47 protein-coding genes (1 of these 47 only partly in view) are annotated in these 57,671 nt (G+C 33.9%); 17 read left to right on the top strand and 30 right to left on the bottom strand.

What is annotated here, in order from left to right; translation table 11 throughout:
- Both betA and betB read right to left on the bottom strand, forming a co-directional pair.
- A protein-coding gene (gene betA, locus KA894_RS08455; RefSeq protein WP_096808261.1) for a choline dehydrogenase crosses the window boundary here: on the bottom strand, nt 1–1,556 show its 5' portion. The gene continues 127 nt to the left of window position 1, outside the view; 1,556 of the gene's 1,683 nt are visible here — the first part of the coding sequence; the start codon lies at nt 1,554–1,556; its stop codon lies off the left edge, out of view.
- 55 nt (nt 1,557–1,611) lie between these two features.
- Nucleotides 1,612–3,105 carry a betaine-aldehyde dehydrogenase gene (betB, locus tag KA894_RS08450; RefSeq protein WP_103372700.1) on the bottom strand — a complete coding sequence of 498 codons (1,494 nt, stop codon included), beginning with the start codon at nt 3,103–3,105 and terminating at the stop codon, nt 1,612–1,614.
- Between the two features lie 205 nt (nt 3,106–3,310).
- Here betB and cudC point away from each other — a divergent pair, with 205 nt between their 5' ends.
- Nucleotides 3,311–3,862: a choline uptake/conversion transcriptional regulator CudC gene (gene cudC, locus KA894_RS08445; protein WP_096808259.1), complete on the top strand. Its 552-nt coding sequence runs from the start codon at nt 3,311–3,313 to the stop codon at nt 3,860–3,862.
- Between the two features lie 273 nt (nt 3,863–4,135).
- On the opposite strand, the gene KA894_RS08440 is transcribed toward cudC, so the two are convergent.
- The gene (locus tag KA894_RS08440) at nt 4,136–5,758 is read right to left on the bottom strand and encodes a BCCT family transporter (protein ID WP_096808258.1); all 1,623 of its coding nucleotides are present in this window, start codon (nt 5,756–5,758) and stop codon (nt 4,136–4,138) included.
- A gap of 974 nt (nt 5,759–6,732) precedes the next feature.
- Here KA894_RS08440 and KA894_RS08435 point away from each other — a divergent pair.
- Together KA894_RS08435 and KA894_RS08430 are read left to right on the top strand one after the other, a co-directional pair.
- Nucleotides 6,733–7,449, top strand: a complete 717-nt coding sequence (locus KA894_RS08435; protein WP_096808257.1) for a class I SAM-dependent methyltransferase — start codon at nt 6,733–6,735, stop codon at nt 7,447–7,449.
- A 136-nt stretch (nt 7,450–7,585) separates the two neighbouring features.
- Nucleotides 7,586–8,476 (top strand): fructose bisphosphate aldolase, encoded by an 891-nt coding sequence (locus KA894_RS08430; protein ID WP_103372966.1) that lies wholly within the window; start codon nt 7,586–7,588, stop codon nt 8,474–8,476.
- Between the two features lie 265 nt (nt 8,477–8,741).
- Here the strand turns inward: KA894_RS08430 and KA894_RS08425 are convergent, their stop codons facing one another.
- Nucleotides 8,742–9,302, bottom strand: coding sequence for a DUF488 domain-containing protein (locus KA894_RS08425; RefSeq protein WP_096808255.1), 561 nt, complete (start codon nt 9,300–9,302; stop codon nt 8,742–8,744).
- A 175-nt stretch (nt 9,303–9,477) separates the two neighbouring features.
- Here KA894_RS08425 and KA894_RS08420 point away from each other — a divergent pair, with 175 nt between their 5' ends.
- Complete coding sequence (locus KA894_RS08420) at nt 9,478–10,485, top strand: PTS sugar transporter subunit IIC (protein ID WP_119487860.1); 1,008 nt, start codon at nt 9,478–9,480, stop codon at nt 10,483–10,485.
- Between the two features lie 180 nt (nt 10,486–10,665).
- Here KA894_RS08420 and KA894_RS08415 read toward each other — a convergent pair whose 3' ends face one another.
- The 6 genes from KA894_RS08415 to KA894_RS08390 form a co-directional block, all read right to left on the bottom strand.
- A complete protein-coding gene (locus tag KA894_RS08415; protein ID WP_096808253.1) occupies nt 10,666–12,051 on the bottom strand; it encodes an APC family permease in 1,386 nt (461 codons plus the stop codon).
- Nucleotides 12,052–12,200: 149 nt separating this feature from the next.
- The gene (locus KA894_RS08410) at nt 12,201–13,580 is read right to left on the bottom strand and encodes an NAD-dependent succinate-semialdehyde dehydrogenase (RefSeq protein WP_096808252.1); all 1,380 of its coding nucleotides are present in this window, start codon (nt 13,578–13,580) and stop codon (nt 12,201–12,203) included.
- A 73-nt stretch (nt 13,581–13,653) separates the two neighbouring features.
- Complete coding sequence (gene gabT / locus KA894_RS08405; RefSeq protein WP_096808251.1) at nt 13,654–14,976, bottom strand: 4-aminobutyrate--2-oxoglutarate transaminase; 1,323 nt, start codon at nt 14,974–14,976, stop codon at nt 13,654–13,656.
- A 108-nt stretch (nt 14,977–15,084) separates the two neighbouring features.
- Complete coding sequence (gene gabR, locus KA894_RS08400) at nt 15,085–16,470, bottom strand: MocR-like transcriptional regulator GabR (RefSeq protein WP_119487861.1); 1,386 nt, start codon at nt 16,468–16,470, stop codon at nt 15,085–15,087.
- Between the two features lie 288 nt (nt 16,471–16,758).
- On the bottom strand, nt 16,759–18,243 hold the full coding sequence (gene cls / locus KA894_RS08395) for a cardiolipin synthase (RefSeq protein WP_096808249.1): 1,485 nt from the start codon (nt 18,241–18,243) through the stop codon (nt 16,759–16,761).
- A gap of 165 nt (nt 18,244–18,408) precedes the next feature.
- Nucleotides 18,409–19,593, bottom strand: coding sequence for a CynX/NimT family MFS transporter (locus KA894_RS08390; protein ID WP_107643966.1), 1,185 nt, complete (start codon nt 19,591–19,593; stop codon nt 18,409–18,411).
- Between the two features lie 85 nt (nt 19,594–19,678).
- Between KA894_RS08390 and KA894_RS08385 the strand changes: the two genes are divergently transcribed.
- From KA894_RS08385 to KA894_RS08370, 4 genes are all read left to right on the top strand, one after another.
- Entirely contained in the window at nt 19,679–20,230 is a 552-nt protein-coding gene (locus tag KA894_RS08385; protein ID WP_096808247.1) for a helix-turn-helix domain-containing protein, read from the top strand.
- Nucleotides 20,231–20,612: 382 nt separating this feature from the next.
- Nucleotides 20,613–20,813, top strand: coding sequence for a helix-turn-helix transcriptional regulator (locus KA894_RS08380; RefSeq protein ID WP_103372959.1), 201 nt, complete (start codon nt 20,613–20,615; stop codon nt 20,811–20,813).
- Entirely contained in the window at nt 20,806–21,333 is a 528-nt protein-coding gene (locus tag KA894_RS08375; protein WP_107643967.1) for a hypothetical protein, read from the top strand. Before KA894_RS08380 ends, KA894_RS08375 begins: the two co-directional genes overlap by 8 nt.
- The gene (locus KA894_RS08370; protein WP_119487863.1) at nt 21,326–21,835 is read left to right on the top strand and encodes a hypothetical protein; all 510 of its coding nucleotides are present in this window, start codon (nt 21,326–21,328) and stop codon (nt 21,833–21,835) included. The genes KA894_RS08375 and KA894_RS08370 overlap by 8 nt, the downstream gene beginning before the upstream one ends.
- A gap of 90 nt (nt 21,836–21,925) precedes the next feature.
- Here KA894_RS08370 and KA894_RS08365 read toward each other — a convergent pair whose 3' ends face one another.
- From KA894_RS08365 to KA894_RS08355, 3 genes are all read right to left on the bottom strand, one after another.
- On the bottom strand, nt 21,926–22,741 hold the full coding sequence (locus tag KA894_RS08365) for a pyruvate, water dikinase regulatory protein (protein ID WP_119487864.1): 816 nt from the start codon (nt 22,739–22,741) through the stop codon (nt 21,926–21,928).
- A complete protein-coding gene (gene ppdK, locus KA894_RS08360; protein WP_119487865.1) occupies nt 22,731–25,367 on the bottom strand; it encodes a pyruvate, phosphate dikinase in 2,637 nt (878 codons plus the stop codon). The genes KA894_RS08365 and ppdK overlap by 11 nt, the downstream gene beginning before the upstream one ends.
- 1,008 nt (nt 25,368–26,375) lie before the next feature.
- Nucleotides 26,376–27,455 (bottom strand): CdaR family transcriptional regulator, encoded by a 1,080-nt coding sequence (locus tag KA894_RS08355; RefSeq protein ID WP_119487866.1) that lies wholly within the window; start codon nt 27,453–27,455, stop codon nt 26,376–26,378.
- Nucleotides 27,456–27,593: 138 nt separating this feature from the next.
- On the opposite strand from KA894_RS08355, the gene KA894_RS08350 reads away from it, so the two are divergent.
- The 6 genes from KA894_RS08350 to larC are packed head-to-tail and all read left to right on the top strand — an operon-like array spanning nt 27,594 to nt 34,006.
- The gene (locus tag KA894_RS08350) at nt 27,594–28,724 is read left to right on the top strand and encodes a glycerate kinase (RefSeq protein WP_103372956.1); all 1,131 of its coding nucleotides are present in this window, start codon (nt 27,594–27,596) and stop codon (nt 28,722–28,724) included.
- A 21-nt stretch (nt 28,725–28,745) separates the two neighbouring features.
- The gene (locus tag KA894_RS08345) at nt 28,746–29,903 is read left to right on the top strand and encodes a 2-keto-3-deoxygluconate permease (protein ID WP_103372955.1); all 1,158 of its coding nucleotides are present in this window, start codon (nt 28,746–28,748) and stop codon (nt 29,901–29,903) included.
- A gap of 2 nt (nt 29,904–29,905) precedes the next feature.
- Nucleotides 29,906–31,168: a nickel-dependent lactate racemase gene (gene larA, locus KA894_RS08340; protein ID WP_096808238.1), complete on the top strand. Its 1,263-nt coding sequence runs from the start codon at nt 29,906–29,908 to the stop codon at nt 31,166–31,168.
- A gap of 43 nt (nt 31,169–31,211) precedes the next feature.
- Nucleotides 31,212–32,027 (top strand): ATP-dependent sacrificial sulfur transferase LarE, encoded by an 816-nt coding sequence (larE, locus tag KA894_RS08335; RefSeq protein WP_210133898.1) that lies wholly within the window; start codon nt 31,212–31,214, stop codon nt 32,025–32,027.
- A gap of 26 nt (nt 32,028–32,053) precedes the next feature.
- Nucleotides 32,054–32,824 carry a nickel pincer cofactor biosynthesis protein LarB gene (larB, locus tag KA894_RS08330; RefSeq protein WP_119487868.1) on the top strand — a complete coding sequence of 257 codons (771 nt, stop codon included), beginning with the start codon at nt 32,054–32,056 and terminating at the stop codon, nt 32,822–32,824.
- 6 nt (nt 32,825–32,830) lie between these two features.
- Nucleotides 32,831–34,006 carry a nickel pincer cofactor biosynthesis protein LarC gene (gene larC, locus KA894_RS08325; RefSeq protein ID WP_119487869.1) on the top strand — a complete coding sequence of 392 codons (1,176 nt, stop codon included), beginning with the start codon at nt 32,831–32,833 and terminating at the stop codon, nt 34,004–34,006.
- Between the two features lie 116 nt (nt 34,007–34,122).
- Here larC and KA894_RS08320 read toward each other — a convergent pair whose 3' ends face one another.
- The 8 genes from KA894_RS08320 to KA894_RS08285 form a co-directional block, all read right to left on the bottom strand.
- On the bottom strand, nt 34,123–35,346 hold the full coding sequence (locus KA894_RS08320; RefSeq protein WP_119487870.1) for a putative glycoside hydrolase: 1,224 nt from the start codon (nt 35,344–35,346) through the stop codon (nt 34,123–34,125).
- 218 nt (nt 35,347–35,564) lie between these two features.
- Nucleotides 35,565–36,554, bottom strand: a complete 990-nt coding sequence (locus tag KA894_RS08315; RefSeq protein WP_210133888.1) for a Gfo/Idh/MocA family protein — start codon at nt 36,552–36,554, stop codon at nt 35,565–35,567.
- A 198-nt stretch (nt 36,555–36,752) separates the two neighbouring features.
- Nucleotides 36,753–36,953, bottom strand: a complete 201-nt coding sequence (locus tag KA894_RS08310) for a hypothetical protein (protein WP_096823743.1) — start codon at nt 36,951–36,953, stop codon at nt 36,753–36,755.
- Nucleotides 36,954–37,112: 159 nt separating this feature from the next.
- Entirely contained in the window at nt 37,113–38,135 is a 1,023-nt protein-coding gene (gene lplA / locus KA894_RS08305) for a lipoate--protein ligase (protein ID WP_119487872.1), read from the bottom strand.
- Between the two features lie 9 nt (nt 38,136–38,144).
- Nucleotides 38,145–39,029 carry an SIR2 family NAD-dependent protein deacylase gene (locus KA894_RS08300; protein WP_210133886.1) on the bottom strand — a complete coding sequence of 295 codons (885 nt, stop codon included), beginning with the start codon at nt 39,027–39,029 and terminating at the stop codon, nt 38,145–38,147.
- Complete coding sequence (locus tag KA894_RS08295) at nt 39,022–39,807, bottom strand: protein-ADP-ribose hydrolase (RefSeq protein ID WP_119487873.1); 786 nt, start codon at nt 39,805–39,807, stop codon at nt 39,022–39,024. The genes KA894_RS08300 and KA894_RS08295 overlap by 8 nt, the downstream gene beginning before the upstream one ends.
- Nucleotides 39,808–39,810: 3 nt before the next feature.
- Nucleotides 39,811–40,143 (bottom strand): glycine cleavage system H family protein, encoded by a 333-nt coding sequence (locus KA894_RS08290; protein WP_096808228.1) that lies wholly within the window; start codon nt 40,141–40,143, stop codon nt 39,811–39,813.
- 25 nt (nt 40,144–40,168) lie between these two features.
- Entirely contained in the window at nt 40,169–41,173 is a 1,005-nt protein-coding gene (locus KA894_RS08285; protein WP_103372949.1) for an LLM class flavin-dependent oxidoreductase, read from the bottom strand.
- A gap of 261 nt (nt 41,174–41,434) precedes the next feature.
- On the opposite strand from KA894_RS08285, the gene KA894_RS08280 reads away from it, so the two are divergent.
- On the top strand, nt 41,435–42,664 hold the full coding sequence (locus tag KA894_RS08280) for an NADH-dependent flavin oxidoreductase (protein WP_119487874.1): 1,230 nt from the start codon (nt 41,435–41,437) through the stop codon (nt 42,662–42,664).
- A gap of 161 nt (nt 42,665–42,825) precedes the next feature.
- Here the strand turns inward: KA894_RS08280 and xylE are convergent, their stop codons facing one another.
- From xylE to KA894_RS08260, 4 genes are all read right to left on the bottom strand, one after another.
- The gene (gene xylE / locus KA894_RS08275) at nt 42,826–44,214 is read right to left on the bottom strand and encodes a D-xylose transporter XylE (protein WP_096808225.1); all 1,389 of its coding nucleotides are present in this window, start codon (nt 44,212–44,214) and stop codon (nt 42,826–42,828) included.
- 19 nt (nt 44,215–44,233) lie between these two features.
- Nucleotides 44,234–45,730 (bottom strand): xylulokinase, encoded by a 1,497-nt coding sequence (gene xylB / locus KA894_RS08270; protein WP_096808224.1) that lies wholly within the window; start codon nt 45,728–45,730, stop codon nt 44,234–44,236.
- A gap of 5 nt (nt 45,731–45,735) precedes the next feature.
- Nucleotides 45,736–47,058: a xylose isomerase gene (xylA, locus tag KA894_RS08265; protein WP_096808223.1), complete on the bottom strand. Its 1,323-nt coding sequence runs from the start codon at nt 47,056–47,058 to the stop codon at nt 45,736–45,738.
- A gap of 271 nt (nt 47,059–47,329) precedes the next feature.
- Nucleotides 47,330–48,478, bottom strand: a complete 1,149-nt coding sequence (locus KA894_RS08260) for an ROK family transcriptional regulator (protein ID WP_103372945.1) — start codon at nt 48,476–48,478, stop codon at nt 47,330–47,332.
- Between the two features lie 276 nt (nt 48,479–48,754).
- Here KA894_RS08260 and KA894_RS08255 point away from each other — a divergent pair, with 276 nt between their 5' ends.
- Both KA894_RS08255 and KA894_RS08250 read left to right on the top strand, forming a co-directional pair.
- The gene (locus KA894_RS08255) at nt 48,755–50,197 is read left to right on the top strand and encodes an MFS transporter (RefSeq protein ID WP_096808221.1); all 1,443 of its coding nucleotides are present in this window, start codon (nt 48,755–48,757) and stop codon (nt 50,195–50,197) included.
- A 14-nt stretch (nt 50,198–50,211) separates the two neighbouring features.
- Nucleotides 50,212–52,164 carry a right-handed parallel beta-helix repeat-containing protein gene (locus tag KA894_RS08250; RefSeq protein WP_119488220.1) on the top strand — a complete coding sequence of 651 codons (1,953 nt, stop codon included), beginning with the start codon at nt 50,212–50,214 and terminating at the stop codon, nt 52,162–52,164.
- A 102-nt stretch (nt 52,165–52,266) separates the two neighbouring features.
- Here KA894_RS08250 and KA894_RS08245 read toward each other — a convergent pair whose 3' ends face one another.
- From KA894_RS08245 to KA894_RS08225, 5 genes are all read right to left on the bottom strand, one after another.
- On the bottom strand, nt 52,267–53,451 hold the full coding sequence (locus tag KA894_RS08245) for a MalY/PatB family protein (RefSeq protein ID WP_119488219.1): 1,185 nt from the start codon (nt 53,449–53,451) through the stop codon (nt 52,267–52,269).
- A 26-nt stretch (nt 53,452–53,477) separates the two neighbouring features.
- The gene (locus KA894_RS08240) at nt 53,478–54,416 is read right to left on the bottom strand and encodes a TDT family transporter (RefSeq protein ID WP_119488218.1); all 939 of its coding nucleotides are present in this window, start codon (nt 54,414–54,416) and stop codon (nt 53,478–53,480) included.
- A 530-nt stretch (nt 54,417–54,946) separates the two neighbouring features.
- Nucleotides 54,947–55,888, bottom strand: coding sequence for a mechanosensitive ion channel (locus KA894_RS08235; protein WP_210133884.1), 942 nt, complete (start codon nt 55,886–55,888; stop codon nt 54,947–54,949).
- A 211-nt stretch (nt 55,889–56,099) separates the two neighbouring features.
- Nucleotides 56,100–56,528 carry an NAD(+)--rifampin ADP-ribosyltransferase gene (arr, locus tag KA894_RS08230; protein WP_115341828.1) on the bottom strand — a complete coding sequence of 143 codons (429 nt, stop codon included), beginning with the start codon at nt 56,526–56,528 and terminating at the stop codon, nt 56,100–56,102.
- A gap of 226 nt (nt 56,529–56,754) precedes the next feature.
- Nucleotides 56,755–57,498 carry a glycerophosphodiester phosphodiesterase family protein gene (locus KA894_RS08225; RefSeq protein WP_103373444.1) on the bottom strand — a complete coding sequence of 248 codons (744 nt, stop codon included), beginning with the start codon at nt 57,496–57,498 and terminating at the stop codon, nt 56,755–56,757.
- Nucleotides 57,499–57,671: the final 173 nt, after the last annotated feature.

Here is a 57,671-nt window from a genome sequence, read left to right as displayed (position 1 = left end):
TGAATATTACCATTAGTTGTTCGTGGCATCACTGAAGCATCTACAACACGTAAGTTTTCCATGCCATGAACTTTAAATGTTTCTGGGTCTACGACTGACATTTCATCAGATTTAGGCCCCATTCTACAACTACATGATGGATGTAATGCAGTTTCTCCATCACGTTTAACCCATTCTATAATTTCCTCATCTGTTTGTACTTCTGGTCCTGGTGAAATTTCTCCACCATTGAAAGGATCTAATGCTTTTTGCGATAAGATGTTTCTAGCTACTCTTATTGCTTCTACCCATTCACGCTTATCTTCTTCAGTTGATAAGTAGTTAAACACAAAGTCTGGTTTTTCAAATGGATCTTTAGATTTAATCTTGAGATGCCCACGAGAGTTAGAGTACATAGGTCCGACATGCACTTGATAACCATGAGCAGTTGGTGCTTTCGTACCATCGTATCTTACTGCAATTGGTAAGAAGTGGAACATTAAGTTTGGATAATCTACTTCGTCGTTTGAACGAACGAAACCGCCACCTTCAAAGTGGTTTGATGCAGCTGCACCTTTACGTCCCAGAATCCATTGCAATCCAATCAACGGCATTTTTAATTTATTTAAACTTGGTTGCATAGAAACTGGTTCTTTACATGCATGTTGCACATAAACTTCTAAATGGTCTTCAAAATTTTCACCTACACCTGGTAAATGCAAACGTGGTTCTACGCCAACTGAACGCAAGTGTTCTGAGTCACCAATACCAGACAATTGTAATAATTGAGGTGAGTTAATTGCACCACCTGATAAGATCACTTCTTTAGCGTTTACTGTATGCTCTTTTCCATTTTTCTTAAATGTAACGCCTGTTACTTTGTTCCCATCAAAATTTAATTTCGTAACGAATGCACGTGTTTGTACTTCTAAATTTTTACGTTTCATTGCAGGATGTAAATATGCTCTAGATGCAGACACGCGGCGTCCGTTATGTACTTGGCTGTCAAACGGTCCAAAACCTTCTTGACGGAAACCATTTACGTCTGGCGTTTTATTATACCCAGCTTCTACGCCAGCGTTAAAGAATGCTTGGAATAATGGGTTGGAAGCAGGTCCACGTCTCAATTTAATTGGACCATGGTGACCGCGGTACGGATCATCTTTAGTCGCACCAAATGTAGTTTCTAAACGTTTGAAGTATGGTAAACAATGTGCATAATCCCAACTTTCCATGCCTTCTGGTTTAGCCCATTTTTCATAGTCCATTGGATTACCTCTTTGATAAATCATACCGTTAATAGAACTTGATCCACCCAGTACTTTACCACGTGCGTGTCCTACTTTTCTACCATCCATATGTGGTTCTTCATTCGTTTCGTAAATCCAATCATAAAGTTTATTGCCTGCTGGGTACATCAACGCGGCTGGCATTTGTATTAACAAATCCCAAGGATAGTCACTACGACCCGCTTCAAGTACTAACACACTATTAGATGCATCTTCACTTAATCTGCCTCCTAATACGGAACCGGCACTGCCGCCACCAATAATGATATAATCGTATGATTTTTTCATCTTTAATATAGCCTCCTAATGCTTAAATATTATTTTAATTTATAATCGTCTTTTATTATGCTTTACCAAACCAATTGACTGGTTCTGGATTTGTATTACGAAGAATATGTTTCTCGACTTGATATTCAGCTAGTCCTTCTTTACCTAATTCTCTACCGATACCGGATTGCTTATAACCGCCCCATGGCGCTTGTGCAAAGTATGGATGGAAATCATTGATCCACACAGTTCCCATCTTCAATTGATTCACAACACGTTCAGCTTTACTAATATCTTGAGTGAATACGCCACCAGCTAAGCCATAAATAGAATCATTCGCGAGTTCAATCGCTTCTGCTTCTGTGTCAAAGCCTTCGATTGTTACAACAGGACCAAACACCTCTTCTTGGACGATACGCATTGATGTATCACAATCAGTAATTACAGTTGGTTCAAAGAAAAAACCAGCTTTTAAATCTTCACGCTCTGGTCGTTTACCACCGATAGCAATTGTAGCGTTTTCTGATTTAGCAACTTCCATATATTTTTCTATTTTTTCTCTGTGTTCAGCAGAGATAACGGGCCCCATTTCTGTTTCAGGGTTAAAACCGTCTCCTAATTTAATATTTTTAATTCTTTCAATTAACGCCGATTCAAATTGATTTTTGATATCGTTATGAACTATAATTCTCGCACCTGCCGAACACACTTGTCCTGCATGGAAAAATCCACCATTTAAAGCTTGATCAACTGCAAGTTCAAAATCAGCATCTTCAAAAATAACATTTGGATTTTTTCCACCTAATTCTAGTGCCACATTGGTCACATGATCTGCAGCTTGTTTCATTATATGTTTACCTGTTTTAATACCACCTGTGAATGATACTAAGTCTACATCTTTATGTGAAGATAATGGCTCTCCAACTTCAGAGCCTTTACCTAAAACTAAGTTAATTACGCCTTTAGGAAAACCGACTTCTTCCATTAATTCAAATACACGAATTGTCGTTAACGGCGTAATTTCACTTGGCTTCATTACTAGGGAACAACCAGTTGCAAGTGCTGGAGCAATTTTCCAAGATGCTTGTAGTAAAGGATAGTTCCAAGGTGTAATTTGAGTTACAACGCCTACTGGTTCTTTGATAACTTTACTCTCAGTATTTGGAATCGGAGAATCAATGATTTCTCCGCCATCTTTGTCTGCTAATCCTGCAAAATAGTTAAATACATTTGCGATGTCGTCCATATCTGCATAAGATTCTTCTAGTGTTTTACCTGTGTCTAATGTCTCAAGTCTTGCTAGCTCTTCACGATGTGTTTCAATTAATCCAGCAATAGCATTTACTTTTTTACCTCTATTTTCGCTTGTTTCTTGAGACCATGTACCCTCTTCAAAAGCGCGTCTTGCAGCTAAAATAGCACGTTCACTATCTTCTGCAGTGCCTTCTGCTACTTCAAAAATAACTTCTTGGTTATATGGGTTTATGATTTTTCTCGTTTCTTTACTTGAGCTGTCTACCCATTCTCCATCTATATATTGACGACGGGACAAATGATTTACAAGTTCCATTAAAATTACCTCCGTTAAGTTTGTTAAATTTTTATTTAACGAATTTTATGAACTTTATGTTATCATAGTAATTGAAAAAGTGTCAAACGAGTTTAAAAATGATAGGGGTTTATACATGCATCTTCTTTAAATGCTATGTACACTATAATCAATCCCTATTTATTTAATTATTGAACTCAACAAGTATTTGGACGGAGGTGGACAATTGGTACATTCGAATAATCCTGATTACCAACTAGAAGAAGCGAAAGATATTGTTATTAACGCTATTGGCGAAACAATGGACCTTTATGGCATAAACAGAAGTGTAGGGAACTTATTTGGGACAATGCTCTTTGAAGATAGCATGACACTTGATGAAATGAGAGAACAGTTACAAATGAGTAAACCAAGTATGAGTGCTGGTGTTAAACGACTTCAAGAATACGATATCGTCAAACAACAGTTTACACGCGGTAGCAGAAAACAACACTTTATCGCTGAAAAAGATTTCTTTAATTTTTTCAGAAATTTCTTTTCACGCAAGTGGCGTAGAGAAATTGTTATCAATTCAGAAGGCGTGCACGATGCAGTAGCAATTCTTGATAAAATTATTGATAATGATAAAGCAGATGAAGCTACAATAGCTGAAGCAAAAGAAGTTAAACAACAATTACTTGATACTTTGCCTTATTATGAATGGCTAGAGCAATTAAGTGATGCGTTAGAATCCGGAGAAATTTTCAAATATTTTCCAATGCCAGAAAGAAAAGAATAATTAAGTTTCCGGAGCGGTATAGCATTTACATTTTTCACAAGTGGTTGCGTTGTCTTTTTCTATCAAAAATATACATGCTTATATGCTTATATAAGCACTCCCAGGACTATGCAGCGGATTACAACTACTGTTTATCTGCTAATAAAGGCCGAGGCATTTTATGTCCCGGCCTGTTTTATATTTATAAAGCATAAAAAATACTCCCTTCAATATTTTCACTTTTAAGTGTCCATTTTGAAAGGAGCATGCATCTTCAATATTTTTATTTTACGTTTATAAATTATCGTCTTCTTTTTTCTCTCTAACTTGAGTAATCCTCAACGAACGTCTTTCAACTTCTTTATATTTTTCAGCTCTGTTTTCTAACTTCAACCGATCTTCGGATAACGTCCTTAAGAAGGCAATCATCATCATAATAAAGACCACAAGCACAGGTACACTCGCCAATAAGGAGGCTGTCTTCAGCACTTCTAAGGCACGTTCCCCACCTACTAACATTAAAGCGAATGGTAATAAACATAAAGCAAATGCCCAATATAAACGATTTGCTTTTAATGGTTCTCCAATTACTTTTTTCTGTGAAGCTGATGCCAATATATATGACCCCGAATCAAATGTAGTTGCCAGGAACAAAATTGCAGAAATTAAAAATAACGTAATAATTACATTTGGAAACGGCAATTGATGTAACACTTCAATAATTGTTGCTTCTGTACTATGTGAATTTAAATATTGAATAACGTCAAATGCACCGCTGATTTGTAAATAAACAGCATAGTTCCCAAAAATACCAAAGAACAACGCACAGCCTAACGTGCCATATATCAATGTACCTAACACCAGTTCTTTAAGCGTACGGCCTTTAGAAATACGGGCAATAAATAACCCAATAAACGGCGCGTACACGATCCACCATGACCAATAGAATATTGTCCATTGTTGTGGGAACTTCGTTTCTTCACGTCCGCCGACTCCGCCAAATGGTTCAATCCATGTCGCCATTTGGAAAAAGTTTTTCACCATATTGCCTAAGCCTGTAATCGAGGTTTCCATTATAAAGACAGTAGGACCGACTATAAATACAAAACCAAGTAAAACAAATGACAATATCACATTCCAATCACTTAGAACTTTAATTCCTTTTTTCAATCCTGAATAAGAACTATAAGCAAATATCGCTGTGATCATTAACAGAATGGCACCACGCATTATCATGTTATCCCCATCTATACCTGTCAATCGCTCAATACCTGCTGCGATCATTGGGACACCCAGCGCTAAAGAAGTCGCAGCGCCGCCTAACAAACCAAAGATGAATATGATATCAACGACTTGACCAATAAAACCATCTGTCTGACTTTTTAAAATTGGTCGTAGCGTCTGACTTATTTTATAGATTGGTTTTTTCTTCACAAATATAAGATAACCAATACATAATGCTGGTAACACAAATGTTGCCCAAGCTATGGGGCCCCAATGAAACATGCCATACATTGTAGCATAGTTTAAAGCTGTATCAGTCATCCCTTCAGCACCATGAGGCGGATCCTGGTAATAGAAAGCCCATTCTATAATACCCCAATACAAAATATCAGAAGCAATACCAGCGCAAAATAACATCGCCGCCCAACTAAAATTATTAAATTCAGGCTTATCCGTTGCTTTACCTAACGTAACATTACCGTATTTACCAAATGCTATGTATAATACAAATATTAAAGTAGCTAAACCTATGATGAGATACACCGAGCCTATCGTACTTGAAACCGCATCATTCATTGTTGTGATAATGTCTTGACTGGCTTTAGGAAAAACCATCATTGGAATTACTGCAATAAGTAAAATTACGGATGACCCTATAAAGGTCGTCCAATCCATAACTCTATTATTTTTCAAAATTTGACACCCCTTATAGTAAATATTATGTAAAAAATCGCTAACTTATTTTTTTATCGTTAGCGAAACGATATATTAATTCACAAACATGAGCCTAACGAACTTTAAATAATAATGCAAATTACATTCAAAAACACGAGAGCCAAAAGATGAATATTTATATAATAATTATTATTAGCGTAGCTTTGGTATTTGCTACAATCACGGTGTTAAGTTTAAATTTAACGAATTTAACGAAAGAAACAAATTTATTTTCTGTATTTTTATACTTTATTTTTGTATTAATATTAATTTTATATTTTTTGAAAAACTCTTATTTTTCAAGTTTCCGGGAATGTTTTTCCAGTTACATAATTCTCTTATTTTATTGCAATCATATTGTGTGAATTAATCATTGCGCGTTGAGGAGTGGATAACGTGTAGCATTACTATAAATGATATTGGAAAAATGCGTTTGATTTTAACGGACGTGCTAGAAGAAAATAATTTTGGTTTCCCTTTTTAGTCAATATACTCATCACTCTCATATTAACTTTAGGCGTAAGCTATATGCTTAAGGTATCTACGAAAATCAGTGACGTAATTGAAACTTTCTTCACCGTTATCATTATTTATCCCAGATTTTGCGTTAACTACGAGAGGTATGCATGATATTGGAACAACAATGGCTTTTCCAACTGTATTTGCAATCTTGTACATAATATCGAAAGTACAATTGTATATTACGTTTAGTAATGGGGCTTTTTCAATATTATACAACTTATTTTTGGTATTTGAGGTATCGTACTCTTTATTTTAAGTATCATTGCGCTGTTTTATATGTCTATGACTAGTGACAAAACTTCTAATCAGTACGGATGGTCTCGTGTATAATGACTTAAGTGATAATAAAATTTGCTACATCCCCCTTACATTTTAGTTAAATTATTTTATAATCGATATGTACTATATTTCTAACAAATGAGGTATTAATCATGGATAAAAATAAAATAATAAATTATTGGGATAAACGTGCTACTTCTTTTAGTGACGATAAACAAGCAGAATTAAAAAGTGAACATGCTCAAAGATGGCTAGATGAAATCAATCAAATTATTAAAATCAAGTCTGGCATGAAAATTTTAGATATTGGAACAGGTGCAGGCTTTTTAGCTATTTTATGCCGTCAACAAGGCGCACAAGTAACTGGCATTGATCTCTCCCCTGATATGATTCAATCAGCAAAACAAAACGCCTCACTTTTTGATCAGCAAATTCATTTTCAAGTCATGGATGCTGAAAACTTAAAATTTGATGATGCACATTTTGATTTAGTTATAGCTAGAAATGTCACTTGGTTACTACCTGACACGAAAGCCGCCTACCAAGAATGGCTACGTGTTTTAAAACCGAAAGGCAAACTAATCAATATTGACGGAAACTATGGCAAAGATTCATTTGTAGATTATAGTGATCTGCCAAGCGATCATGCACACAATACACTAGGTGATGAGATGTTACAAGAAAGCGAAGATATAAAGCAGAGTATTTCGATCAATCACTATGAAAGACCGCAATATGATTTAGACATACTTCAACAAATCCATACGCAATCTATTCATCTAGATACAGATATCTACAAACGTATTTATAAATCAGAAGATGATTTTTATAATCCGACCCCCATATTTTTAATAGCAATTACGAAATAATTGAATATCTTAAGTGCCAAAATATTGCTAATGATATAGATTTTTTAATATTTTAAGTCACTCAAAGCCTAGAACTTGCGTTGTAACTTAATTTTTATCATACTATATATGTATAATAGCTAAAGGAGTGGTAAGAATGAATAAAGAACAATTAGAAAAGATGAAAAACGGTAAAGGATTCATCGCTGCATTAGACCAAAGTGGTGGCAGTACGCCTAAAGCGTTAAGTGACTATGGCGTTACTGAAGACCAATATAGCAGCGAAGATGAAATGTTTAAACTCGTTCATGACATGCGTACTCGCATCGTTTCTTCACCTGCATTCAGCTCGGATAAAATTGTAGGTGCAATTCTTTTCGAACAAACGATGGATCGCGAAGTAGAAGGTAAACATACTGGTGATTATTTAGCTGATAAAGGCATTGTTCCTTTATTAAAAGTAGATAAAGGCTTAGCTGAAGAAAAAGACGGTGTACAATTAATGAAACCAATGCCAAATTTAGACGATTTACTAAGTCGTGCAAACGACCATAAAATCTTTGGCACAAAAATGCGTTCGAATATTTTAGAATTTAATAAAGCTGGTATTGATCAAGTTGTTCAACAACAATTTGAAGTTGCAAAACAAATTATTTCAGCTGGATTAGTTCCAATCATTGAACCAGAAGTAAATATTAATGCCGAAAATAAAGCTGAAATCGAATCATATTTAACAAGTGCTATTTTAGCTGAATTAAATAAATTAAATGATGATCAATTAGTTATGTTGAAATTAACAATCCCAACTAAAGCAAACCAATACCAAGAATTGATTGAGCACCCTAATGTGGTTCGTGTAGTTGCATTATCAGGGGGCTATAGTAGAGAACATGCTAATGAAGTATTGAAACAAAACAAAGGCTTAATTGCCAGTTTCTCTCGTGCGTTAATCAATGACTTAAATGTTAATCAATCAGATGAAGAATTCGATAGAATCTTAGGCGAAACAATCGAATCAATCTACGATGCATCAGTAAACAAAGTTTAATATAAATATATTAACACGCTAATATGTTTATATTTCCCGGGAAATCATCTGGGGTAAAATAGACGTATTTAATATAAAAGCATAGTCATTAATTATAAAATCCCCCTCGAACATCAAAGTTCATGTTGAAGGGGGATTTTTCTATTTAAAATGTTGCTGCTTTAGACGTGTATATGTCAAAACAATTGTTATACTTTTAGCAGGTGCACTTTTATGACGCAAATGTCGCCCATATATTATAAACGTGATTCATTTTTACGTGCTATCATTTTTCGTTTAACATTGGGTAAACTACTTGGCCATCTGTTTCAATAATCGGCATTGCGCCCCATTTTCCTAACTCATGCTGTTCGTCATATACATTTTGTTGATGATGCAACATAATATGATATACTTTCCAATTATGCGCGCCAAGCCAATTACTAATAATTAACCTATGACAGCGTGCTGGATGTGACTCAGCACACATAATCGCTACCCGTCGATGACTTGCTAATTGCTGTAATGCTTTTATGCCTTCTTGAAATGTCTCTGTCAAACTATAGTCTGCATAATTATGAAAAGATTCATTTTTCCATGCTTCATTAATTTTTCTCCCTATAGTATCTGAAGATGTTCTTCTGCCCCCAAGGTTAGGCATTACACAATATTCTACTTTTGCCTCACCTAACCATTGTTTTAACATCTTCTCATTATATTGTGTATGTCGTTTACTCGTCCTAAATGCTCTTATATCTATAACTTCTTCTATGTTATATGCATTAAGCATTGTGATAAATTGATTTTGACTATAATTAGAATGACCTATAGTGTAAATGTCATACATCGTTCCCACTCCTTTTATTTAAATCTACCCTTCAATATATCCATTTATTTGAAATTTTCAAATTTACTTATATAACTTCACTATAAATATTGAAACCGTCTAGCCACAAGAACAAACAAACTATATAATAATATTAATTTACAACATATCAACACATTTTTAAGGGGTTTAATATATGAAAACTTATTTACAAAGATGGATTATTGAAGCTTTAAGCTATATGGCTTTAGGTTTATTTGGTTCTTTAATTATTGGATTAATCCTAGAAACACTAGGGGGACAAACACTGTTACTACAATTAGATTTGTCATTTTTATCTGAAATAGGTAAAGTAGCAATGTCTGTCACTGGGGCTGCTATAGGTGTGGCGATTGCTTACGGTTTAGGCGCAAAACCGCTGATTGTATTTTCTTGTGTCATTGTAGGGACATTGGGTTATACAACATTTGAAGGAGGCCCTGTAGGCGCTTATATTGCCACAGTCGTCGTGGTAGAGCTGAGCAAATTATACGCTGGAAAAACAAAAATCGATATTATTTTATCTCCTCTTTTAACTTTATTAATTGGTGGTTTTATTGCAAAAGCATTCGGTCCTGCGTTGAACCAATTTATGACTGGGTTAGGAAATATTATTATCGTTTCAACAGAGCAACAACCTTTAATTATGGGCATCTTGGTTTCAGTGATTTTTGGCTTAGCTTTAACCGCACCAATTTCTAGTGCTGCGTTAGCGCTAATGCTAGATTTAAGCGGTTTAGCTGCAGGTGCTGCGACCATAGGATGTGCTGCACAAATGGTCGGTTTTGCAGTCACCGGATTTAAAGATAACGGATGGGGCGGCACGCTTTCAGTGGGTATTGGTACGAGTATGTTACAAGTTCCTAACATCATTAAACACCCAATGATTCTACTACCACCTACTGTCACAAGTGCCCTTGTTGCACCTATTATGACGACGTTATTCCCAATGACAAATAATGCTGCAGGCGCTGGTATGGGTACAAGTGGATTAATCGGTCAAATTATGACTATCAACACAATGGGTGGTTCATTACGTACTTGGGTATTAATATTCGTCTTTCATATCATATTGCCCGCAATCATCAGTTTTCTCCTCTATAAATTCTGTTTGAAAAAGCAATGGATTAAAGCAGGAGATCAACTTATTCACATTGCAAACTAACAATAAAAATCAAAGCCTGGGGCATATAACATGTCTCAGGCTTTGATTTGCTATTAGCAGTTGATTATTAAATGATAAATATCTTGATATCACGCTTGTATTTTTTCTTAATGTGCTTTTACGAATCGAGTCATAGAGAAATATTAAAAATAGATGGTTATACCATCGCTTTATTTTACGTTATTCTTTATTAATATGCGCATTAATAGGCACATCCATATCAGATTTTTTTGTCTGTGTTATATATAAAATTGCTGCTATGACATACCAAGCTAATACAATGAGCCATTCTGAAGGCCAAGCTAATGAGGATGGCATGCCCGGTAAATATATAGCTATAAACAAAACACTTAGAATAATAGCTATGCTGCCAACAATCTTCCCATTTTTAATACGGTATGGTCTGGGTAACTCAGGTTGAACCTTGCGTAATTTCATAAATGAAATAGCCACTAGTAAATAACCTAATACTACACCTATACCGCCAGCATTGACAATCCACACAAGCGCTGCTCTACCTAATAGTGGCGCAACAAATGCTAGTATACCAAGAAACAAAATACCATGTGTCGGTGTCTTATACTTTGGATGTATAAATGCAAACCACTTTGGAATCATTTGATTTTTAGCCATGGCATATAATATTCTACTACCGCCAATAATAAACGCATTCCAACTTGTGATAATACCAGCTACGCCGCCTAGCACAAGTAAGACACCAAACCCACTATGACCAAACAAATTGACCATTGCATCCGCTGTTGCTAAATTGCTGGCATTTAAAGCTTGAGGCGATAAACCTGTCGCTACACCAAAAACAATTAGTAAATAAAAAATAACAGAGGCAATAATCGACAATATTAGGATGCCGCCTATTTTCTTCGCTGGCGCTTTAACTTCTTCTGCAATTTGTGGAATCACATCAAACCCTACAAATAGGAAAGGGATCATCATCAACACTGACATCGTACCGCCTACACCATTTTCAAAAGGTTGTAAATGATTAAAGTTGCCGTTAAAACCTGCCCCGAAGACGAGTAACAAGCCTACACCTACTATAAAAATTGTAAAAACAGTCTGTATGATCGCTGCAGGTTTAACACCGAAATAATTGAGTGAAGTTAATACCACACTACCAAGTGAACCAATAATAACCCAAGTGAGATACACATCCCAACCGGCTACGTTCCACATTAATCCTTGATGTTGAAATGGAATAACGTAGTCAATAACGGTGGGTAAAGCGACCGCTTCAAATGTAATTACAGAAACATAGCCGAATAATACAGACCAACCAGATATAAACGCAATACCTGGGGAAAATGCTTTTTTAACAAAAACAAATCCTCCACCCGTTTCTGGAATTGCTGCAGCTAATTCTGCATATGTAAGTCCGATTACAATTACTAAGAAACCACCAAGTAAAAATGCTACAATACTACCTACAAAACCAGCTGTTGATACCCATTCTCCTGATAATACGACCCATCCCCATCCAAGCATGGCACCGATTGCAAGAAATAAGACATCAACAATATTCATCGTCTTATTAAATTGAGACTTCATTTAACATACCCCATAACATTCATCAATTTAAAAGTGAACCTATGAGATTGTGGTCAATAGTTTGACCACTTAATCTCATTATCACTCATTTATTATTTTAAACTTCTATGTCTTCCTTTGTTTATTAACAGCACTACTTTGTCGTCATCTTAAATGCCAATTGATAAATATTTTGTTTCTAAATACGGTTCTATGCCTTCTGTCCCACCTTCTCTACCATAACCGCTTTCTTTCAAACCACCAAATGGCGCATGCGCTGCTGAAGGTCCACCGTCATTCCATCCAATAACGCCATATTCTAATTCGTTATATAATTTTAAGCCAGTTCGATAATCATTTGTAAAGAAATAAGACGCCAAGCCGAATTCAGTGTCATTAGCCATTTTTATCGCTTCATCTAGATCATCATAAACCATAACAGGTGCAACTGGCCCGAATGTTTCTTCATGCATTACTTTCATACCTAAATTTGCGTTAGAAATGACCACTGGCTTTAAGAAATTACCTTTTAATGATTGTATCTCATCAAGCGTACGTGATAGCTTACCGCCTTTCTCTTGGGCATCCGTAATATGTGTCAGTACCTTTTTGACTGCATTATTATCAATTAAAGGACCAACTTTAACATCATCTTGTAAACCGTCACCTACTATTAGTGCATGCACTTTATCAATCAATTGTGCTGTATATTGTTCTGCAATATCTCGATGCACAAAGATACGATTAGCACAAATACAAGTTTGTCCAGCATTTCTAAATTTAGAATCAATTGTCCCTTGTACTGCCGCTTCAATATCAGCATCTTTATGAACAATTAAAGGTGCTAAGCCTCCTAATTCCATCGTTACATTCTTCACACTTTTGGCTGATTGTTCTATCAGTGATTTACCAACCGCTGTTGAACCAGTAAAGGTTAATTTATGGATACTTTCATGTGATGTGAAAATATCCCCAGCATCTTTACCTGAAGCAATAATATACGATATAGCATCTTTAGGTATGCCAGCTTTATGTGCAAGTTCAACCAGTTTAATCGTTGTTAATGGGGTTTTCACTGCAGGTTTACATATTATCGTACAGCCTGCTGCCAATGCAGGTGCCATCTTACGCGTTATCATTGCTGCTGGAAAATTCCAAGGCGTAATTGCACCGACTACGCCAACTGGAAATTTATCTATCACTATTTTTTTGGATGGCGTATTGGCAGGTATTGTTCGACCATATACTCTCTTTGCTTCTTCTGCATACCATTTAACGTAAGCATTAGCATAAGTTACTTCACCTTTTGCTTCATCTAAAGGTTTGCCTCCTTCTAACGTAATTAATTTCGCAAGATCATCTTGATGTTCATCAATCAGGTTAGCCCATTGATACAACTTTGCTGAACGTTCGTGTGCGTCAACTAATTTCCAATCTTGGAATGCGTCATTCGCGTGTTTAATTTGTGAATTGATTTCATCATGGTTCGTGTAATCCAAACGTTCTATAACTTCATTTGTAGACGGATTAAATACTTCTAATTGTGTCATTACGATTTCTCCTTTTCGATGATTTATATTATGAGGTATGACTTATCTATACCCTATATTTAAAAATAAATTTTTAACCGTTCATATGCGTTTGGGTAGTACCCACTACATTTAATGTATTGGTTAAAATGGATAAACCTTGTTGCAATTCATCTTCTGAAATGACTAAAGGTGCTAAGAAACGAATAACATTCCCTTTAATGCCAGCAGATAATAATAGCAAACCTTGTTCATTTGCCGTTTGAATAATTTTTCCGGTTAATGCTTTATCAGGTTCACCCTTCTGTTCATCAATAATTTCACAAGCAACCATAGCCCCAAGTCTTCGAATACGAGCTATATATGGATGCTGCTTTGCTATTTGATATAAGTAATCTTCAAGTTGCTCGCCTAGTTTTTCGGCTTTGCTATTTAAATCTTCTTCTTCTATAATTTCAATGACTTTTAAAGCTGCTTCACACGCTAAAGGATTTCCAGCATAGGTGCCGCCTAGTTCTCCAGGTGCTGCACTATCTATCATTTCTGCTCTCCCAACCACACCGCTCAATGGAAAGCCTGCTGCTAAAGATTTAGATACTGTTATTAAATCTGGCTCAATACCAAAATGTTCAATCGCAAACGTTTTGCCAGTTCTTGCAAAACCTGTTTGAATTTCATCTGCAACAAAAATAATTCCGTTAGCTTCACATATATTTTTAACAGCTGTCACGAATTTTTTATCAGGTATAATAAAGCCACCTTCGCCTTGTACTGGTTCCATTACAATACAGGCAACTTCACTTGGATCTACTGTTTCAATAAAAAAGTCATGTAATTTTTGTATTATTTGATCGACATAAGCTGCTTTCGATAATTCTTCAGATTTTTCAGAAATATTAGGGTATGGTGCTTGGTAAACAGCTGAGGCGAAAGGTCCAAATCCTAATTTGTAAGGCTTTACTTTACTCGTCATAGACATCGTCAAATTAGTACGGCCATGAAACCCTCTCACAAATGATACGACCGCTTGTCTTCCAGTATACTTTCTAGCAATTTTGACCGCATTTTCTACAGCTTCTGCACCTGAATTAAGCAAGATTGTTTTTTTAGCAAAATCACCTGGTGTAATTTCAGTTAACTTTTGCGCTAAATTTAAGTAACTTTCATACATAATGACATTGAAGCCAGGATGTATAAACTTATCTAATTGTTCTTTTAAATGTTTCGTTATTTTAGGATGTGTATGACCTACATTTAATGTACCAATTGCACCTGCAAAATCAATAAACTGATTACCTTCTACATCCGTGATGGTAGCACTCTGTGCATGCTCTGCAACATGTAAGTTGCCATTGCCTACACCACGCGCTACATATTGTTCCCTTTGTTTTTTATAATGTTCAAATTGATTTATCATCAATCATCCCTCCTTGTTAACTTAATTCAAGATTTACAGTTTCCTAAAAATTTAAGGGATTATTGGTATAGTGTAAAGAACCAGTTATATCACTTTAATGGTACCAGTTTATTCCCAGAGCACTTCCTTTAAACGTCGTACAGCTTGGGGTATCTGTGCCTGTTTGATTTTTGAAAAACCCATAATAAGCGTTTTATTCGTCTTATTATTTTCAAGCGGTTCTACAGAAAATCGGTTTAACGTATAAAGTTCCAATCTTTTTTCTTTGGCACGAGATTCAATTTCAGCATAAGAATATGTGGTGTTGATTTCCACGATGAAATGCAAACCCGCGCGTGTATCTTTAACTTTAATATTATTTTTAAACACATTTGTTAGTTGTGCTATAAGGTATTCCCTTTTCTTTTCATATAAATGATGCATCTTTTTTACATATTTTTCATAATGTCCTTCTTTGATCATTAAATTTAATGTCAGTGCATTAATCATTGAGAAATCAGGTATCATATTTAAGTTCAACATCTCAAATTGTTTCACTAATTTAATTGGTAAAATCATATAACTTATCCGTAATCCAGGCATTAAAGTTTTAGAAAAAGTACCTAAATAAATCACACGTTCATTTTTGTCAAAACTAAACAATGAAGGTATATTATCTGTTTCATATTTAAATTCACTATCATAATCGTCTTCAATGATATAACTATGTGTTTCACTTGCCCAATTCAAAAGATTAATACGACGTGAAACAGGCATAATTGTCCCCATAGGAAATTGATGTGATGGTGTCACTATAACAGCGCCGGGTTGAACTTGTTTGATTTTATTAATCGATATACCTTTATTATCTAAAGAAATTGGTTCTAAATGTGCGTGTGTTTGTTTAATCAAAGACCTAAATCTTGAATAACCCGGGTTTTCTACTGCAATTTTTATACCCTTAGGTAATAGCTGCATGAGTTTTGTTAATAAAGTATTCGTACCAGAACCAATAACGATTTGTTCTGGATGACATTGTATGCCCCTTTGATAAGATACTAATTTAGCAATCGACTGCCTTAGCTCAACTGGGCCTTTAATATGAGGTATCGAAGATAAATAATTATCATAATTTTGAAATACACGTTTAATCAATTTAGTCCATAAATCGACTGGAAATGCTGCAATATCCGTACTCATATGTGAAAAAGAGTACTCAAAACTATCTTCAGTGGGAAACTCTTGAACTTCCAAAGCGATTTGTGCATTTGGATCCACAATCAACTTGTCTAAAGGTTCAATAAAATATCCTTTTCGCTCTTCAGTATAAATGTAACCTTCTGCTAGCAATTGTTCATACGCAGCTTTCACACTATTCACGCTGATGTTTAAATATTTAGCCATATCCCTTTTTGAAGGTAATTTCTCACGGCTCTCATATTTGAATGCAAGTATATCTTCTTTTAATTGACTATATAATTGTCGATAAATATATTGACCTGCCTCACGTTGCATCCAATCCCCCCCTTGTTTTCATTCTAATTTATAAATTTTTCCTCTTACATCGCTTACATTATTATAATAAAAACGAGAACGGGATAGAAATCAAAAATGCTAATTTGATTTCTAATACCCATTCTCGTTAGAATGATAAATGATTGAAATGCTGAGTTTTATCGCTCACCACACCAATAAAATATCGATTGCGCACCTTCAAAACAATACGATTAACTATGTTTCAGTCGTAAGGCAATTTAATTTTTATGTCGTGGGAGTGCAATATATCTGATTGCTTTCAATTTTTTATAAAATTGGAGATGCTAGTTTTGCAATAGATTGCTTAAATTTAATCCAAGTTGAACGTTGTTCGTAACGTGCTTCTGTGAGTTCTTCTGATACTTTCAAATCTTCCATAAATGCAGCTTTCAGTTCTTTCACAATCTTTTCATCATACATAAAGGCATTAATTTCAAAATTTAATTCAAAACTACGCACATCCATGTTTGATGATCCTACACTAGCTACTTCGTCATCGATAATCATCATCTTAGAATGAATAAAACCATTCTCATAGGTATAGACTTTGACGCCGTCTCTAATCAATTGAGCAACACTTGTAATCGTTGCCCAATATACGAAGATATGGTCCGGTTTATTAGGTATGATTAACCGAACGTCGACACCAGCTTTTGCAGCTATACGTAAGGCGTTAACATAACCTTTATCCGGTATAAAATAAGGACTGTGCATATAAATAGATTTTTTTGCATTCATAATCATTTTCATATAACCAAACTCTATTTGATGCCAATTATCGCTAGGCGCACTGAGTGCGATTTGCAGTGGAACATCTCCGCCTTGATTTGCGTTATCCGGGAAATACTTGTCAGTATATTCGAGTTGTTCACGGTGGGATTGAGAATTCCAATCATGTATGAAACTTAATTGTAAAGCGTCTACGCCATCGCCCTTAACTCTTAAGTGCGTATCACGCCAGTAACCAAAGTTCTCGTCTAATCCCAAATATTCGTCACCAATATTAAATCCACCTACATAACCGGTCATACCATCGATGACTAAAATTTTACGGTGATTTCTATTATTAACTCTAAAATTCACTAAAGGAATCTTAGCTTGGAAGAAAGCTTCAACTTGCCCACCAGCTTCTTGAAATTTTTTGAATTTAGATTTATGTACTGATTTAGAGCCGACTGCATCATACAATATTTTAACTTCTAAACCTTCTTCAGCTTTTTGCTGCAAAATATCAACGATTTCAGAACCTAAACCATCTAATTTCAAAACATAATATTCTAAATGAATATAATGTTTTGCGTTACGTAAATCTTCTTTCATTTGATCAAACAACTGATGGCCATCAGTATAAATGTCAACATTATTATTATAACTTAAAAATGTAGGTTCTTTTGTTAATAATGTATTTACAATATCTGCGTGCTTTTTTATTAATGGAGAATCGGAATTGTTTATCTTATTGGTAGAATCTAACAATTGTGTTTTCATACGTTTTTTTATATCATCTATCTGGTTATTGTGAAAACCTTGTTCACGTTTTTTTCGTACACCTCGCCCAAAAAAGATATAGATGATAAAACCTAAAATGGGCACGACAAAGAGTAAAAAAAGCCAAGCCCATGTTGCAGTAGCGTCTCTTCTATCTCGGTCTAAAAAAACAATAACAAAAGCTAACGCTATATTAACGACAAAGAAAAATGCAAGTATTCCTCTATAAATTGGGCTTACACTTGGATCAAATATTAATTGCATACAGACACCTCATCATGTTTATTAATTATTAATGAATACTAAGTACTTTTTGTGATTTTGTATATTAAAATGCAGCACAATTTATTAAGCTCAACTATTTTAAATGTATTAAATACCAAGCTAAAGTACGTTACAAAATATCGTACAATATTTAAAATAGACTGTCTATTCTTCCATCGTTTTCTCTATCGTACGATTACGACCAGCTTGTGATCCAAATAATGTGATTAACAATGAAGTGATTAATAAAATACTTAATGATGCCATCCATTTGCCTGTTGCATCATGTAATACACCAAACAATAATGGGCCAACAGCAGCAAATATATAACCTACTGATTGTGCCATACCTGACAACTTAGCTGATGTTTGGCTATGTTCAGTTCTCAAACTAAAGAATGTGTTTACTAGGCCAAATGCTATACCACTAGCAACACCGATTAATACTGTTGAAATGAGAGCAAATTCTGGTTTAAACAACATAATCGAGACGCCAATCACAAAACAAACCCCAGTCAAAAATGTTAATAGGAATTGCGACTTCATTTTAGTAGCAAAAATTGGAGTAATAAACGTTAAAGGTATAATTGCTATTTGCATTATAGATAAATACATGCCTGCTTCATTAATCGACATACCATTTTGAGATAAGTACGCAGGTAACCAATTGATTAACGAATAAAAAATCAGTGATTGCCCGCCCATAAGCATGGTGATTTGCCATGATAACGGAGACTTCCAAACATTAACACTCTCTTGTGGTACGGAGGCTGTTGTATCTTGCTTAGTATTTAATTGAAATATCCATATAATGATTGTTATCAGCGTAATCACACCTATCACGCTAATAGCAATGTTGTAATTAAATGCTTTGACAAGTGGCGCTGTTCCATAGGAAGATAGCCCTCCAAATACATTCATAACCACTGTATAGTAACCCGTCATAATACCTATATGTAAGGGGAACTTCGCTTTAATAACAGCGGGCGCAAGTACATTGCCAAAACCAATACCAATACCGATAAGAACCGTACCTATATACAGCCATGAAATACCTATGACTGAACGTACAATAACACCAATCAGTATCAACCATAAAGCTACAAAAATCGTTTTCTCTAATCCAAAGCGATTACTTGTTTTCGCAGCAAATAATGAAACAATTGCAAATGCAATCAATGGTACTACTGTAATCACGCTAACCGCACTATTAGACATGGCTAAGTCGTGTTTAATATCAGGTAACGCAACACCAATCGAAGTAATAGGCGCCCTAAGATTCGCGCCTACAAGCAATATGCCTATAAATAATAACCAATTAATCGGTTTTACTTTTCTATTATTTTCCATTTTGTCCACCTTACTTAACTATTTTCATAAATAACATTATATATGGTACAATATGTACGTTATAATGTAAATAGGAGCGATTCACTTGTATAATATTCAAAATATCATTGCCAAAAATATTGCTGATTATCGTAGTAAACATCAACTTAGTTTAGATAAAATGTCTAATTTAACTGGTGTTAGCAAAAATATGCTGAGCCAAATTGAAAAAGGCGTGTCCAATCCAACCATTACTACGTTATGGAAAATTGCCAACGGGTTACACCTCTCTCTTTCTGAACTTACATCAACAAAAAAAGAGTGTGTAGATTTTGTAGACGAGTCAGACATCGTCCCTATTATGGATGACAACATTAAAATCTATCCTTATTTTCCATATAATGATAAGAATCACTTTGAAATGTTTAAAATGGAAATTCAACCTGGTGGTAAAATGGACTCCGATGCACACCATGTGCAATCAGAAGAATTTATCATTGTTAACACAGGCAGTTTAAAAATTGAAGTCGATGGAACCACTTATACAATTAGCAATAACCAAGCTTTTCGTTTTAACAGTGATGTAGCTCATAGCTACTGTAATCCAACCAAAGACGTTGTTACATTTACTGCCACAATTCATTATCAAACGCCATAGTTATTGAAATTGATATATACAAACTGTATTCGAAACCATCCATAAATATAAACGAGAATAACAAACATTGATCTCTCTAAACATACCTTTTCACCTCCTGTCGCCACTTCTAGTGTGTATAGATAATTATTTAATACTAATATAGGTCAATTCAATGAACTATTGCCAACAGATAGGGAGCGGGACAGAATTCATTTCACAAAATATGAATTCTGTTTTGTTCTCTATTTTTGTATAGATCAATTCATATTCAATAATAAAGTTAATAAAATAACTATAAATATATTTTTCATTTTATATTGCCTTGACCGCAAAAATTATGTCATATATATTTGACATAATCACATCATTCTAACTATAAAAAAGGCAGTGAGTCCGTAAATTGAACAAAGTAAAACATTATCGAATCCAACAAAAAATATCTCAACTTTCTTTAGCACGTTCATCAGGTGTCTCACGACAGACGATTAATATGGTTGAAAATAACAAGTACAATCCTTCATTAAACTTATGTATACATATTGCGAAAGCGTTAAATGTCACGTTAAACGATTTATTTTGGGAGGAAGAAACGAATGAATAAAAAAGACAAATGGATTTATCAAAATTTTGCTGGTTTAATTGGTATACCAGATGAGTACCAGCGGCATGAAATAGATAAGTTAATGGCAAAAATTGCTATCATTGCTTTATATACACTATTAGCTTTAGTATATTTATCTATTTTTCTAGATATTGAACGCGCATTTTTATCTCCGTTCACCATTGGCGGTGTACTATTAATTATTATTTTATTTTGTAGAGTGAGCATGAACCAATTCAGCGCTGACCCCGTAGAAATCGAAGTACATGATCAATATACATATCATCAATTGCTCAAAGAAACACGGAATAAAAGAATTATTTTCTTAGTTATTGCTTTAATTTATATGCCAGTTACCGCAACTATCGTTGCACCTATCCTGGCAGGTAATCCCTTGAATTTTAGTTATTTATTCAATATAAGTACTTATTTACCATTTTTAATGTGGGCTATTTTTACCGTTGCAAAAGACTCACGTGTAAAATTAATAAAAAAAGAGGAGGACGCTGATATTGACTAACGAAAAAATACTCCGCTTAATTCCAAATTATAGATATACAGATGAATATGAACGGAAAGTGTTATTAAATATATATGCCAAACTATATGTATGGATATTTTGGGGCACTTTGATTATTTCCACATTGGACATCTTTGTTTCTATGTATCTAAAACAAATTCCAGTCGTTAGTATACTTGCAATGATTGCATTAACCGCAGCTTCGATTGTGTTTACTTCTTCACTTCGCAATAAAAAAATAGATCGTTTTGAAGTCGATTCTAAAAAGGGATACCAACGATATATTAAAAAAGCACGTAAAGGAAGTTTCATATTTGCATTTGCTATGTTTATTGTCTTCAATATAAATAATTACTTAATCCCGTTTGTCATACATCAATCTCTCCCTGAAAATTCAGAGTTAACTTATCAATTGTTAATTTTTGCTACGATTGCTGCTATTGCTGGATGGATAATATATATGATATCCAAAGCCAAGATTACACGTACGTATAAAGATTAAAAGCTAACATAAAATGACCCGCATGACTTTTTGTATTATAGTCATGCGGGCAGTCTTAAATACGACTTTCTATTCGTTCATCTCTGCACGCTATAAAAATCTTTCTATATAGAATGCTGATTCCTCTATAGATTTATGTTCAGTGTTAACTACAATTGCATTCAACTTGGCAAACATTTCTTCGGCGTACATCAATTCTTCCTTGATGCGGTCAATACTATTATAATCAGTTGGCCCGTGTAATCCCAATATCTTCACGCGCTCATTCCGAATATTTAAAATATAATTAGGTTTGGCTGTTAAACCAAATATTTTGAGTTCTTTATGTCTAAAAACCTCATCTGGTATATCCACTTCTGGTACCAAAGGGATATTTGCTATCTTATATCCTTTATTTGCTAAATACATACTAAGTGGTGTCTTTGAAGTACGAGAAACACCTATGATTAAAGCGTCCGCTTCTTCTATGTCAGTAAAATGTTTTCCGTCATCATACTTAACAGCATATTCTATGGCTTCAATTCTTTTAAAATAATTTTCGTCTAATTTGCGTAATGCACCACTTTCTAAAATTGGTGAACAATTCGTTCGTCGCTGAATAATACCGATTAAATCCGACATGTAATCAACATATGGAATTTGTTGTTCAAGTGCATATTGCCGGCCTCTTTTATTAAATTCTGGATTCACTAAAGTCGTTACAACCACTGCGCCGCGTTTTTTGGCTAATGAAAGCACATTAAGTAATTCATCGTAATTTTTGATAAAAGGAAACTTTTTTATCTCAACATGAACTATATCCGGAAACTGCGTTAATGTTGCGTTAATCATACGTTGTGCAGTTTCTCCGATTGAGTCGGATACAACAAATAGGCTTAGTTGTAATTGCTCAAAATCATTGGACACGTAATCTACCACCTTTGACTTCACTTTGTGCCGTAGATAGTAAGGCACCGGGCACTCTAAACGGTGAGCAAGAAACATAATCTAATTCTAATTGGTTAAAATATTGTATGGATCTATGGTCTCCGCCTAACTCTCCACACACACCTATTTTAATCGTCGGATTTACAGATTTCGCCTGTTCTGTCGTCCGTTGAATTAATTGCCCTACACCCTCTAAATCTAATGTTTGGAATGGGTCTATATCTAATATACCTTGTTCTGAATATGCATTTATAAATTTACCAGCATCATCACGTGAGAAACCGAATGTTAATTGCGTTAAATCATTTGTCCCAAAACTAAAGAAGTCACATTCTTTTGCTAAATCTTCAGCAATTAGACACGCCCTCGGTGTTTCAATCATAGTGCCAAGCAAGTAATGCGCGCTTTCATCCATTTCAATTTCTAATCTTTCTATTTTATCTATGATTTGTGCTTTTAATGTTGTAAACTCTGACACAGAAGAAACAAGCGGAATCATAATTTCAGGTTGGCAATCAATGCCTTGTTGTTTCAGTTTCAAAGCACTCTCGACAATAGCTTCTGCTTGCATGATATAAAGTTCTGGATAAGTTATAGCTAAACGACAACCACGATGACCTAACATAGGATTCACTTCATTTAAACTTGCTATATAGTGTTCCAATTCTGAAACAGATACATTAAGCTGACGCGCAACACTGTGTTTTTCCTCTGTTGATTTAGGTAAAAATTCATGTAGTGGCGGGTCCAGCAAACGAATGATAGTTGGACGTTCGCCCGACAGTTTTAATATTGTTTCAAAGTCTTCTTTTTGATATTGCTTAATCTTATTTAAAGCATTAATCCTATTTTCTTGTGTATAAGATAAGATAAACCGTCTCATTTCAATTAAACGTTCTGCCCCAAAGAACATATGCTCAGTACGGACTAAACCGATACCTTTCGCTCCAAATTGGTAACCTGCTTGAATATCTTGGGGCGTTTCTGCGTTCATACGTACGTCTAACCTTGCCACTTCTTCTGACCATTGCATAAACGTTTCAAAGTCTTTGCTTCTTTCAGCCTTCGTTGTTTTAACTTCATCCAAATAAATGTCACCTTTAGCACCATCGACTGAAATAATATCACCTTCATTTAATGTGCCATTTGGATATGTTACTTTTTTATCTATGATATTAATCTCAATATCCGAACATCCTGTCACGCAACATTTCCCCATCCCTCTTGCGACAACTGCTGCATGAGACGTCATGCCACCATGTGTCGTAACAATTGCTTTACTTGCAATCATACCTTCAATATCTTCAGGAGAAGTTTCAGGCCTCATCAATATAACATGCGCTCCTTGCTCAGCTTTTAATTTTGCAGTTTCAGCCGAAAATACGATTTGACCGCTTGCTGCGCCAGGGCTCGCTGGTAGTCCCATCTTAGAAATAATAGTAGCCGCTTCTAATGCATTATCATCAAAATTAGGATGCAGTAATTGGTCTATTGATTTTACTTCAACATTCATAACAGCTTCTTTTTTTGAAATAATCCCTTCTTCTACTAAATCTACCGCAATATGAATCGCTGCATTAGCAGTACGTTTACCATTTCGGGTTTGCAAAATATAGAGTTGCTCATTTTCAATTGTAAATTCAATATCCTGCATATCTTTATAGTGCATTTCTAATTGTTGAGCAACCTTTAAAAATTGTTGGTGAACGTGAGGCATCTGCACTTTTAAAGTCTCAATATTTTTTGGTGTGCGTATACCTGCCACAACGTCTTCGCCTTGTGCATTTAATAAATATTCACCAAACAATTTCGCTTCCCCAGTAACTGGATTGCGTGTAAAAGCCACACCAGTACCACTTTGATTGCCACTGTTTCCAAAAACCATCTCTTGAATATTGACAGCTGTACCAATACCATATGGTATCTCATTTAACTGACGATATACACGCGCTCGGTCGTTATCCCAAGATTTAAACACTGCTTCAATAGCCTCAGTCAATTGCACAATAGGTTCTTGTGGAAATGGTTTATAAGCCTCTTCTAAATATACGTTTTTATAATACTCACAAATTTCTCGCAATCCTTCAGCTGGAATATCTGCATCGTTCTGATAATGATATCGCGATTTATATTGATTAAAATATGTATCAAATAATGCCATCGGGATATCGTATACAACTTCACCAAACATTTGTAACAACCTACGATAACAATCATATGCGAAACGTTCATCGTTCGTCTTTTCTGCTAATATTTTAACATTATTATCATTAAGCCCTAAATTTAATATTGTGTCCATCATACCAGGCATAGAAATTTTCGCGCCACTTCTTACAGATACTAACAATAACGCTTCTTCGGAAGAAAATGATTTTTTAGTGCGTTTGGAAAATGCTTCTAATTGTTCATGTAATGATTCCATAACCTCTTCTGAAAGTTTAGAACCATGGTTCAAATATTCAATACATGCTTGCGTCGTCAGTGTAAAACCATCGGGAACAGGTAAACCTAAGCGTTTCATTTCTGCTAAATTCGCACCTTTACCACCTAATAAATCTTTCATTGCTTTTTTGCCTTCATCAAATGCATAAATATATTTTGTCATACAAAAGCACCTCAATCTTTTAATGTGTCATACTAATTATTATTGAGTATGTCATATTAAAATCTAAAAAACAACTAAAAAATTACTATTATATACTTATTTTGCTTTAAAACCCCAAAGTGATTGAATTCAGATTAAATAAAAAAAGCCTAAGCAATACCATGACGCTGTATTGCTTAGAACTTTAAATTTTCCAGTTTATTGCCATATTTAAATTTAAGATATCAATTATGTCACTATGCAACTATGATTTATAAAATAAGTGATATATCATAGGTAGTCTTCATATCAACTACCATACTACAATTAGCACTATAGTTAATAAAATTGAAACACACTTAATTCTATTCAATTATTACTGTTGATATAAACTGGTTTAATTAGTGGAAAATAATAAATAAGTAGGATAAATAGAGCGTTTTGCGTTAAGAACTATAATACTTTTGTAGTTAGTAGTTTAAAATATAATTTAAACTGGCATAAATAGCATAACAAACTATTTTTAAGTAGGTAACTGGTTAATATATAATCATTGGGCGGTTTTTTAAAAGCTACATTTCAATATGTTATCAAAATAATACTCAAACGGAATGACATACTACATCATAGCGTATACATTTTCGGCGTTATGCTTTAGCATTTTAAAATTATAGATGCTCTTCTTGTTTTACATAAGGTTCACTTCCAATATCTTAAAATTCACTAAGAATCCATTAGTGTATGTGTTATCACTTAATTATTCAAAATGGCGCCATTTTTTCATAGATTTTATGATTAATCACAAATTTTTTCACATTCAAAAACATTCGTTTTTAAAATTTATAGTATTTAAAAGTGATAACTTAATTTAATTATATTGTTGAGGCAGTTTTTTGTAAAGCGCTTTTTATCGTTTTAACAAAATACAGCCGCGTCACTTCTTCAATTTTATGAATGGTTGTTAATATTTTTATTTTATTACTCATATTTCGCTAAATCCCCTTCTCTTAATCCATTTACATGATTTACTCAACACCACATAGCAATTTGTAACTTAACCGCATCAGAGTACTTTTTAGGGTTTAAACCTGTTTCTTTTTTACACTTTTCTAGTCTGTATAACAGCGTATTTCTATGAATGTATAAATATTTTGCTGTCTTTGTAATATTTAAATCATTATAAAAGAAGCTTTTTAACGTATCTATACTCAGTTGATCCATCTCCCCTAAAACTCTCTTTTTATAGCGCTGCCTTATATTTTCGTCTATTTGATATAACAATGTTTTTTCTTCAATATCTTCAAATGAAGTCATCGCTTCTCCGTTTTCATTTAACATAAATACCAATTCGCACTCTTCATAAGCATTTTTAAAACCTTTTAAATTTTTAAATATCAGACTCGAAGCCATGTAAACTTTCAATTCAAGATCCTGAAACACTTGATATATATTACTGATTTTTTTATCTAATTCTGAAGTAGATTGATCCATAGCTAGAATGACAATTCGATTGTAATTTGTGAATGCAATTGTAAATGAGCGACCATCTATACTACGAGTGAGTGAACGAACGATACTATTTCTAGAAAACATCTGTTTTTCTATATCGATAATAACGCACTTTTTAAAAGTCAATAAATTCATGTTTAGGTGTTTTATCAAATATTGTATAAATGATTTTGAAGCTTCACTTTTTAACAATTCTTCAATCAGTAATTCTTGAGTCCGTATTTGCCCTTCCAATTCATATGTAAAATAATTCTGATACAACAATAATTCTGTAGACATTTTAACTAAATCTGCTACATGCATTAATTGATCTGGATTGCCTGTTATACCTATGACACCCACAATATTATCTTGAAAAATAATCGGCAAATTAACACCTGCTTGCGTCCCTTTTAAGCAGACACTGTCTTCTTGGGTAATTACTACTGTTTCTGTTTGTTTCAACACTTGCCTAGCGCCTTCATGTATAATACCAACACGCTTTTGATCAAAGGAAGCAATAATCACGCCATTGTAATCCATAATATTAATATTACTGCTAGTTCTTTTAGCTGTTTCTTTAACTATGAAAGAAGCCATTTCTTCAGTCAATACATTCATTTTCTCACTCCCTTATAATTTTTATACAAAATTAGAACATTAATTTTGTATAGTTTAACCCTATTTTCTAGAAAATGAAATCGATACACTAAAAGAACACGTAATAGAAAACGCTTTCTAAAAAGGAGCAACATAATCATGGAAATTATTTTAGCACCAGATTCATTTAAAGGTAGTATGAAAGCCAGTGAAGTAACAAACTATATGAAAGAAAGTATTTTAGACATATTTCCTAAAGCCATCATTCATGATTTACCGGTTGGAGATGGCGGCGAAGGTACATTAGAAGCCTTAATTAATGCAACTAATGGTGTACTTACTTCGATTGATGTTACTGGACCTTTAGGGGAAAAAGTGCTTGCGCAATACGGCGTTATAAATAACGATACTTGTGTAATAGAGATGGCAGAAGCTTCCGGGTTGAAACATTTATGTGAAGATGCACTAAATCCACTGGTAACGACAACATATGGAACTGGCGAATTAATTCTACATGCATTAAATAAAGGGTATAAAAAATTTATCCTAGCTATAGGTGGATCTGCAACCAATGATGCGGGCGCAGGTATGCTACAAGCGTTAGGCGCTGAATTAACAGATAATCAAAACCATTCATTAACGTTAGGCGGTGGCGCATTAAAAAATTTAAATCATATTGATTTAACACATTTTGATTCTAGAATTGCTAATTGTAAATTTATCATTGCTTCGGATGTTCAAAACCCTTTGGTAGGTCAAAACGGTGCATCTTTCATTTTTGGAAAACAAAAAGGTGCATCACCAGAAGATATAAAGCAATTAGACCTTAATCTTAATCACTGGGCAAATCATGTTGAAAATACAACTGGGATAAAACTTCATGACTTGAAAGGAGCTGGTGCAGCAGGTGGTCTTGGGGGCGCATTCAAAGCATTTTTTCCTAGTTATTTTAAAGATGGTATTCAAGTTGTTATAGAACACATTCAATTTGAAAAATATGTAAAGCGCGCTGACCTAGTTATTACAGGGGAAGGAAAAATTGATTATCAAACGTTTTATGGAAAAGCACCTATTGGTATCGCAAAATGTGCTCAAAAATATAACGTGCCTGTTATTTTTATAGGGGGAGCTGTAGAAATAGATATAACAGACTTAAAAAATACTGGCGTAATCAGTGCTTTTAGTTTAAGTAATGGGCCTATGTCATTAGCAGAAATCTTTTCAAATTCGGAAAAATTAATAAAACAAACAACAAAGAATATTGTAAGTACATTTTTCCATAACCATTAACATATTAAGGGGATGTTTGTTATGAGAATTAAGGATACAATAGAAAAAATACCTGGCGGGCTGATGGTCGTGCCATTATTACTGGGGGCTTCTATCAATACGATTGATCAATTGCATCTCAAGCCAATAATGAATTTGTTAAAATCCTTAGGCGCCCCCAAAACTGAAGAAGGCTACTATGAAATGCTGCAAATTGGTGGATTTTCACAAGAATTATTTAAAGATAGCGCACTTGTCTTAATAGCTCTATTTATTTTTTGTGTAGGAAGTCAAATGAACTTAAAAATTGGCGGCAAAGCATTAAAAAAAGGTATGCTATTAACAACAACTAAATATTTTTCGGGTCTAGCAGTGGGTCTTTTATTAGGTTTGCTATTTGACCCTTGGAATGGTTTATTTGGATTATCTACAATAGCCATTATTGCAGCAATGACAAATAGTAATAGTGGCATGTATGCTGCTTTAACTAGTACATATGGCAATCGTTCTGATGTAGGCGGTTTGTCTATACTTGCTATTAATGACGGTCCATTATTAACGCTGATTTCACTAGGGTTTATTGGTACAACATTTCCTATTATCTCATTTATTTCTGTTTTGTTACCATTAAGTATAGGAATGATTTTAGGAAATCTTGATCCTAAAATTTCAGAATTTTTACGCCCAGGCGAAACCATACTTATTCCCTTTTTTGCTTTTTCTTTAGGCGCGGGTATGAATTTAGCTGAATTCTTTAATTTTTCAGTGTTATCAGGCGGATTAACACTAGCATTATTAACTTTTATTTGTACTGCATTTACAGGCGTCATTGCCTTTAAATTATTCAAAGAAAAAAGCGTCATTGCCCCTATTTCTGAATCTTCTACAGCGGGTAATGCTGTGTCTACACCTGCAGCAGTCGTTGCAGCTGCTTCAACTGCTTTAGCAAATGGCAATTTAAGTCAAAATGAATTTGCCATGATAGAAAAAATAGCACCACTCGCTACGGCACAAATTTCAATTTCGGCCATAACAACAGCGATATTGTGTCCAATAGCTGTTATTATGGTAGATAAATATCAAAAAAACAAAGGTGTTTATGGCACAAATGAATATTTTACTCACAAATCATCTATTAATGCGAATGAACAGCGCAGTTCACGCGTTTATGTAAGCGCTTCATATAAGGAGGATGAATAAATTTGAAAACCGAAATATTATATGGCAAATCAAATCTTAACGTTGAATTACCAGACAATAGCGTATTAATTGAACCCACCCCTATTCCTGCACTTGAAAACGACATAGATGCGATACGCAGTGCATTGCAGCATCCTATTGATTCAGAACCACTGAGTGATTTAGTCCAACCAAACCAAACGGTTTCAATCGTAATTAGCGATATCACTCGCCCCACTCCAAATCATGTACTCGTACCATTAATTATTGAAGCATTAGATCATGTGCCTTTAGAAAATATTGTTATTATTAATGGCACTGGTACGCATCGTGACCAAACTAGAGATGAATTAATACAAATGCTCGGCGAGGATATTGTTAATCATGTTAGGATTGTTCATAACCATTGTAATGACAAAGAAACTTTAAAAAAAGTAGGCCAAAGTAAATACGGGTGTGATGTTTATTTAAATAAAGACTATGTTGATTCTGATTTCAAAATTGTGACTGGCTTTATTGAACCACATTTTTTCGCCGGCTTTTCAGGTGGTCCAAAAGGTATCATGCCTGGTATTGCTGGCATAGACACAATTATGACGTTTCACAATGCTAAAATGATTGGCGATATCCGCTCAACATGGGGCAATATGACAGATAATCCAGTACAAGATATGACGAGAGAAATTAACGCAATGTGCAAACCTGATTTTATGTTAAATGTCACGTTGAATAAAGAAAAGGAAATTACAGAAGTATTTGCTGGTGAATTATATAAAGCACATGATAAAGGATGTGCCTATGCTAAAAAGCACGCTATGTTTAGATGTGATCATCGTTTTGATGTGGTCATCGCTTCTAATTCAGGTTACCCGCTAGATCAAAACTTATATCAAACAGTCAAAGGCATGAGTGCCGCTCATAAAGTGGTTAAAAAGGGTGGCAGTATCATCATGTTATCTGAATGTAGTGATGGTTTTCCAAATCATGGTAATTATGCAGAAATACTTAAAATGGCAGACACACCTAAAGCACTTGTTGAAATGATCAACGACCCTAACTTTGCTATGTTAGACCAATGGCAAGTACAAAAACAAGCCGTAATTCAAACTTTTGCACATGTTTATTTATACTCCAAATTAACCGACCAACAAGCAAAAGATGCTATGTTACATCCAGTTTCAAATGTAGAAAAAACATTAAAATCTTTAGAAGAAAAATATGGAAAAGATATGACGATTGGTGTTATGCCACTCGGGCCACTAACCATACCTTACGTAGAATCGTAATATTTAAGTTTTAAAAGTAATTATTAAGGAGGCAATTTAAATGATGACTCAAATACAAAATAAAGAAGAAAGACTTGAAAATATCTTAAAAGAAATGAAGCAAGTGATAGTCGCTTTTTCGGGCGGTGTAGATAGTAGCCTTGTCTTAAAAAAAGCAATTGATGTATTAGGCAGCAGTAATGTCAAAGCAGTTATTGTTAAATCTGAATTGTTTAGAAATGAAGAATTTAATCAAGCTATACAATTAGGACACATACTAAATGCACATATTATAGAAACTGAAATTGCAGAATTAAAAGAACCACACATTGTTGAAAATACACCTGACAGTTGGTATTACAGTAAATATTTATTGTATGCAAAACTTGAAGAATTAAGAAAAAATAATGCGTTTCATTATGTTCTAGATGGCATGATTATGGATGACATTTCAGATTTCAGACCTGGACTTAAAGCAAGAACTGAATTTGGGGTGAGAAGTGTTTTACAAGAAGCCGATCTTTATAAAGATGAAGTACGAGAATTGAGCAAATTACACGATCTTCCTGTTTGGAACAAACCAGCACTTTGCAGCTTAGCTTCTCGTATTCCTTATGGAGAACCTTTAAGTTTTAATAAAGTAAGCAAAGTGAATGAAGCTGAAAAATACATTCTTAGCTTGGGTATAAATCACGTTAGAGTACGTTATCATCATAATATAGCACGTATTGAAGTTGATGAAACTGATATTCCTACCATTATCCAACACAGAAATCAAATTACTCTATATCTTAAAGAACTTGGATTTGATTATGTAACAATCGATTTAGAAGGTTATCGTACAGGTAGTATGAACGAAGTTATGCATATCCATGACTGATTTAATAACATAAAGGTGGCTTAATTATGACAGATCATTATGATTCCATTGAATCATTACTGCAAGCTGTAAAGACAAATCAATTATCCGTTTCTGATGCTAAAGCTGAATTAAATCAATATGATGAATTAGGTTTTGCAAAGATTGATTTGCATCGAAGCAAACGGCAAGGTTTTCCCGAAGTCATATTTGGGGAAGGCAAAACTGAAAAACATTTGATTAAGATTATTCACTCACTATTATTACACGAGGAAACGGTATTAATTACTAGAATAAATAGTGAAAAAGCGAATACTATTATTACAAAATATCCTCAGTTAGAATACCATGCAACAGCAAATATTGTATGTACACGCTTAAATTATATACACAAAACCGACCGGCAAACAGCCATTATTTGCGCTGGTACTTCTGATCTCCCTGTTGCTGAAGAAGCCGCCGTGACAGCAGAAGTGATGGGGATATCAGTAAAACGATTTTACGATGTTGGCGTTTCAGGTATACATCGACTTTTCGCCCATATTGAGGATATACGCGCCTGCAATGTTTCTGTAGTAGTTGCCGGCATGGAGGGTGCGTTGTCGAGTGTCGTTGCTGGTTTAGTTGATCATCCTGTGTACGCAGTACCAACCAGTATTGGATATGGTGCTAATTTAGACGGGGTCACGACGCTACTTTCTATGGTTAATTCTTGTGCGCCTGGTACAAGCGTCCTTAACATTGACAATGGCTTTGGTGGAGGGTATAACGCTGCCATGATTATCAATATGCTAGAACACCATTCAAAGATGGAGTGATTTTATATGACAAATGCAATTTATTTAGACTGCCACGCTGGTATTGCTGGTGATATGCTTTTATCTTCACTTGTAGATTTAGGCGCAGACGTCGCTTATATTGAAACTCATTTACAACGTTTACCGTTAAATGAGTTTCAAATGCAATTTTCAAATCAGAATAAAAAAGGCATTCAAGCCAAATACTTAAATATAGAATTTAATGAAGCGCATCATCATAGAACTGCTTCTGATATTTTTAAAATAATACAAAATAGCCATTTACCAAATAGAGTCAAAATGCGTAGCCAAAAAATATTTAATACCATTGCTCAAGCAGAAGCTAAAATTCATGGCATGTCAGTAGAAGATGTCCATTTTCATGAAGTTGGCGCTATGGATTCTATTATTGATATTATTGGTGGATGTCTTGCTTTAGAAAATTTAAATATTGATGAAATATACGCTTCTCCTATACCAACGGGAGGCGGTAAAGTAAACATCGCTCATGGACTATATCCGGTTCCGGCGCCGGCGACTGCTGAAATTTTGAAAGGTATCCCACTTGCTTCGTTCGAAATTGATAGTGAATTAACCACACCAACAGGCGCAGCTTTTATTAAAGCATTAGCGTCTAAAATTGGCCCTTTACCTTCTATCACAATAGATCATATTGGTTACGGTTGTGGAACAAAAAATTTCGACTTTCCAAATATCTTAAGGGCAATTCAATTTAAAACAAAAGATAACACACCAACACAAGTACAAGTCATTGAATGTCAAATAGACGATATGTCTGCAGAAATGTTAAGTTATTTTCTTGAACAAGTATTTGAAGATGGCGCGTTAGATGCCTACTTTACTCCGATTACTATGAAAAAAAGTAGACCCGCAACAAAGCTTACTATCATTAGCAAAATTGAAAACGCGTCATTTTTTGAAGACTATGTCCTTAAAAACACAACTTCTCTAGGCGTCAGAAGTTATACAGTTAATCGTAAAGTGCTTCATAGACAATTCGAAACGGTTCATACTAGCTATGGTGCTATTTTAGTAAAAACTGCTATGTTAAACGATAAAATCATTAAAGCAAAACCCGAATTTGAAGATGTACGAAACGCTGCTATTCAATCAAACACACCTTTTGTACAAGTATATGACCATATCAACCAAGAAATTCAAAAACACATACAAATTGGTTGAAATTTCATTAGAAAAAGACCCCACTGAACCAATTACTATACTGAGACTCTAAAAGTTACATTTTCAGTTTAACTTTTAGAGCACAGATTATACATTGAGTGGGGTTTTTAATATCATTATTTATCTTTTTTATGATCAGGCTGTTTAGCATTTGGATTCGAATATTTTTCCGGGCTATAATCCGCACCTTTTGTATAATTACCTGATGCATCCCATAATAAAAATTCATCAATACCATGATCTTTTAGCGCTTGGATTTGTGCTGTTACCTCATCTTTATCATATACTTTATAACGCCCCTCCCCTAAGTAAGAAGCTGTAAAATCTTGAAGCCATGGACGAGATTTAACTTTTTGGCTATCTATCCCTTTAAGTGCTTCTTTTTCTTTATCTAAATAGCGATCTATAGTTTTATATGGTTCTGTATCTGGATTTTCTAATCCAAAATCACCAGGGTTCCAATGTGATGGATAAATCATCGATGAAATAACATCGACGTTTTTAGCAATCTTGGGAAAGCTTTGTCCAATACCTGGTGTTTCTTTAACTGTAGCTGCGTACCCAAATACATCTGCAGACGTTTGAACATCATATGATTTCAAATCTTTACGTGCTAATTTTAAAAATTCTGTAATCGTATCTACCCGTTGTTCAACCTTATTCAATCCACTCTCTTCGTATTTACCACTCGAATATTGTAATGATTGATCTTTATTTTCGAATCCTTCTGGAAAACGGACGTAATCAAATTGTATTTCTTTAAATCCTGCCTTGGCGGCTTCTTTTGCTACATTTAGATTATAGTCCCATACATTAACACTAAATGGATTTGTGAAACTGTCTCCCCCTTCATTTTCCCATACGTTACCTTCAGATGTTTTAAATGACCAGTCAGGTCTTTGATTTGATAGTTTTGAATCTTTGAATGTAACAATACGCGCAATTGGATAGATATCATTTTTTTCCATTTCTTTGATGATTTTTTTGGCATCTATTCGGTCTAAGGTATTACTACGAATTAATTTATTATCGCTTTTCAAATCCATCGTAATATTACCTTCGTCATCTTTGACATCGATAACCATCGCATTCAATTCCGTATCGTTTATGAATTTAACCAGTTCATCAAATTGTTCATTACTTGTTGCGCCTGGCGCAACATATATGCCTTTTACACCATCTTTCGGATAATCGATTTTACTATATGTATCTTTGCTTGATTGGCTTGTTTTCTTATCTTTACTGCTATTTTTCTCTTTGTTCGAATCATTATCATTGTTACAAGCAGACATTACTAGTGCCATTGCCAATATAATTGTTAGGAATTTCCATACGCGCATCGACTTACAACCTCATCCCCAAATATTTTACTAAAAAAAGATTTTTTAATATTATTATATTTCACACTACCTACGATATATTATTTTAATATTTTAAGCAAGGCGAATTACTATTGTGTGTCACGAGGGGGAATCATAAAAAAGAGCAAGACAAAAATTCAATTTTTTAAAAGAATTCATTGCCTTGCTCAGCTATTTATATACTGATTTTTTAAATTTCACTTAATAGATGGACCTATATTAATGTTAGCGCTTGATAACGCCTTCTCTAAAACATCTACCACGCAAATACTATGTTCTAATTGTTTTAAAGCAAATTCAGTATTTTGATTACGGATAACTTGCTCAATTTTCACAAGTTCCTCATACATCCGGTGGTTATGTAGATTGACTTGATAATACTGTGTGCCGCCCGTATGGTATTTTAGCTCAAATGCCTTTAATTCATTCGTTGGTCCTTTAATATGGATAGTTGCTTGATCTCCTTGGATATAAGATTGATTATCTGAATTAGAATCTTTAGCTCCGATACAGACAACTTTCATGCCATCATAATCTAGTTGTAAAATTCCGGATGTATCAATATTATTTTCTACATTTGCATAATATGCTACTTTACTGGGCTCACCAAATAAAGCCAATGCTAAGTGAATATTATAAACATTGATATCCATTAATGCGCCCCCACCTTGTTTTGGGTCAAATGCAGGCTGAATCATACCTTTTTTAAAATCATCATATCTTGAAGAGTACTGTGAATAGTTAAATTGAGCAATCTTACAATTCCCAATTTCTGAGATAGATTGTTTTAACACGTCATAATTACTTAAATATAAATTCGTAATTGCCTCAATGATAATCACGCCACGCTCTGCCGCTAAATCTTTTAAAGCGATTAACTCTGATTTAGTTAATGTAAATGGTTTTTCACAAATTACATGTTTACCTTCTACTATCGCTTTACGCGCATAATCAAAATGAAGGTGATTCGGTACAGCTAAATAAATCGTATCTATACTTTCATCTTTTAAAAATGCTTGATAGTCTTCAAAAACAGACTTTATTTCAAATCGTTTTTTTAATTGAGCGACATTACCCGGGTTACGACCAGTTGTAACTATACTTTTTATTTTTATTTCGGGTATTTCTGACATAACTGGCAGTGCTTCTTTGACAATTTTACCTGCTCCAACTATACCAATGTTCATAACCATCCTCTTTTCATTGTCATTTTAATTGTTATATCATATGTGTCTAAATAATGACTGATATTTCTCTATTTTATATTAATAGTTTATATAATTAAAGTTTGTGCATCACTTATAACATTTCTCAATTTTTTATAAAAATTAAATAAAAAAGCATCCCATTCTAGGGACACTTCTTAATCTCTCTGCTCAGAAGATTTATAACTGGTTAAAATTATTTTCTTGAACGTCAGTTATTTTAGCAACCTCTATAGTTTGTTCTTTAGGCTCTAATACGTGTATATATTGTTTATCGTCGTTATCTTCAACCTTGCTCACCTTTATACGGTCATGCTCTATTGTTTCAATAATAATTCGACCATGTTTATTTAAAGCCTCTATAACTTGTTGTTTATCCAATATTAAACCTCCTTAAGCAATAAATAATAGCTTAATATTTATTTACCCATAAAACAATTTCTAAATCAGTCACTGTTCAAATTTTTAGTTTAATAAAAAGCAGGGTGTAATCTATTTATTCAAAAAAATGTCATGCCCACTTCAACATCGCTTAATATTTTAACTTAATATCAAATCTACAAGTTCTTCAGCAGAAGCTTTACCAAAATAGTAAGCAACATCGATTGCACTTAAAGCCTCGAGTAAATCTGCTTTAATGACTCGTACACCAATGAGTTGTTGCTCCACTTCTTTAATATTACCTTGACCAAAGAAATCACCATAAATACGGCATGCAGCAATGCGGCCTTTTTCAACTGAAAGTGTAATATCAACTGTGCCGGCTGCTAATTTTGCATCTCTATTATATTCATAACGTGGGGAACGCCCGTAATTCCATTCCCAGTTTTTATATTTTGAAGCGACCATTTCATCAATAGCTTGCCAATCTTTTTCTGTTAATTCATAACGTTTAGCATTATTGATATCGTCTAATTCTAATAATTGTTCAACCATCAAATCTTTAAATTCGTGTATGGTAACATCTTGATATGCTGCCGCCAAGTAATCTCGTATATTTCCAACTCTTGATCTTACGGATTTAATACCTTTTGATTCAATTTTTTTACGGTTGGGCTTTAATACTTTGACCATAGGTTCATAATCGACATCTAATAAGAGAGAATAGCCTCCATAGATACGGCCTTGTATTAAGGTCATCGCAGCTCCCGAAACTTTCTTGCCATTAATTTCTAAATCATTACGCCCACTTTGGACGACTTCAGTAGCTCCAAGATGATGTAGTGCATTAATTGCTGGCTCATAGAATTTTTGGAAATCGCCGTAAATCGAATTATCATTTTGTAATAGACAACACATATTTACCGCACCGCGATCTACATAAACCGCACCGCCACCTGTCTCTCGACGCATAACTTGTATGTCATGCGCATCTACATAATCTTGATTAATTTCTACTGCTGTATTCTGAAAACGACCTATCTCTACTTTGGGGTCGCAGTAATAAGGCAATAAAATATCATCGTCTAAAAATATATTTTGACTAACATAGACCTGCATTGCTGTACTAACAGCGCCATCCGTAATATATTCGCCATTTCGAATTGGTTCAATTAAATACATAACTTTCTCCTACTTAGTTAATTTATTATTTGCTTCTGTAATTAATGTCGAAATATCATCAGTTAAATGTACTGTTCTTTCACGTATGTTTTGCGGTATACGATACGCTTTTTTATTCAACGTCATAAATAGTGCATCGGGATTATGGCGTGTCATTCGCTGAAATGGATGTTTCACAAATTGCGGTGTTGTGTACCCAATACCGATTTCTAAATATAACACTTTGCCTTCTTTATGGTTTTCGAGGAATTGATTATAACGCTTGAGTTGTGCTTCAAAATCTGCATCTTCAACCATCCCTACTTGTGCTTTTCGCTTATTTATTTCCATTGGTGCATCACACTTTGGACAATGCGGCATAAGTTCGCGTGGTACTTCCATATTAAATTGTGCTTTAACCATTTGACGGATAGCTGCATCATCTCTATACGTTTCTGCGTGACAATGTTGGCTACATTGCCAAAGAATATATTCTCCTTGAATATGAAACACCTTATTTAAATCATAATTAGCTACTGCAAATGCATTATCTGCATTTGTTGTAATAATATGATGTGCTTTGTCTTTTAGTATTTCTTTTAATGCGATATACGAAGCACCTACTGGTTGGTCTAAGTAATTCAATGCAACGAACCGACTTTGAAAGGCCCAATATTCTTGCCAACTTTCAAATGTATGGAGGCTTGCTTGTAACATATCAAAAAAACCGTACTTTTCTATAAAGTCTGGAAAATTTTGAGTAAATCTTTTGCCAATATAAGTAAAACCATCTGATGCCGACATACCTGCGCCGATACCAACAACCACTGCATCTGCTTCATTGATAGCTTCTGCTAAAACATCAGATTGACTATTATGATTGGTTGATATGGCACGCCATGTTGATTCAGTCATAACGTTTTAGTTCCTCCTTGTATAATTGAGCATCTGTATCAGTATACACATTAAAAATAATATTCATATCGATGTTATGCTCTTTTTTATATGCCAATACAGTATCAATAGCAATCTTTGCCGCTTCTACTTGCGGAAAGCCAAACACCCCTGTAGAGATGCAACAAAACGCAATACTATCTAAATGATGTTGTTCTGCAATTTCTAAACAACTACGGTAAGAACGTGCCAACAAATCCTTATTCATGTTTGAGACTGGTAATTTATGGATTTGTGGTCCTACTGTATGAATAACATGTTGAGCAGGGAGATTATATCCTGAAGTTATTTTAGCTTTGCCTATACCTTCTTTTTTACCTTGTTGTTCCATAAGTTCATGACACGCTAAACGTAACTGTACACCTGCTTTTGTATGGATAATGTTATCAATACAATTGTGATTAGGCTCAAAACAGCCTAATAACCGACTATTAGCTGCATTCACGATAGCATCTACTTTTAATTGGGTAATATCACCTTGCCATAAAAACACATCATCGCCTATAGATGGCGATAATGTGTCCATAGTAGTCATAAAATGATTATTATACGTTTGTAAAAACACATCTTGAACATTTAAATACATCTCAGAGATAGGTTGAGGCGGTCTTATATTTGCAAGTCCCCTATACATTTCCCATTGGGCTGTGTCACTCTCTGGCAGGTCTAATGTAGCTTCACCATAAGCTTCACGCCATAAGTATTCAATTAAATACGATAAACGTTCTTGTTGTTGCATATATTATGCCTCTGGAAGTGCATTAAATGCTGCTTCGTCAACATTTTCTAATTTAATTAACCAATTTTCTTCTGGCTTTTCTGAATTTAAAATTGTCGGTTCGTCTTCAGCTTTGGTGTTACGTTCTACAATTTTGCCTGCTAAAGGAGATTGAACGTCTAGCACTGTTTTAGAAGCCTCGATACTAACAATTTCATCGTCTACTTCAATATCATCATTACCCATAAATTCAACATAACCAACTGTACCAATGTCATCTTGTAATTCTGGTGTCATACTATAAACATATTGCTCTCCTACTTTTTCTACCCATAAATAATTCGCTAATTTTTTCATAATCATAACTTCCTTTCATAAATTATTATAAATATATTTCTGCAAGTAATTCAATTGCTCGACAACGCGCTTCGATACCTGGTATTAAAGGCACCACCATCACTTCATCAGCGTCAAATTTTTGTATCATACTATCTAATCGTAGTTTTACAGTATCTTTGGTACCAACAATCATACGCGCACGGCCTTGAGTTATTTGGCGCTTATCCCGCTCTGTTAGGTGATACGCGTTTGCTGTATCAATTGTAGGCATGTGTTCAAACTCAGCAAATTGTTGTTTACCTAATAGCCAAATGTCTAGGCTTTTACCTAAAGCTTTAGCTTCTTCTTCTGTATCAGCTAAAGCAATAAAAACAGTGACCATCACAGTTGCATCCATATTCAATGAAGAGGGTTGAAATGCATCACGATAGATATCGACGCTATCTTTCGCTCTATCTATAGCGTTAGCGCTAGGTAGCAAAAATGTACCTAACGTGTACCCCATGCCTTGTGCACCTGCTTTTTTAGCAGATGCCACACTCGTGCTTAGTAACCACATCTGAGGAATGGTACTTGTGCTTGGTTGCGCTACAACATGGTCATGTCGTTGTTTAGTTTGCTGTTCTGTTAAATACTGACGGACGTCTTCAATAGACTGCCCGTAGTCTAAAAAGCGTGCTTTGGTTTCGTTCATAGCTTCTTTCACATATGATGTACCTGCATTATTGCCTATCCCTAAATCAACTCGGCCGGGATGTAATGCTTCTAACATACGAAAATTCTCAGCTACTTTATATGGACTATAATGAGGTAACATGACCCCACCAGAACCCAAACGAATTTTTTGTGTTTTATTCAATATTTGCATCATTAACAATTCTGGACTACTACATGCAAATGCTGGAACGTTATGATGTTCTGTCATCCAAAAACGCTTATAACCGAGTTTGTCAGCTAACTGTGCTAAGCGAATAGTATCTTGTAAGGCATCTTCAGCAGTTTTGCCTTCATCAATGATAGCGTAATCTAACACATTAAATTGGACCACTTGAAATACCACCTCCACTAATCATACATCATACGATACGCTTTGTTAACGTTCATTCTTTAAGTAAGTATATTTGAGTATCTAACCACTTTCAGTTAAGATAAATCCAATACATTATCCTCATCTAATAGGATAACCCATATAGAGAATTTTTGTTAGATTTTGCTTGAAAAATTCTCTACTTTTTTAATTATTTTGACCCTAATCTCATTAAGTGTTACTTTAAAATTAATTATTACAACGAAGATAGAGGTTTTAGTTATGAACACTAATTATGATGCATTATTTGAACCATTGACATTACCGAACGGGGTTATTTTAAATAACCGTTTTGTTTTATCTCCAATGACGACCAATTCTTCCACACAAGATGGCCATATTACAGAACAAGATATTAAGTATGCGCGCCGTCGCGCACATTCTGCGCCACTTCAAGTTACTGGAGCTGCCTACATTGAACCCTACGGACAATTATTTGAATATGGATTTAGTATTACTGATGATCGTTGTATTCCAGGGTTAACCACATTAGCTAATGCGATGAAACAAAGTGGCAATAAAGCTATACTACAACTTACGCATGCTGGTCGTTTTTCAAACCAAGCCATTTTAAATTTTGGGCAAGTCTATGGTCCAAGCGCTATGACGTTAAACACACCAATCAAACATGAAGTATTATCTATGTCTAAAGACAAAATTAAATCAGTAATACAACAATATGCCGATGCGACTTCTCGAGCGATTAAAGCAGGATTTGATGGCGTTGAAATTTCAGCTGCACAACGTTTATTAATACAAACCTTTTTCTCCACTTTTTCTAATTTAAGAACTGATACCTATGGCAGTCAAACTTTAGAGAATAGATCCCGTTTTGAATTGGAAATATTAAAAGCGGTTCAAGCTGTTATTGATCGAGAAGCACCACCTCAGTTTATCTTAGGTTACCGTGCGACACCAGAAGAAACGCGTGGTAGTGAGGTAGGTTATACTGTTAGTGAATTTAATCGTCATTTAGACTGGGTGTTAAAAACTGCCGATATTCAATACTTAGCAATTGCCAGTTGGGGTCGCCAAATTTACCAAAACAAAGTGCGCTCAGAGGGTAAGCATAAAGGTAAGTATGTTAATGCAGTCGTTTATAAATATATTAATGGACGTGTCCCTCTTATTGCTAGCGGTGGGATTAATTCTCCTGAAAGTGCATTAGACGCTCTACAAAATGCAGATATGGTTGGTATGTCTTCACCTTTTGTCACAGAACCGGACTTTGTTACAAAATTAAAAGATCATAGACCAGAAGACATTGATTTGCATGTCACTTTAGATGACATAGATGAATTAGCCATCCCTTATGCAGCGTTTAAAGATATTGTAAAAATGATGGATTATGGTGAAGGTTTAAAAAAAGAAACACGCGATGAGTTGCGCAAACTGGAAACAAATTACGATGCAGTGAATTATCAAGAAGCGGGAACAGAAGATGAGAAATAGACCTCTTTTTGATATTATGATATCAACGCCAATATAGATAAACAGCGTTTAAAACCTTATTTAACAACCTATCTTCATTTAGTAAATGGTTGTAAAAATTATAGAAGACCCTGAGATTACAAATGACTGTCTCAGGGTCTTCTAGTTCGCTATCCTTACATTTATTTTTGCCAAATCGATTCTATTTCTTCTAATGTTTTACCCTTCGTTTCGGGGATAAATTTCCAAATAAAGAGACCGGACAAAATACTCATTAATGCGTAAAAACTATATGTCATTGTCCCACTGATATCCATCATGAATGGATATGTGGAAGTGATTGTAAAGTTGGCTAACCATTGTACTGCAACTGCAATGGCCATAGCAGCACTTCTAATTCTATTAGGAAATATTTCTGATAACAATACCCAAATGATAGGTCCCCAACTCATCATAAATGATGCAGTATAAATCACCATAAATACTAATGTAATCACACCAAATGTACCGTTGGCTGTCAGCACACTCATTCCAATCATACCTATAGCCATACCTGTTGAGCCAATAATCAATAACGGTTTACGTCCAAATTTATCTACATATAAAATCGCAATTACGGTAAATATAACATTAACCAATCCCATGACTACTGTTTGTATCATAGAAGCGTTGCCGCCTGCCCCTAAATTTTCAAAAATTCTTGGTGCGTAATATAGGGCCACATTGATACCAATAAATTGTTGAAAAATTGATAACACGATTCCACAAATGATGACCGTTTTGCCAAAGCTAAATAATGGCGCTTTTACATCATTACCTTTGCGCTTAGTAGATAAAATATCATTCAATACATTTTGCGCATGCTGTTTAGAATTGTATATCTTATTTAGCACTTCAAACGCCGCTTCATTTTTATTAATTAAAGTTAAATATCTTGGTGTCTCTGGCACCATAAACAATAATATAAAAAATAACGCTGCTGGAATAGCTTCTGTTATAAACATATAGCGCCAACCAATAGCGTCTATCCAATGGGATGTTTCTCCAAATGTAATACCATAGTTCACAAAATAAACGACCAACATACCGAAAATAATCGCAAATTGGTTCCAAGAAACAAGTGTTCCTCTTATTGATGATGGAGAAATTTCACTTATATACATAGGAGAAATTGCGGAAGCTAACCCAACACCTATACCGCCTATAATCCGGTAAAAATTAAACATTAATAATAAACCTAAACTAGCATTGCCTTGCTCAAAGAATAGAAATTCTGGATACCCAGATAATATGGCTGAAATAATAAATAATATTGCAGCTATTTGTAATGATTTCTTTCTACCTAGCCTACTTGAAAAGTTGGATGATAATAACCCGCCAATCACACAACCTATCAAGGCACTTGAAACAGTCAAACCATGAATAAAACTACCATAATCAGCTGTTAAATAACGTTGTAAAGACTGTTCAGCGCCTGAAATAACAGCTGTATCATAACCGAACAACAGCCCACCTAGAGTCGCAATCAATGCAATCGTTACGATGAATTTTTTATTATTATAAGATGACATTTGCCCATCCCCTTATTCACTACTTGAATTGAACTAGTTTATCTGATAATGCTCGCGTACTTCTGTAAACATCTTGATATATTTCATAATATGATTGATATAAACCAACATTATGATCGTCTGAATTTATAGATGCGTTATAATTAATCCACATTTCACTCATATCACTAAAGCTATCAAACCATTGTTCACCCATAGCAGCTAGCATCGCAGCGCCAAACGCTGGACCTTGTTCTTCAGTTCTAGTAGTAATTTGAGCATTAAATACATCAGCCTGTATTTGTAACCAGTGTGGGTTTTTTGCGCCTCCACCGATGGATACAATGTTTTGAACGGCCTTACCTTCACCTCTTATGATTTGAATACTGTCTTTAATTGAAAACGTAACGCCTTCTAAAACAGCGCGTTTTATATCTGCACGCGTTGTATTCGCGTCTAACCCAATAAAACTACCTCGTATTTTGGCATCATTATGCGGTGTTCGTTCACCTAATAAATATGGCGTAAAAATGAGACCATTTGCACCAATTTTCGATTCACTTATTGGTCTTAAAAAAGTTTCAAAATCTTCTTCGTTGCTAAATAATTGCTTAATCCATTCTAGACTGTATCCTGCAGATAATGTGACACCCATAATATATTTTTGATTAGGCACACAATGATTAAAATAATGCACTTTGCCATCATTTTCATAATTTTTATGATTAATAATTGAAAGCGCCACGCCTGAGGTACCAATACTTACTAACTGTTTATTCTCATCTGTAATACCTGCACCTAACGCACCACAAGCATTGTCTGCACCACCTTGGTAAACATTTATTGTTTCTTCCCCTTTATAACCAATTTCTTCCATAATTGATTGGGTCAATGTACCACTAAATCCATGTGATGGAATGATATCTGGACAAATGGTTGTATCAATATCTAATTTTTCTAAAATGGTAGTCGACCAATTTTCTTCTTTAACGTTAAACATAATTGTACCAGCTGCATCCGAAGGCTCAGAATAAAGGTTACCTGTCAACCTATATACGATATAGTCTTTAGGCAACATAAATTTATAAATTTCATTATAATGCGCTGGTTCATGAAGCTTAAGCCATATTAATTTGGGCAAAGTGAAACCTTCAATTACGGTATTCTGTGTTTCATTAAGCAAAGTCTTCAAACCAATTTTTTCTTTAATATCTGCTACCGCTTGAGATGTTCGTGTATCATTCCATAATATAGCTGGTCTAATTACTTGCCCTTGGTTATCTACAATTACCAAACCATGCATTTGACCTGAAAAACTGACACCAGATATTTGATCAACGCCATACTGAGTTACCAAGACTTTTAAACTTTCAATAGCTGCTTCATACCAGATATTTGGGTCCATTTCACTATAGCCAGTATGTGGGTGTTCTGTTTGATAAGAAACGCTATAACTAGACACAACATTGCCTTTTTGATTAACAACTATACTTTTCATACCGCTTGTCCCGACATCTATTCCAATGACGTATTTCATTTCAATCAGTCCTCATTATTAATATTTAAAATATATTGATTAATTTGTGATTTAATCACTTCCAAATGATCCGATTCATTATCGATTGTCGTAAGATTTAAAGCGTGATTTTCTAAATCCTTGAAGGAGACTTCTCCATCAACAATTTGTTTGCCAATACCACTAGCAAATGAAGCATATTTTTTGTCTATGATTTTTTCAAAAAACTGATCTTCAATCATTTTAGACGCCACTCGTAAGCCTAGAGCAAAAGTATCCATACCAGCAACATGTGTTAATATCAGATCTTCTTGTTTAAATGATGTACGTCTTGGTTTGGCGTCAAAATTCAATCCTCCTGGATTAAGTCCACCATTTTTCAATATTTCGTACATTGCCAATGTCGTATCATATACATCTGTAGGGAATTCATCGGTGTCCCATCCTAATTGCGGATGTCCTTGGTTAGCATCTACTGACCCTAAAAGCTCATTATCTCTTGCATAGCGTAATTCATGTTGGAATGAGTGACCTGCTAAAGTAGCGTGGTTTGCCTCAATATTAAATTTAAAATGTTTATCTAGGTCATATTTTTGTAAAAACGCATGAGCTGTCGCTACATCTGTATCATATTGATGCGTTGTGGGTTCTTTAGGCTTGGGTTCAATTAAAAATTGCCCTGTATAACCGATTTCTTCTGCATAAGCAATTGCCATTTTAAAGAATTTAGCTAGGTTATCTAACTCTAGTTTCATATCTGTATTTAATAAACTTTCATAACCTTCACGCCCGCCCCAAAAAACGAAATTCTCTGAACCTAACGTTTTTGCAATTTCTAATGACTTCTTCACTTTTGCTGCTGCGTATGCAAAAACATCTGCATTTGAAGAAGTCGCAGCTCCATGCACAAAGCGTTGGTGCGTAAAGTTATTTGTTGTATTCCAAAGTAATTTCTTACCTGTTTCATTCATTTTATTTTTAATTAAGCTTACTATTTCATCTAAATTATCGTTTGATTCTTTCAATGTTTTACCTTCAGGAGCAATATCAACATCATGGAAACAGAAGTATTCAACACCTGTTTTTTCCATAAATTCAAAGATAGCTTCTACACGCGCTTTCGATTTACCCATTTCATCTAAATCATCCCAATCTCTAGTAGCTGTTCCTACCCCAAAAGGATCAGATAAATCTGCAGTAAATGTGTGCCAATAAGCAACGCTAAATCTTAAATGTTCTGCCATCGTTTTTCCACCAATGTTCTCATTAGCATTATAATATTTAAAACTAAATGGGTTACTAGATTTAGGCCCTTCGTATTTTATTTGTTCAACGTCAAAGTAAGTCATTAGAATTCCTCCTCAATTTTCCTCCTTAGTTAGTTAATTTAATAAACTAACTAACTTTGAGTATAATATAACACCTCTTCTTCTTTTTGTAAACGCTTACTTAAGAAAATGAAAAAGTAGGATAGAAACCAAACACTTAAATTTGGTTTCTATCCTACTTTTCGAAAATAAATTAATAAATTCTATTACTAATAATTAGTGAAAATATCATAACCGCTCTTTTTTAATCAACAATACCTATGTTTTGAGTTATGGATATATCTAGAAAGTATCAAAAATTAAGTTTTATGTTATCAATTTTTAATACTTTCTGTGTTATTGCAAGGGTTGCTCCCAACAATGTCGAAAACTTAACGTTGGAAGTCAGGCATATCTCTACATTTTTATTTGTATATGTCATAAAAGCTGATTTAATAGCTTCTAAAACGTCCGGTAATTCGTTAATTAATGGACAATTGATATAAATAGCTTCTGGATTAATTTGCATATTTAGATTATATATCAGTATGGCTATTCTCATTGAAAACTGATTTATTTCGTCTACTACAATCTCATTTTTATCATAATATAACTTTTTTAATGCTGTCATGGTTAATTTTTGGTTCAACCTTTCTTCAAGATTATGAACTAAAGCATCTTGAGAACAGATATCTTCAATTTTATGAAATGTTTTATGATTATTTTGAATAACCGAAACGAGCGTTTTTCCAATTTCACCTGCTTCACCATCTGTACCTCTATATAATTTTTTATCAATAATTAAACCCGCGCCAATACCTTTATGTATACTAAGTGTGATTAAATTATTAACTTCTAAGTCATTATTTTCATTACATTCATAAATTGCGGATAAATTCGCTTCATTTTCCACTATGATAGGCACATTTGCGATATCTTTAATACTTTCTGTAATTGAAATATCTTCGATTTCATGAAATGGCAAATGAACAATTTCTTGGTTATTATTAACGATTCCGTGGACAGAAATAGATATACCTAACAACCCATGATGCGTACCATATTTTTCATCTGTATTAATGTGTTGTTTTAACAAATCTAATACATGGCTCATTTTTTTATTAGACAATGGTATAGATTCATGTTTAAGTATTTCACCATTAAAATAGTTATAAATCATTTCAATTGAGCCGTACGCAATATCTAAAGAAATCACGTAGCCAAAATGTTTATTAATTTCTAAAAGTATCGGTTTTCTCCCTCCACTCTTAGTGCTTTCTCCATGTCCTACTTCATTCACTAATTTTTTCTCTTTTAACTTATTTAATATGCTCGAAATCGTTGCTTTATTAATATTTAAATCTTTAGATATTTGAACTCTAGAGATGAGTTTATTATTAAATATTTGTTGTATTACTCGTCTTTGGTTTTCATTTAAATCTAACGCGTCTATTTGTTTCAAACTAACACCACCTCTATATTAACTCTAAAAAATAAGTACAGTACTTTCAATTTAATTACAAAGTTTAATTTAACTATAGCACAAAATATTTCTCTAAACACCTTATGACGCAACCTATAGTTATTCAATTTTCTTTTTCAAAAACAAATATTTAAGTAGTCACCATTTTAAAGAAAGCGTTTACAAAATTAAAATTAGGTGGTAATATTTCACTCAAGTTGGTTTGTTTACTAAATTAACTAACTTAGGATAGATGTTTTTACTAGGGGGGATTAAATGAACCAAACAGTTGATGCAAGTTCTGGAGAAAAAAGTATTTTAGTAGATTCGAAAACTGAAACAAAGCGGTTACGTACAAACGAAAAAGTAGTATTTGGTATAGGGGACTTCGGTGCAAATTACAGCTGGACCTTCATTGCGTCATTCATCATTATTTACATGACTGATGTTGTAGGTGTCGCTGGTTCAGTCATTGGCACTATTATACTCATTTGCCGTTTTGCAGATGGCGCTTCTGATTTATTTATGGGGAGCGTCATAGATAATACTAATACAAAGATGGGAAAAGCAAAGCCATGGGTCTTTTGGACAGCACCGATATTAGGTGTTTTGACTTTTTTATTGTTTAATATTCCTGACTTTGTAGGTTATAGCGGCAAAATTGTGTATATTTTTATTATTTATTTTTTGATTTCTGTCGTTTTTTATACTGCTAATAATGTTGCTTATTCATCACTCATTTCATTTATGTCAAAAGATGAAAAAGATCGCGTATCTTTAGGCAGTATACGCTTCATTTTTTCTAATATTAGCGTGCTTTGTATTACAACTTTTACTACTTATTTAGTAACTCTTTTTGGTGAAAACCAACAAGGTTGGACTTATACTGCACTGGTTTACGCATTTTTATGTGCTGTACCGTTAATGATAACTGGTTACTTTGTTAAAGAAAGAAATATTGCAACAAAGCAGTATACGTCAAAAAGTAAAACAAAACGCATACCTTTTACACTTATACTCAAATCATTACTTACTGAAAAATATTTTATTATCACCATTGCGCTCTATCTATTATGGTATTTACGCCAAACTGATAATAGTATGAGAATTTATTATGCAACTTACATCTTTGATAACGCCAATATCATGGCAATATTAAGTATATCTACACTACTTCCTACTATATTAGGATTACTCATAGCGCCTAAATTTGCCGAATTATTAGGCATTAAACAAAGTATTATGATTGGTCTAATTATTTCCATCATTTCTTATATTGTGATGGGTGTTTTCTCAGAGAACTTAACCATGTTGATTGTCGGATTAGTAATTAATGGCATCGGGTTAGTCCCTTTCACGGCAGCTTTAAGTGGTATAGTTGCAGACGTAGGAGATATCATATATTGGAAAACTGGCGTCCCAGTACAAGGTTCTATATTCAGCCTTGCTAGCGCGGGTATGAAAATAGGGTCTGGTTTACAATCTGCAATTGTCGGTTGGTCATTATCCGTTGGTGGTTATGTAGCTGGTGCTGCGGTTCAATCTGAAAGTACAATATTAGCAATTAAGTCCATGCAAATTTACTTCCCATTATTAACAGTGGTATTAATTACGATTATCACACTATTTTTAAATTATGAGAAGTTTATCACACAAATTAAAAATCAGATACGCTCAAATAAAGTAGGTACTTTACGATCTAAACAAATATATAAATAAAGGAGTATTTTCATATGAATCATTTAATACATGTCTCTAAAAATGGGTCTGATTACGGGCTGGGCACAGCATCTTCACCCTTCCTCACTATTGATAAAGGGGCTTCAATAGCTTTACCAGGTGATACTGTTATTGTCCATGAAGGGGTATACAGAGAAGCAATCAAACACATAAATAGCGGCTCAAGTGAGAAACGTAGAATTACATTTAAAGCAGCTGATAACGAAAAAGTAACTATTAAAGGATCAGAAATAATAAATAATTGGAAACACGTTGAACAAAATATATGGAAGGTCGATATTAATAACCAATACTTTAATGGTTTTAATCCCTTTGGTACAAAGCTTTTTGGTGATTGGTTAGTCGTTGATAACGGTAAAACATTAGGCCAAGTTTATATAAATGGTCAAGCCTTATTTGAAGTAAATGATTTTAATAATGTGAGAAATCCTAAAACTGTAAACGAAATATTAGATCATTGGACCAATAAATTAGTCTCTTTTGATTATACTAATGAATCAAAATACGTTTGGTATGCAGAAATACAAGAAGATACTACGACTGTTTACGCCAACTTCCAAGATTACAACCCAAATAACGAATTAATTGAGTTTAACATAAGACCTCATGTTTTTTGTCCGAATAAATCACATACAAACTATATTACGATACAAAATTTTGAAATTGCACACGCAGCAACACAATGGTCACCTCCTACTGCTAATCAAACTGGCATCATCGATACACATTGGAGTAAAAATTGGATTATAGAGAATAATCATATACACAATTCTATGTGTAGTGCTATATCAATAGGCAAAGAAATCTCTACAGGTGATAATTTCAACACTTATAGAAAAGACAAACCCGGCTATCAATATCAAATCGAAACTGTATTCAAATCTGTAAATAGCGATTGGAACAAAGAGACAATAGGTTCACATATTATTAGAAATAATGTAATCCATGATTGTGGTCAAAACGCAATCGTGGGCCATTTAGGTAGTGCTTTTAGTTTTATTTATAACAACCATATTTATAATATTGGAAACAGACGAGAATTCTTTGGTCATGAAATTGCAGGCATGAAATTGCACGCAGCGCTTGATACGCAAGTATATAATAATTATGTTCATCATTGTTCTTTAGGTATGTGGTTTGATTGGCAAACGCAAGGTACTAGAATTAGTAAGAATATATTTGCACATAATACTAGGGACTTATTTGTAGAAGTGAGTAGCGGCCCTTATTTGGTTGACAATAACATTTTAACAGCTGATTACGCATTAGATAATCATGCTCAAGGTGGTGCATATATTAATAATATCATTAGTGGTGAAATTGTTCATAAATTAATGTTAGATAGAGCTACGCCTTATCATGTGCCACACAGCACTTTGATTTCAGGATTTGCACCAGTTTACGGTGGTGATGATCGTTTTTATAATAATATATTTATCGGAAAAAACGGTATTAAAAATATTGGAACTAGTATCTTCAACGACTATACTGCATCATTAAAAGAATATATAGACTTAGTTTCACAAGAAGAAGGAGACCACGAAGCTTTTCATAAAATCAAACAACCAGTATTTATTAACCATAATGCCTATTTTAATCAAGCTGAACATTTTGACAGAGAACAGTCATTTATTCAAGACAACGCGTTTAATCCAAATCTTAATATTCAAGAGGACAACTCGGGCGTTTATTTGGATATGACGATTCCTGAATCATTGCTGAATTTCAAGGGGGATATTCATTCCACATACTCTCTTCCTAAAGTAAGACTAGTAGATGCTGATTTTGAAGATATTGATGGTAGCCCTTTAACATTAAGTTCCGACTTATTAAATCATTCTAGAATTGATATGGCTACACTAGGACCAATCCAACAATTGCGGGTAGGAAAAAATCATATTTTACTATGGGAAAAAGATAATAATACAAAAAATAGTATAAATTAGTTAATAAATGAGGCCCTTTTAAATATTTCATTTTAATAGCATAAGCAAAAACTGAGCGGTATCATGTAATCGTAACACCTCTCAGTTTTTGTTTATATCCTTTTATTGCAATGCTGAAATAAAACGTTCAACGCCATCTTTAACAGTACTTGGGGCACAAGCTACATTCATTCTTAAAAATCCTCTTCCTTCTTCGCCATATTTTGTACCAGGCTCAAGTGCAAGTTTTCCTTTTTCTAATAGCTTATCCATGATTTTTGATTCAGTTAAACCTGTTTGTCTATAGTCAATCCATAATAAATAAGTCGCTTGCGGTTTTTTAATTTTTATCTGCGGTATCGCTTTTGTAATTTCGGCAATAGCGTAATCCATGTTTGATGAAATGATATGCAATAATTCGTCTAGCCAATTTTCACCGTAAGTATAAGCTGCTTCTAATGCAGCTGCTCCAAATGGACTAATGCGATTAACACCTAATCCATGTGCTGTAAAATTAGTTTCTAACGCATGACGAATAGCTTGATTTGGTGAAATAATCAAAGCTGCATGAATACCCGCTAGGTTAAATGTTTTCGTTGGTGCTGTGCAAGTAATAATTTTTTGAGATGCCTGGTCGGATGCTAACTTGCCTAACGGTATATGTTGATATTCAGGAAATACTAAATCAGAATGTATTTCATCTGATAATATCAATACATCATATTTAACACATAATTCAATTATTTTTTCCAACGTAGCTGTTGACCAGACTACGCCTCCAGGATTATGTGGATTACACAATATAAACATGGTTATACCTTGTTTTAATTTTTCCTCAAAATCTTCAAAGTCAATAGAGTAGTTACCATGTTCTTCTATTAAAGAACACACTACTAATTCTCTATCCATGCCTGAAGGCAAATTTGAAAACGGTGGGTAGACTGGAGGCGTTATTAAAACACGGTCATCTGGCTTTGTAAATGTTTCAATAATAGACGCAATGGCAGGAACAACCCCTGAATGGGCGATAACCCATTCTTTTTCAATATACCAATGATGCCGTTTCTCAAGCCAAGATTGTATTGCGTTTTTACACGATTCATCTAAATAAGAATAGCCAAACACACCATGTTCAACACATCTTTCCAGCGCTTCAATGACAGGTTGTGGCGCTTTAAAATCCATATCTGCAATCCACATTGGTAATACATTTGAGGCGTCTTTAATGTTATATACTGATTCCATAGTGTCCCATTTAACTGATTTTGTCTGTCTTCGATTAACAACGTTATTAAAATGATAAGTCATAACGACCACTCCCTTATATAAAATCCCTATTTAATCATTCTTTTTCTTAAAAACATAAAATACCCAAAAACAACGTAAACGACTGTTAATAACGTAAATAAAATTTCAAACATCATTAAAATGTATAACAAAGCTTTTAACTGCTTAGGCATGCTTACTTGATGCATAAAATTAAAATAAGCAGTTGCTGTTGTTACCCATGGAAAGGTTAAAGCAGAAAACGAAAACCTAAAATTTATTGTTATAAGCTTAGGAATAAACGTTAAAGAAACTACAAACAATAGCTGAGATATCACAAAACCAAATATGGCAATTATTGTTTCTATATGCGTTTCACTTAGTAAATAACCATTGAAACACAGTGCAGCAGGTGCAGCTATAATGATTGACATTGGAAATTGATTTTCATTATATAAACGCCATGTTTTTTTTATTAAAACGATTGCTACTAATATTATAAAGCATATTGTAGCAATATATACGATCATTTTACCAAACATTGGATAAAAATCTCCTGACGTTTCAGATATAACTCCGATACCTACAAACGTTACAAACCAACTCGTATTCGGTATAACCTTATCTTTCCTATGTAAAATAATATGGTAATAAACAAATCCCATTATAATGATGAATTGTACTACAATCGTTATCCACCATAACCATATCATTCCTACAAATTCAAATTTAAAATGATGATATATAATATAAATAATTGTCATTAAAGCCATCGTAAAAGCTGGAAAAGTGGCGCAGATATTACGATCAGTCAATTCATTCAAAACTAAACGTGGGTATAAAAGACATTTTTTTATAAAGAGCAACAAAACAATACAACTCAATATAAAAAATACTGTAGCTAAAATATTCCAAGACATATTAAATAACAAATTACTTAGAGAAACTAAACCTAAAACTAAACCACAAATAGCTGTCGGTAATGCTTTAGTTAATTTATAAAACATACTTTTTAATCCTTTTACATTATATAGTTATATTATCACTATACTATTTTAATACTATTATTGCGTTAAATAAGATTATAATTAATTAATTTTAATAAGTTAATATCCATTGTTTGCTTTCACTTAAAAATATAAAAGGACCTGAAACATAAGGTTAATGTCTCAGATCCTTCAATAAAATTGATAATAATTACCTAGATTGAAATTAGTTTATAACAAACTTTTAAAGCGCTGAGCCATAAATAATGTGTCAGTCTTAGATTTCATTTTGACAGTAGATGAATGTAATGAAAATGCAAAGTCTATTGCTTTAAAAAACTACTTTTGAAGTTTCACTGCTCAATTTTATTGAGTTATTGATACTTATACATGAGTCTTAACTCATGTAATCTAATGCACTTGGATCTAGTAGTGCTTATACAAGCGCTTCAGCTCTATTACGCTTTGCCATAAAGGAAAAGAAATCTATATAGAAAAATGAGATTTCTGCCCCTCTCCCTTCTCACGTATTTTAAAAATCATCTACTTTACTATTTATCTTTTTCAGAGTCAATTTTGTCTGAGAATTTATTTAATTGTTTTTCAGCAAATGATTTTCCACCTATGCCAAAAGCGATTGCGAAAGCAACTGCAACGGCACCTAAAATTAATAAGAACGCTACGTTTACAATGCTTTGCGCAAAGTTTAATTGGTCTAAAGTCATAAATACGGAAACGATAATAACTAAATATTTTACAATTTCAGCTAACATACCATTTCCTGTAGATTTGTTAATTAATTTAGCAATTAAGTTACCACCTATTAAACCTAATCCTAAAATAATCGCTGCTGATATTACTAATGGTAAATAACCGATAATAGCCGCGCCAATTTGATTTAATACCGTTAAGTTCACTGTATTTAATGCTTGAACAGTGAAAAATAAACCAATTAACGCAGTGATAACCCAACCTGTTGCCACTGGGATATCTATACTTTCTTTGTTTTCACCAAAATTCACATAACGGTTAAATTTGCTCACATTTAGGCTTGATAAAATATTTTTTACTAAAGTACCTAAGACTTTTGCAATAAAAATACCGATTATTAGTATAATAACTGCAACAATAATTTTAGGTGCAAAGTTAAGTATACTACTCATCATGCCTTTAATAGGTTTAGACACCGACTGCATATTTAATGAATCAAATACAGATGGTAAAAATAGCAAGAACACTAAGAAGTAACCTAATTTACCAAATGTTTGTATTAATCCAGAAGATTGTGATTCTCCTCCTTCATTATCTACTAAACCCTTCTTTTGTAGCCAAGATTCAAAACCTAATGCACTTAGCCCTTTCACAATAACTTTCTTGACAATTACTGCAATAATCCACGCAATAATTAAGAATATGATTGCGCCTATAACATTTGGTATGAAGCTAATAATACTATCTAGTGCGCTCATTAAAGAATCTAATATTTTACTCATATCGATTGCCCCCTTTTTTTGACAGATACCCTAGTAAAATAAAATTAATCATATTCATATATTTTTTAAAAAAATATTTTTGTGAATTAAGATAATACTACCTATCATTTATTTATCAAACAGCAAATAAATATATTGCGAAGTAATTAATTATGAATTAAACGAACTTTCTATTAAATTAACCCTATAATTAATTTTTTATTTATAACTATTAATCTTCTATAATATCTAAACCTTCACTTCTCAATTGTTCAATTTTTACTAGCATCTGGTTGATTGCTTCTTCAGAATGACTTTCCCATGAACCTAATTCTGCAACAATTTTCAATGGCTCACTAGAACGATATGAACACGTTGGGTTGCCAGGAAACTTCTTGTCTGTAACATTGGGATCATCTTCAAATTCTCCTAGTGGCTCTATGATATAAATGTGTGCATCTGCTTCTTCTTTAGCTAATGCTACAGCCAATTCAGCGCCCCATTTTGCTGCTTCTAATGTTCCTGTAAAATAAATATAATTCATGATGCGGTCTTGATAATTAGATTTTTGCAAAGGATTTAATAAATCACCTATCTGCAACTGAGCTTTTGTGCCATGTAAATATAAATCTTGTTCAAATGCTTGTTTTTGATTTTCCATAAAATAGCCCCCACATTTCGCTAAAGCGTCTTACTATTATATGTGCCAATTAATAAAAGAAGTAGTCTATAATATTTATTTTTCATATAGTATAATAAACACAAAGGGAATATTTAATTGTAATTATTAAACATACTTCCAACAATATCGTACATAGTCTTATATAAAATGAGGACACAAAATTACACTACCATTTTGTATCCTCATACTATTATATGGCGATGAATTAACTATTTAAATGTACTAATTCATCCGCTTTATCTGTGAAAACCCCGTCTACGCCCCAATTAGACAATTGATTAGCCCTCATCTTGTTATTTACTGTCCATACATTTAATTCATAACCAGCATTTTTAATTGAACGTACACGATTTTTTGTAAGCTTTGCATCTTCTATATTTACAATATTTGACCCGCAATAATTTAAAAGCGTTCTCCAATCTCCAGTAAATGCTGCAGCTTTAAAAATAACCGCACGTTTATATTGGGGCATGAATTGCTGTGCTAATTTTACTAAAACAAGATTAAAACTTGATAACAGAACATCTGAATCAGAGTTTAGCTTTTTTAATTTTTCAGTAACTTGTCTAATCATACTTTCAGACAAATCGCTGCCGTTGTCACCTGTTACACCTTTCAATTCAATATTCAAATTCATTTTATGGTTATTAGCAAATGTAATGATTTCATCGAAAGTTGGTAATCTTTCATTCTTATATTGCGAATGGAACCAGTTTCCTGCAGAGGCTTGTTTGACTTCATCATAGTACATGTGCGTGACTTCACCAATCATATCCGTTGTTCTATCTAAAAAATCATCGTGAATAATAATGAGCTTTTCATCTTTTGTTATAGCAACATCTAGTTCAACCCACTTGAGCCCAGACACCTTTGCTGCTGCTTCAAATGCTGCTAACGTATTTTCGGGAGCTTTACTTGGTAAGCCTCTATGGCCATATATTGTAAACATATCATCTTCCCTTTCAATTAGACTTTAGTGTAATTATGATATGTCATTGATCATAATTCAAATAATCTAAGTCATATTTGAAGCCATTACATATTGCTTTAAGCTAAACATAGTTAATAAAAATCGCCTCTGATATCCTTTTAAAGATATTCAAAGGCGACTGATATGTCATA

Origin of the sequence: Staphylococcus sp. GDY8P131P, from assembly GCF_017891975.1 — a bacterium.
GTDB lineage: Bacteria > Bacillota > Bacilli > Staphylococcales > Staphylococcaceae > Staphylococcus > Staphylococcus nepalensis.
Note: the sequence above shows the minus strand (reverse complement) of the source record. Positions and strands in the feature narration are given on the sequence as shown.

Coding starts and splice junctions, on each gene's coding strand:
- betB (WP_103372700.1), bottom strand. CDS start 3,105: ATGGAACTTGTAAATCATTTGTCCCGTCGTCAATATATAGATGGAGAA.
- KA894_RS08435 (WP_096808257.1), top strand. CDS start 6,733: ATGGATAAAAATAAAATAATAAATTATTGGGATAAACGTGCTACTTCT.
- KA894_RS08430 (WP_103372966.1), top strand. CDS start 7,586: ATGAATAAAGAACAATTAGAAAAGATGAAAAACGGTAAAGGATTCATC.
- KA894_RS08425 (WP_096808255.1), bottom strand. CDS start 9,302: ATGTATGACATTTACACTATAGGTCATTCTAATTATAGTCAAAATCAA.
- KA894_RS08420 (WP_119487860.1), top strand. CDS start 9,478: ATGAAAACTTATTTACAAAGATGGATTATTGAAGCTTTAAGCTATATG.
- KA894_RS08415 (WP_096808253.1), bottom strand. CDS start 12,051: ATGAAGTCTCAATTTAATAAGACGATGAATATTGTTGATGTCTTATTT.
- KA894_RS08410 (WP_096808252.1), bottom strand. CDS start 13,580: ATGACACAATTAGAAGTATTTAATCCGTCTACAAATGAAGTTATAGAA.
- gabT (WP_096808251.1), bottom strand. CDS start 14,976: ATGATAAATCAATTTGAACATTATAAAAAACAAAGGGAACAATATGTA.
- gabR (WP_119487861.1), bottom strand. CDS start 16,470: ATGCAACGTGAGGCAGGTCAATATATTTATCGACAATTATATAGTCAA.
- cls (WP_096808249.1), bottom strand. CDS start 18,243: ATGCAATTAATATTTGATCCAAGTGTAAGCCCAATTTATAGAGGAATA.
- KA894_RS08390 (WP_107643966.1), bottom strand. CDS start 19,593: ATGGAAAATAATAGAAAAGTAAAACCGATTAATTGGTTATTATTTATA.
- KA894_RS08375 (WP_107643967.1), top strand. CDS start 20,806: ATGAATAAAAAAGACAAATGGATTTATCAAAATTTTGCTGGTTTAATT.
- ppdK (WP_119487865.1), bottom strand. CDS start 25,367: ATGACAAAATATATTTATGCATTTGATGAAGGCAAAAAAGCAATGAAA.
- KA894_RS08355 (WP_119487866.1), bottom strand. CDS start 27,455: ATGAATGTATTGACTGAAGAAATGGCTTCTTTCATAGTTAAAGAAACA.
- KA894_RS08350 (WP_103372956.1), top strand. CDS start 27,594: ATGGAAATTATTTTAGCACCAGATTCATTTAAAGGTAGTATGAAAGCC.
- KA894_RS08345 (WP_103372955.1), top strand. CDS start 28,746: ATGAGAATTAAGGATACAATAGAAAAAATACCTGGCGGGCTGATGGTC.
- larE (WP_210133898.1), top strand. CDS start 31,212: ATGACTCAAATACAAAATAAAGAAGAAAGACTTGAAAATATCTTAAAA.
- larB (WP_119487868.1), top strand. CDS start 32,054: ATGACAGATCATTATGATTCCATTGAATCATTACTGCAAGCTGTAAAG.
- larC (WP_119487869.1), top strand. CDS start 32,831: ATGACAAATGCAATTTATTTAGACTGCCACGCTGGTATTGCTGGTGAT.
- KA894_RS08320 (WP_119487870.1), bottom strand. CDS start 35,346: ATGCGCGTATGGAAATTCCTAACAATTATATTGGCAATGGCACTAGTA.
- KA894_RS08315 (WP_210133888.1), bottom strand. CDS start 36,554: ATGAACATTGGTATAGTTGGAGCAGGTAAAATTGTCAAAGAAGCACTG.
- lplA (WP_119487872.1), bottom strand. CDS start 38,135: ATGTATTTAATTGAACCAATTCGAAATGGCGAATATATTACGGATGGC.
- KA894_RS08300 (WP_210133886.1), bottom strand. CDS start 39,029: ATGACTGAATCAACATGGCGTGCCATATCAACCAATCATAATAGTCAA.
- KA894_RS08295 (WP_119487873.1), bottom strand. CDS start 39,807: ATGCAACAACAAGAACGTTTATCGTATTTAATTGAATACTTATGGCGT.
- KA894_RS08290 (WP_096808228.1), bottom strand. CDS start 40,143: ATGAAAAAATTAGCGAATTATTTATGGGTAGAAAAAGTAGGAGAGCAA.
- KA894_RS08280 (WP_119487874.1), top strand. CDS start 41,435: ATGAACACTAATTATGATGCATTATTTGAACCATTGACATTACCGAAC.
- xylE (WP_096808225.1), bottom strand. CDS start 44,214: ATGTCATCTTATAATAATAAAAAATTCATCGTAACGATTGCATTGATT.
- xylB (WP_096808224.1), bottom strand. CDS start 45,730: ATGAAATACGTCATTGGAATAGATGTCGGGACAAGCGGTATGAAAAGT.
- xylA (WP_096808223.1), bottom strand. CDS start 47,058: ATGACTTACTTTGACGTTGAACAAATAAAATACGAAGGGCCTAAATCT.
- KA894_RS08255 (WP_096808221.1), top strand. CDS start 48,755: ATGAACCAAACAGTTGATGCAAGTTCTGGAGAAAAAAGTATTTTAGTA.
- KA894_RS08250 (WP_119488220.1), top strand. CDS start 50,212: ATGAATCATTTAATACATGTCTCTAAAAATGGGTCTGATTACGGGCTG.
- KA894_RS08245 (WP_119488219.1), bottom strand. CDS start 53,451: ATGACTTATCATTTTAATAACGTTGTTAATCGAAGACAGACAAAATCA.
- KA894_RS08240 (WP_119488218.1), bottom strand. CDS start 54,416: ATGTTTTATAAATTAACTAAAGCATTACCGACAGCTATTTGTGGTTTA.
- KA894_RS08235 (WP_210133884.1), bottom strand. CDS start 55,888: ATGAGTAAAATATTAGATTCTTTAATGAGCGCACTAGATAGTATTATT.
- arr (WP_115341828.1), bottom strand. CDS start 56,528: ATGGAAAATCAAAAACAAGCATTTGAACAAGATTTATATTTACATGGC.
- KA894_RS08225 (WP_103373444.1), bottom strand. CDS start 57,498: ATGTTTACAATATATGGCCATAGAGGCTTACCAAGTAAAGCTCCCGAA.